Annotated in this window: 48 protein-coding genes and 2 tRNA genes (1 of these 50 cut by a window edge); 16 read left to right on the forward strand and 34 right to left on the reverse strand. The window is 53.7% G+C overall.

Annotated features, from left to right (window positions below; all coding sequences use genetic code 11):
• Positions 1-18: 18 nt before the first annotated feature.
• The 5 genes from AAC086_RS07430 to AAC086_RS07450 form a co-directional block, all read right to left on the reverse strand.
• Entirely contained in the window at positions 19-741 is a 723-nt protein-coding gene (locus AAC086_RS07430) for a LysE family translocator (RefSeq protein WP_339777141.1), read from the reverse strand.
• Complete coding sequence (locus AAC086_RS07435) at positions 741-1,244, reverse strand: DinB family protein (RefSeq protein WP_339777143.1); 504 nt, start codon at positions 1,242-1,244, stop codon at positions 741-743. Before AAC086_RS07435 ends, AAC086_RS07430 begins: the two co-directional genes overlap by 1 nt.
• Before the next feature lie 46 nt (positions 1,245-1,290).
• Positions 1,291-2,289: an EamA family transporter gene (locus AAC086_RS07440; protein ID WP_339777146.1), complete on the reverse strand. Its 999-nt coding sequence runs from the start codon at positions 2,287-2,289 to the stop codon at positions 1,291-1,293.
• A 213-nt stretch (positions 2,290-2,502) separates the two neighbouring features.
• A complete protein-coding gene (locus AAC086_RS07445; protein ID WP_339777149.1) occupies positions 2,503-4,623 on the reverse strand; it encodes a potassium/proton antiporter in 2,121 nt (706 codons plus the stop codon).
• A 195-nt stretch (positions 4,624-4,818) separates the two neighbouring features.
• Positions 4,819-5,283: an Lrp/AsnC family transcriptional regulator gene (locus AAC086_RS07450; protein WP_339777151.1), complete on the reverse strand. Its 465-nt coding sequence runs from the start codon at positions 5,281-5,283 to the stop codon at positions 4,819-4,821.
• Positions 5,284-5,722: 439 nt separating this feature from the next.
• Between AAC086_RS07450 and AAC086_RS07455 the strand changes: the two genes are divergently transcribed.
• The 3 genes from AAC086_RS07455 (at position 5,723) to AAC086_RS07465 (ending at position 8,630) form a co-directional block, all read left to right on the forward strand.
• A complete protein-coding gene (locus AAC086_RS07455) occupies positions 5,723-6,814 on the forward strand; it encodes a DMT family transporter (RefSeq protein WP_339777152.1) in 1,092 nt (363 codons plus the stop codon).
• 5 nt (positions 6,815-6,819) lie between these two features.
• Entirely contained in the window at positions 6,820-7,695 is an 876-nt protein-coding gene (locus tag AAC086_RS07460; protein ID WP_339777155.1) for a DMT family transporter, read from the forward strand.
• Positions 7,696-7,868: 173 nt separating this feature from the next.
• Positions 7,869-8,630 (forward strand): SDR family NAD(P)-dependent oxidoreductase, encoded by a 762-nt coding sequence (locus tag AAC086_RS07465; protein WP_339777158.1) that lies wholly within the window; start codon positions 7,869-7,871, stop codon positions 8,628-8,630.
• 69 nt (positions 8,631-8,699) lie between these two features.
• Here AAC086_RS07465 and AAC086_RS07470 read toward each other — a convergent pair whose 3' ends face one another.
• From AAC086_RS07470 to AAC086_RS07480, 3 genes are all read right to left on the reverse strand, one after another.
• Positions 8,700-8,984: a 4a-hydroxytetrahydrobiopterin dehydratase gene (locus AAC086_RS07470; protein ID WP_339777161.1), complete on the reverse strand. Its 285-nt coding sequence runs from the start codon at positions 8,982-8,984 to the stop codon at positions 8,700-8,702.
• A 94-nt stretch (positions 8,985-9,078) separates the two neighbouring features.
• Positions 9,079-9,717, reverse strand: a complete 639-nt coding sequence (locus tag AAC086_RS07475) for a uracil-DNA glycosylase family protein (protein ID WP_339777165.1) — start codon at positions 9,715-9,717, stop codon at positions 9,079-9,081.
• Positions 9,718-9,759: 42 nt separating this feature from the next.
• Complete coding sequence (locus AAC086_RS07480) at positions 9,760-10,428, reverse strand: glutathione S-transferase family protein (RefSeq protein WP_339777167.1); 669 nt, start codon at positions 10,426-10,428, stop codon at positions 9,760-9,762.
• Positions 10,429-10,710: 282 nt separating this feature from the next.
• On the opposite strand from AAC086_RS07480, the gene AAC086_RS07485 reads away from it, so the two are divergent.
• Positions 10,711-12,108: a leucyl aminopeptidase family protein gene (locus AAC086_RS07485; protein ID WP_339777170.1), complete on the forward strand. Its 1,398-nt coding sequence runs from the start codon at positions 10,711-10,713 to the stop codon at positions 12,106-12,108.
• Positions 12,109-12,194: 86 nt separating this feature from the next.
• The gene (locus AAC086_RS07490; protein WP_085579069.1) at positions 12,195-12,542 is read left to right on the forward strand and encodes a MarR family transcriptional regulator; all 348 of its coding nucleotides are present in this window, start codon (positions 12,195-12,197) and stop codon (positions 12,540-12,542) included.
• Between the two features lie 717 nt (positions 12,543-13,259).
• Here AAC086_RS07490 and AAC086_RS07495 read toward each other — a convergent pair.
• From AAC086_RS07495 to AAC086_RS07525, 7 genes are all read right to left on the reverse strand, one after another.
• On the reverse strand, positions 13,260-13,577 hold the full coding sequence (locus AAC086_RS07495) for a LysE family transporter (protein ID WP_339777176.1): 318 nt from the start codon (positions 13,575-13,577) through the stop codon (positions 13,260-13,262).
• A gap of 269 nt (positions 13,578-13,846) precedes the next feature.
• A complete protein-coding gene (locus AAC086_RS07500; protein ID WP_339777179.1) occupies positions 13,847-14,512 on the reverse strand; it encodes a hypothetical protein in 666 nt (221 codons plus the stop codon).
• A gap of 57 nt (positions 14,513-14,569) precedes the next feature.
• Positions 14,570-16,189 carry an ABC transporter ATP-binding protein gene (locus tag AAC086_RS07505; RefSeq protein WP_339777181.1) on the reverse strand — a complete coding sequence of 540 codons (1,620 nt, stop codon included), beginning with the start codon at positions 16,187-16,189 and terminating at the stop codon, positions 14,570-14,572.
• Positions 16,190-16,198: 9 nt separating this feature from the next.
• On the reverse strand, positions 16,199-17,233 hold the full coding sequence (locus AAC086_RS07510; RefSeq protein WP_339777183.1) for an ABC transporter permease: 1,035 nt from the start codon (positions 17,231-17,233) through the stop codon (positions 16,199-16,201).
• Between the two features lie 4 nt (positions 17,234-17,237).
• Positions 17,238-18,347 (reverse strand): microcin C ABC transporter permease YejB, encoded by a 1,110-nt coding sequence (locus AAC086_RS07515; RefSeq protein ID WP_339777186.1) that lies wholly within the window; start codon positions 18,345-18,347, stop codon positions 17,238-17,240.
• Positions 18,348-18,350: 3 nt separating this feature from the next.
• Positions 18,351-20,288, reverse strand: a complete 1,938-nt coding sequence (locus tag AAC086_RS07520; protein ID WP_339777189.1) for an extracellular solute-binding protein — start codon at positions 20,286-20,288, stop codon at positions 18,351-18,353.
• A 114-nt stretch (positions 20,289-20,402) separates the two neighbouring features.
• Complete coding sequence (locus AAC086_RS07525) at positions 20,403-21,320, reverse strand: LysR substrate-binding domain-containing protein (RefSeq protein WP_339777192.1); 918 nt, start codon at positions 21,318-21,320, stop codon at positions 20,403-20,405.
• Between the two features lie 152 nt (positions 21,321-21,472).
• Between AAC086_RS07525 and AAC086_RS07530 the strand changes: the two genes are divergently transcribed.
• Positions 21,473-21,688, forward strand: a complete 216-nt coding sequence (locus tag AAC086_RS07530; RefSeq protein ID WP_339777195.1) for a hypothetical protein — start codon at positions 21,473-21,475, stop codon at positions 21,686-21,688.
• 316 nt (positions 21,689-22,004) lie between these two features.
• Here the strand turns inward: AAC086_RS07530 and AAC086_RS07535 are convergent, their stop codons facing one another.
• The 3 genes from AAC086_RS07535 to AAC086_RS07545 form a co-directional block, all read right to left on the reverse strand.
• Positions 22,005-23,303, reverse strand: a complete 1,299-nt coding sequence (locus AAC086_RS07535; RefSeq protein WP_339777197.1) for a class I SAM-dependent methyltransferase — start codon at positions 23,301-23,303, stop codon at positions 22,005-22,007.
• Between the two features lie 140 nt (positions 23,304-23,443).
• Positions 23,444-24,439 (reverse strand): NADPH:quinone oxidoreductase family protein, encoded by a 996-nt coding sequence (locus AAC086_RS07540; protein ID WP_339777200.1) that lies wholly within the window; start codon positions 24,437-24,439, stop codon positions 23,444-23,446.
• A gap of 92 nt (positions 24,440-24,531) precedes the next feature.
• Positions 24,532-24,948, reverse strand: coding sequence for a hypothetical protein (locus AAC086_RS07545; RefSeq protein WP_339777202.1), 417 nt, complete (start codon positions 24,946-24,948; stop codon positions 24,532-24,534).
• A 211-nt stretch (positions 24,949-25,159) separates the two neighbouring features.
• Between AAC086_RS07545 and AAC086_RS07550 the strand changes: the two genes are divergently transcribed.
• Positions 25,160-25,249, forward strand: a tRNA-Ser gene (locus AAC086_RS07550).
• Positions 25,250-25,364: 115 nt separating this feature from the next.
• Here AAC086_RS07550 and AAC086_RS07555 read toward each other — a convergent pair.
• The 8 genes from AAC086_RS07555 to AAC086_RS07590 form a co-directional block, all read right to left on the reverse strand.
• Positions 25,365-25,901, reverse strand: coding sequence for a paraquat-inducible protein A (locus AAC086_RS07555; protein ID WP_339777204.1), 537 nt, complete (start codon positions 25,899-25,901; stop codon positions 25,365-25,367).
• Positions 25,902-26,103: 202 nt separating this feature from the next.
• The gene (locus AAC086_RS07560; RefSeq protein WP_339777207.1) at positions 26,104-27,057 is read right to left on the reverse strand and encodes a TQO small subunit DoxD; all 954 of its coding nucleotides are present in this window, start codon (positions 27,055-27,057) and stop codon (positions 26,104-26,106) included.
• Positions 27,058-27,393: 336 nt separating this feature from the next.
• Positions 27,394-28,023: an RNA 2',3'-cyclic phosphodiesterase gene (gene thpR, locus AAC086_RS07565; protein ID WP_339777209.1), complete on the reverse strand. Its 630-nt coding sequence runs from the start codon at positions 28,021-28,023 to the stop codon at positions 27,394-27,396.
• 80 nt (positions 28,024-28,103) lie between these two features.
• On the reverse strand, positions 28,104-28,991 hold the full coding sequence (locus AAC086_RS07570; protein ID WP_339777211.1) for a pirin family protein: 888 nt from the start codon (positions 28,989-28,991) through the stop codon (positions 28,104-28,106).
• A gap of 87 nt (positions 28,992-29,078) precedes the next feature.
• Positions 29,079-30,119 carry an NADP(H)-dependent aldo-keto reductase gene (locus AAC086_RS07575; RefSeq protein WP_339777213.1) on the reverse strand — a complete coding sequence of 347 codons (1,041 nt, stop codon included), beginning with the start codon at positions 30,117-30,119 and terminating at the stop codon, positions 29,079-29,081.
• A gap of 126 nt (positions 30,120-30,245) precedes the next feature.
• Positions 30,246-31,397 carry an FIST C-terminal domain-containing protein gene (locus tag AAC086_RS07580; RefSeq protein WP_339777215.1) on the reverse strand — a complete coding sequence of 384 codons (1,152 nt, stop codon included), beginning with the start codon at positions 31,395-31,397 and terminating at the stop codon, positions 30,246-30,248.
• 174 nt (positions 31,398-31,571) lie between these two features.
• Positions 31,572-32,273, reverse strand: a complete 702-nt coding sequence (locus AAC086_RS07585) for a J domain-containing protein (RefSeq protein ID WP_339777218.1) — start codon at positions 32,271-32,273, stop codon at positions 31,572-31,574.
• 1,115 nt (positions 32,274-33,388) lie between these two features.
• Positions 33,389-34,138: an arylesterase gene (locus tag AAC086_RS07590; RefSeq protein ID WP_339777221.1), complete on the reverse strand. Its 750-nt coding sequence runs from the start codon at positions 34,136-34,138 to the stop codon at positions 33,389-33,391.
• Positions 34,139-34,284: 146 nt separating this feature from the next.
• On the opposite strand from AAC086_RS07590, the gene AAC086_RS07595 reads away from it, so the two are divergent.
• Both AAC086_RS07595 and AAC086_RS07600 read left to right on the forward strand, forming a co-directional pair.
• Positions 34,285-35,040 (forward strand): ABC transporter ATP-binding protein, encoded by a 756-nt coding sequence (locus AAC086_RS07595; RefSeq protein WP_339777224.1) that lies wholly within the window; start codon positions 34,285-34,287, stop codon positions 35,038-35,040.
• Positions 35,040-37,583 carry an FtsX-like permease family protein gene (locus AAC086_RS07600; protein WP_339777225.1) on the forward strand — a complete coding sequence of 848 codons (2,544 nt, stop codon included), beginning with the start codon at positions 35,040-35,042 and terminating at the stop codon, positions 37,581-37,583. The genes AAC086_RS07595 and AAC086_RS07600 overlap by 1 nt, the downstream gene beginning before the upstream one ends.
• Before the next feature lie 133 nt (positions 37,584-37,716).
• Here AAC086_RS07600 and AAC086_RS07605 read toward each other — a convergent pair whose 3' ends face one another.
• Positions 37,717-39,333 (reverse strand): acyl-CoA synthetase, encoded by a 1,617-nt coding sequence (locus AAC086_RS07605; RefSeq protein ID WP_339777228.1) that lies wholly within the window; start codon positions 39,331-39,333, stop codon positions 37,717-37,719.
• Positions 39,334-39,466: 133 nt separating this feature from the next.
• Positions 39,467-41,023, reverse strand: coding sequence for a hypothetical protein (locus AAC086_RS07610; RefSeq protein ID WP_339777231.1), 1,557 nt, complete (start codon positions 41,021-41,023; stop codon positions 39,467-39,469).
• Between the two features lie 331 nt (positions 41,024-41,354).
• Here AAC086_RS07610 and AAC086_RS07615 point away from each other — a divergent pair, with 331 nt between their 5' ends.
• On the forward strand, positions 41,355-42,077 hold the full coding sequence (locus AAC086_RS07615) for a Bax inhibitor-1/YccA family protein (protein WP_339777234.1): 723 nt from the start codon (positions 41,355-41,357) through the stop codon (positions 42,075-42,077).
• 103 nt (positions 42,078-42,180) lie between these two features.
• On the opposite strand, the gene AAC086_RS07620 is transcribed toward AAC086_RS07615, so the two are convergent.
• The 3 genes from AAC086_RS07620 to AAC086_RS07630 all read right to left on the reverse strand — a co-directional run bounded on the left by AAC086_RS07620 (position 42,181) and on the right by AAC086_RS07630 (position 49,752).
• Positions 42,181-43,674 (reverse strand): hypothetical protein, encoded by a 1,494-nt coding sequence (locus tag AAC086_RS07620; RefSeq protein ID WP_339777237.1) that lies wholly within the window; start codon positions 43,672-43,674, stop codon positions 42,181-42,183.
• A gap of 144 nt (positions 43,675-43,818) precedes the next feature.
• Positions 43,819-44,712 carry a zinc metalloprotease HtpX gene (htpX, locus tag AAC086_RS07625; protein ID WP_339777238.1) on the reverse strand — a complete coding sequence of 298 codons (894 nt, stop codon included), beginning with the start codon at positions 44,710-44,712 and terminating at the stop codon, positions 43,819-43,821.
• A gap of 204 nt (positions 44,713-44,916) precedes the next feature.
• Positions 44,917-49,752 carry an NAD-glutamate dehydrogenase gene (locus AAC086_RS07630; RefSeq protein WP_339777241.1) on the reverse strand — a complete coding sequence of 1,612 codons (4,836 nt, stop codon included), beginning with the start codon at positions 49,750-49,752 and terminating at the stop codon, positions 44,917-44,919.
• 374 nt (positions 49,753-50,126) lie between these two features.
• Here AAC086_RS07630 and fabI point away from each other — a divergent pair, with 374 nt between their 5' ends.
• Complete coding sequence (gene fabI, locus AAC086_RS07635) at positions 50,127-50,885, forward strand: enoyl-ACP reductase FabI (protein ID WP_339777244.1); 759 nt, start codon at positions 50,127-50,129, stop codon at positions 50,883-50,885.
• Positions 50,886-51,091: 206 nt separating this feature from the next.
• Here fabI and AAC086_RS07640 read toward each other — a convergent pair whose 3' ends face one another.
• Both AAC086_RS07640 and AAC086_RS07645 read right to left on the reverse strand, forming a co-directional pair.
• On the reverse strand, positions 51,092-53,269 hold the full coding sequence (locus tag AAC086_RS07640) for an EAL domain-containing protein (protein ID WP_339777247.1): 2,178 nt from the start codon (positions 53,267-53,269) through the stop codon (positions 51,092-51,094).
• Positions 53,270-53,649: 380 nt separating this feature from the next.
• Positions 53,650-53,724, reverse strand: a tRNA-Gly gene (locus tag AAC086_RS07645).
• Positions 53,725-53,944: 220 nt separating this feature from the next.
• Between AAC086_RS07645 and AAC086_RS07650 the strand changes: the two genes are divergently transcribed.
• The 5 genes from AAC086_RS07650 to AAC086_RS07670 all read left to right on the forward strand — a co-directional run bounded on the left by AAC086_RS07650 (position 53,945) and on the right by AAC086_RS07670 (position 56,944).
• Positions 53,945-54,463, forward strand: a complete 519-nt coding sequence (locus tag AAC086_RS07650; RefSeq protein WP_339777250.1) for a prolyl-tRNA synthetase associated domain-containing protein — start codon at positions 53,945-53,947, stop codon at positions 54,461-54,463.
• Positions 54,464-54,615: 152 nt separating this feature from the next.
• Positions 54,616-55,542, forward strand: coding sequence for a thioredoxin (gene trxA / locus AAC086_RS07655; RefSeq protein ID WP_339777253.1), 927 nt, complete (start codon positions 54,616-54,618; stop codon positions 55,540-55,542).
• Complete coding sequence (locus AAC086_RS07660; protein WP_339777255.1) at positions 55,539-56,252, forward strand: LON peptidase substrate-binding domain-containing protein; 714 nt, start codon at positions 55,539-55,541, stop codon at positions 56,250-56,252. Before trxA ends, AAC086_RS07660 begins: the two co-directional genes overlap by 4 nt.
• 81 nt (positions 56,253-56,333) lie before the next feature.
• Complete coding sequence (locus tag AAC086_RS07665; RefSeq protein ID WP_085589945.1) at positions 56,334-56,525, forward strand: Trm112 family protein; 192 nt, start codon at positions 56,334-56,336, stop codon at positions 56,523-56,525.
• Positions 56,526-56,542: 17 nt separating this feature from the next.
• Positions 56,543-56,944, forward strand: a complete 402-nt coding sequence (locus AAC086_RS07670; protein ID WP_339777260.1) for a DUF971 domain-containing protein — start codon at positions 56,543-56,545, stop codon at positions 56,942-56,944.
• A 165-nt stretch (positions 56,945-57,109) separates the two neighbouring features.
• On the opposite strand, the gene AAC086_RS07675 is transcribed toward AAC086_RS07670, so the two are convergent.
• Positions 57,110-57,671 carry the 3' portion of an OmpW family outer membrane protein gene (locus AAC086_RS07675; RefSeq protein WP_339777263.1) on the reverse strand. It continues 101 nt past the right edge of the window, so only the last 562 of its 663 coding nucleotides appear in the window; the start codon falls outside the window, past its right edge; its stop codon occupies positions 57,110-57,112.

Consider the following 57,671-nt stretch of genomic DNA (forward strand, 5'->3'; position numbering starts at 1 on the left):
AGTTAGAACAAATTTGGTTCACATTCCCCGGTCGCTCAGCGCAAGGCGAACACCCAGCGCCAAAAACACCGCACCCAAGGCCCGCTGCACCCATTTCCCTAACGCGGCCTTGCCGGAAAAATACCGTCCTATTTGGCCTGCGGCGGCAGCCACAACCAGCACAACAGCCGTTTCAACCATAAAACCAATCATGTTAACGATGGTTCCCAGAATGAAAAACTGTGCCGGTTGATGCCCCAATGCCGGATTTACGAATTGCGGCAAAAACGCCATGAAAAACAGGGCGACCTTGGGGTTAAACACATCAATCAACGCCCCCTGCCGCCAGGCCCGGAAAGCCGTTGGCGCAGGTCGGCGGCGGCGCGACGACGAAGATACAGGCACATTTTGCGCCAAAGCATTATCGTCGCGCACCAAGGCCTGTACTGCCACAGGGTGCTTGAAGGTGGCATAAATGGCACCAATGCCCAGCCACGCCAGATATAAAACCCCGACCCATTTGACCACCGCAAACGCCAGTGAAGATGTCATTAAAATTGCCGACAGGCCGAGGGCGGCAAAAACCACATGGACAAAGGCCCCGGAACACACCCCGAGGCTGGACATAATGCCAATTTTGCGACCATGGGTTGCCGCCTGTGCCGCAACAAAGGTCAGATCCGGCCCCGGCGCAATGTTAAGAACCAGGGCAGCCAGCAAAAACGGCCCATAAGATACCAGGTGCGATACCAGCGTTTCCATCACTGCAAATATCCGTTCAGACGGAAAAAATAGATCATGTCAATTTCCAGCGACGGACACCCGGCTGAAAGCAACTGGCTGTGAAGCTGCCCGCGGTGATGGGTTTGATGGTTAAAAACATGTGCAAGGATAATATGGCGCGGCGTGACATAGGCCTCTCCGGCGACATTTTTGTAAGACAAAGGTTCGACCAGTGCCGCATCATCCAACCCGTCGACATGCGCAATCAGCGATATATCAAGGCTTTTGCGTGCCGCCTTGTAAGCCTCAAATCGGGGCCAAGGCACATCAGCCAACCCCATGTTTAATATCTCGCCGCGCAACCGCGCCAGCCACAACGTGTCCCCTACCAGCAAATGGTTCATGGTTTTCGTGATTGATGGAAAAAAGGCGTCGCGCGGGGCATCAAGATCAACCTGATCAAGGGTGTCACATGCCGCCAAAACATGGTCATTTGCCCATTGGTTATACCGTGCAAACATCTGAAAATATGCCGCGTTCATCTATATTCGCCCTTATAAAACTGTTTCTTCCCGACCAAAATCACACCTAGGACGCATCGCCCTTGCACGGCACGGCCCCAACCATGACCGTCGGCGGATTTACCGCACCCTTGATGGTGCATGGCGCCGTCACGGAGGATGGCCCCGAAACAGGCGTAACCGGCGCTGCCGATACAGGCTTGCGCCGCGATAAAATCACCATATTCCCCACCAGCGTCAGCCCAACCCCCAAAATAATATTGGGATGCCAGACAAAACCTTCGGCAAAGGTCGAAATCGTCAGGGCCACCACCGGAAACATGACCGAACTATAGGCCGCGCGGTCTGGCCCGATCCGGCCAAGCAGGGTTAAATAAAAGCCAAATGCCAGAATCGACCCAAAAACCGACAGATACACCAATGCAATCAGAAAAGACGGGCTGGTATCAAAGATAATTGGCTGCCCCGAAACCAGAATATAAGCCACCAGCATCAGCGATCCATACATCATGCCATAAGCATTGGCCTGCATAACCGGAATGCCGCTGGCCTGATTGCGCGCAGATGCCATATTGCCCAAAGATGCAACATAGCACGACACAAGGGCAACGATCAGGCCGATGCTGCCGCCTGCGGCAAGGTCAAACTGTGCCAGATCAGGGGCGAAAATAACGCAAATGCCGCCAAGCCCAATAACCGCGCCAATCACGGTGCGGGTTTCGGGGCGACGTTTAAAAAAGATCGCGCCATTAATCATATTCATGATGACAATGGCCGAGAACACCACGGCAAGCAAACCCGATGTTAACCAAGCTTCGACATTATAGATCATGACATAGTTTAACGAAAACAGGCACAAGCCCATCAGGGCCATAAAGGCATGATCGCGGCGGGAATAGCGCATGGGCAATTTACGGATTTTGCAATATGCGATCAGGATTACCGCCGATAGAACAAAGCGATAAGCCACAGCCAGCTCCGGCGAAACCGTCAACTGGTATTTGATGGCAATCCAGGTGCTGCCCCAGATCAGAACAACGGCAGCATATAATCCTAACGGCCCCACGAAACATACTCCCCTACTGGCGTGAAGCCGCAAATTTATGATTATTCCAGGGGGATTCTCAAACCATCAAATTTGATCATATCATTAGAAATACTAATGCATGAACCACATAAGGTATTTGCACGACCCGACATTCAGGTTCTGCCCCCAACCAGAATAAACATCTGCACGCCACAAACCCGTGCAAAACAGCCAGAATTGCAGGCAAAGCCATCATTTGGCGGGTTTTTCGGACTTTTCATCGTCGGCGTTTTCTGCTGGCAGATGTATCTTCACAGGGGCAGCCGGGGCGGAGACGGCTGGCACGTCATCCGATAATGTTCCATCGGTTTTATGGTCATGATCTGCTTTCGCTTCCGGGTCGACGTCCGAGGTTTCCGAGGTTAAATCCGCCTCGGTGGTGACCGGTAACGGGTCGGCATCGGCCAGTTCAAAGGCATCCGTTCCCGCCGCAGCATCGGCCGCAGCGGCCATATCCGAGGGTTCCAGCGCCGACATTTTCTTGCGACGATTGGCAAGTCTGGCGCGCAATTTGCGCCGCAGCCTTTTGCGGCGGCTTAACCGCCATAATGCCAGCAATTCGCTGCGGGAATGGAAAAGGGGCAAATGACGGCGGTTTTCAGGGTTAAGTTCAACCGACATCCCGACTTCGCGAATGCCATGCGCATCATCAATGCGCCGCACGATCAATTCAACCGGGCCATAAACAATACGGTCCGCCGGTTCAATATCGCCCGACAATTCACGTTTCAGCAATTCGCCCAGTGTCAGTTCGCCATCCCCTGGCGCAACCGGAAAACCATATAAACGGCCCACATCCACAATTAAGGTATCGGGCGGGAAGCTGAAATCGCCAAACATATCGCGGTCATTGGCCCCTTCGGCAGGACCGGCAAATAACTGATCAAGCAGTTCAACATATTGTGGCGGGGTAAAAATATAGATCTGATCATCACCCAAAAGCCGCCCGGCATTGTGCGGACGCAAGGATTTACCGCCACGCAAAATAAGCGATGGACGTGCCCAGCGCGGAATCCGTTGCCCGGTTGCCACCGCACTGTCAGGATGGACGCGGTAAACCACCACTTCCTGGTTGGCATTGCCCGGCAGTTCCAAATCAATACGATCAACAGGACCAAGCCGTGCGGGCACAATAATGCCCAGCCAACGCGCAATCGGTTTGATCGTCCAGCCTTGCAACAACAATGACGTAATCACGACGATAAAGGCGGTATTAAACAGCAGCTGGCCCTGCGGCACACCTTCGACCATCGGCACAATCGCCAGCAGGATCGATACGGCCCCGCGCAACCCGACCCACGAAATAAAGGCGGTATCATTGCGCGAAAAGTTGAAAAATATCAGACAAAGCCAGATGGCAACGGGCCGGGCAATGAACACCAAAATCAGGGCCAGTAAAAAACCGGGGATCAAAACGCTGCCAAATTCAGACGGGGTTGCCAGCAAGCCAAGGGTGACAAACATGGCAATTTGCGCCAGCCAGGTAGTGACATGCTGAAAGCGGCGCACACTGGCACTCATGCGCATTTTGCTGTTCCCGGCATAAAGCCCGGCAACATAAACCGCCAAAAATCCGCTACCGCCGACGATGCTGGTGGCACCAAACAATGTCAGCGCACAGGCCAGAACCACAATCGGCACCAGCCCCGGCTCCAGTTTGATCCGGTTCATGCCCTGAACGATCAAAACGCCGCCCAGAAACCCCAGAACAGCGCCAAGGCCAATTTGAAAAACGAACCGTTCGGCCAGTTCCAGCGCCAGATTTTCACCTGTGCCCTGCACAATAAGTTCAACCAGCGTAATGGTGAGAAACACCGCCATCGGGTCGTTGCTACCCGACTCGACTTCCAATGTTGACCGTGTTCGGTCGCGCAGGTTAATGCCGCCCACCCGCAACAAAAAGAACACAGCCGCCGCATCGGTTGAGCTGACAATAGCGCCAAACAAAAACCCGACCAGCCACGGAACGCCAAGTAAAAAATGCGCGGCAACGCCGACCACCCCCGTGGTCATCAATACCCCGAAAGTCGCCAATGTCAGGGCGGGGGCCGATGCAATGCGCAAGGCCCGGGTCGGGGTTTCAAACCCGCTGTCAAACAGGATCAGGGCCAGCGCAATACTGCCGATAAAATAAGCCAGCGGCGCGTTGTCAAACTGAATACCGCCAATGCCGTCTTCGCCCGCGGCCAGGCCAACAAACAAAAACACCAGCAGCAACGGGGCACCAACACGAAAACTGATCAGGCTGGTGAAAACGGCAACCACAACCAGAACCGATGCAATCAGGATAACCAGATTCATCGATTCAACCACGGGCAGCCTCCTTTTTTCACAAACCAGATGATGCAAATGCCCCTGGCACCGCGACAAAACGGTCCAGGTGGCAATCGCACAGTTACGTGGCCGCATTTCCACCTGAAAATTGCGGCAAAATTAATGTCGAACCATTCAATTCACATCGGAATGCACAAGATATAGCATTTCAATGATCGTGTTGCGCGATTAAAATTAACCAACGACTGGTTCTTGCGCCGGAATAAACGCTGTTTCCTTCGCCGTGGACAGGGCAATTTCCGGCAATACTTCAACAATACCCGGAAGTTCCTTGATCACGTCGGTGACAAAACTTTCAAGATGTGCGGTATTGCGCAACCGCAGCTTTAACAGAAAATCAAACCGCCCTGTCATGTGATGGCATTCCATCACCTCGTCGGCCTTGATCAAAGATTTGATCATTTTGCGGTTGCCCTTGGCCGGGTCGGTGCGCAACCACACCATTGCCATCAAGGACCGCCCAACAGCATCGGGGTCAATTTCAACCCGGTACGCCCGGATAATGCCCTGATCGCGCAGTTTGCGCACACGGTCATTCACCGCCGAAACCGACAATCCCACCTTGCCGCCCAGCACCGCATAGGATTGCGATGCGTCTTCCTGTAAAATATCAAGTAACTTCGCGTCGATGGCATCCATAACCTTCCCCCCGGTATCACGCCCCTGCCGATAGACAATAATACACAAAAATCAGCTCGTTGCGAAGAAACACCGCATCTGTAAAAAGGAAATACCCCTGGCTGCACCCGCTAACAATGTGGCGCTGGATTTCTTATAAAATCCAGTATACTCATATAGATAACATACGTTTTTCGGGGTTTTCACGGATATATCTGCGTTTTACGACCTGATCTTGCGTCATTACCTTAACGATATGGTCAACAAAATGACCCGGTGCAGCTGGATGCGGTTGGGTTCCGCCTGCCCGTTTTGGCACATTGGCAGCCCTTGATCCGTCAGGACGCCGGTAAATTCAACTCGTGCCGATAATCTCGTGTGTTTACGACCGTGCTCAATCGATTGCACCACCCCGTTCTGACCGGGGAAATTGCACCCACAATAACAGGCTGGTATCAAAATGAAGCAACGGTTTCAACAACTTCCCAACTATATGCAGGCGGCAATTTTTGCCACCATTGCCGCGATTTCTGCCGCCGGGTTTTCTGTAACCGTGCGCCTGGCAACACAGGAAATGCCGCCGCTGGAAGTTGTTTTTTTCCGTAACCTTTTTGGCTTTTTTCTGATTGTGCCGGTATCGCTGCGTGCGGGTATTTCATCGCTGCACACCACACGCTGGCGAATGTTTTTTCTACGCGCCATTTTTTCAATGGGGGCAATGACTTTCTGGTTTTCCGCCCTGGCCTATTTGCCCCTGGCCGAGGCCACCACCCTTAATTTCACCGTGCCGTTATTTGGCACTGTGCTGGCCGCGATTTTCCTTAAAGAACAAATCCGCCATCATCGCATCATTGCCCTGATCGCCGGTTTTGCCGGGGTTGCCATTATCATTCGCCCCGGCAGCGACACCATGCAACTTGCCAGCATTTTACCCGTGGTTGCCGCCCTGTGCATGGCCTGTGCGGGCATGACAATCAAATCATTGGCCCGGACCGATAGCAGCCCCAATGTGGTGCTCTACACCATGCTGCTAATGACACCAATGACCCTGATCCCCGCCCTGTTTGTATGGGAAACCCCCAGTTGGGACGTGATCATGATTTTGCTGGTCGGCACGTTCATGGCCAACATTACCCAGCTTTGCAATACCAGCGCCTTTCGCCTGTTTGATTACAGCTTTGTCATTGGGTTCAATTATTTGCGCCTGCCCTTTGTCGTTGTTGTGGCTTTGGTGATGTTTGGCGAAATCCCCGAAATCTGGCTGCTTCCCGGTGCCGGGCTGATTGTTGGGTCGGCCATTTACATTGCAAGGCGCGAAGCCGTTTTGGCACGCGAGGCCAAACGCTTTGACCGCGAACATTCATCCCCCGCAACCGATCTGGACCCGCCCCCCCGCCAGCGCCCCGCCCCCGATACACGGCCTAGTGCCAGTATGACGCCTGATCCGCACGCACCTGCACATGATAAAGCTGATGATGAAGACAACCGGGAGAACAAGGTGAACGCAGCTAAAAACGAAAAGCGTCAACCTGCCCGCAAAGGAGACACATAAAAGTATTGCAAAACCTGCCTGCATCCATGCGCGCAGCCCTGTTTGCAACGACGGCGGCCGTTTTGGCCGCCTGCTTTAGCATTATTGTCCGCATTGTCACCCGCGATATTCCGGCGTTTGAGGCGGTCTTTTTACGCTTTGCCTTTGGGCTGATCCTGATTTTACCCTTTGCCCTGCGGCGCGGTTTTGCGGGATTAAAAACCGCGAACTCTGCCCTGTTTGGGCTGCGCGGGGCGTTGTCGACGGCGGAAATGTGTTTCTGGTTTTTTGCCGTGCAACTTTTGCCTTTGGCCCGCGCCACCACCCTTAATTTTACCGTGCCGTTATTTGGCACCCTTCTGGCCGCCATTATTTTGCGCGAAACGGTACGGGGCCATCACTGGCTGGCGGTTTTATACGGGTTTATTGGCGTCGGGCTGATCATACAACCCGGGTTAAACGGCATTGCCCTGCCCGACATGCTGCCCATTGCCGCCGCGCTGTGCATGGCAGCGGCCGGGATGACAACCAAATTGCTGGTGCGCCATGAACACCCCAGCACCATCCTGTTTTATTTAATGGCAATCACCACACCGATTTCCTTCCTTCCGGCGATACTGGTGTGGCAAACGCCCGGCTGGCAAAGCATCGCCTTAATGGCGCTGGCAGCCGCGATGATGAACGCGATGCAATATTGCAATGTCAAAGCCCTGCAACTGGCCGATTACAGCTTTTTTGTCGGCTTTTCCTATTTACGCCTGCCGGTGATTGCCCTGTTGGCCGGTCTGCTGTTTGGGGAAGTTCCCGAAATATGGTTGTTACCCGGTGCCGGTTTAATCATTGGCAGTGCCTTATATGTGGTTCTGAGCGAACGCAAATTGTCGGCCCCCGCCGCCAAATAGCACCACGCCGCGCGCCACATACATCCGGCCTTTACCCGCAGTTCCGATCCTCAGCTTTGCGGTTGGCCCTTGCCCAAATCGGGGCCGATATAAATTGTGCGTGTTTCCCTTGCCTCAAAAACAAATAATTTGGTATAGAAATACCAATTAAAATTAAAAAATAGGAGAACCCGATGCAGGTTTCAGGGAAAGTCGCGATTGTGACCGGGGCAGCGTCCGGTCTGGGGGCCGCAACCGCACGGGTTCTGGCGGCTGCCGGGGCGAAGGTTGCCGCGTTTGATTTGAATGGCGATGGTGCGCAGGCCACGGCGGAAAAACTGGGCGGTATTGGCTATGCGGTTGATGTCACCAACGCGCAAAGTGTCGAAGACGCCGTTGCCAAAGTCGCCCGTGATCTGGGTTCACCGCGTATTCTGGTCAGTTGTGCCGGAATTGTGCATGGCGAACGCATTGTGGGCCGCGACGGCCCGGCAAGCCTTGAGGCCTTTAGCCGCGTGATCAATGTTAACCTGATTGGCACATTCAACATGATGCGCGTGGTTGCTGATGCCATGAGCAAGGCCGACCCGGTGGAAAGTGGCGAACGCGGCATCATTATCAACACCGCATCAATTGCCGCCTTTGAAGGGCAAATCGGCCAGGCGGCCTATGCGGCATCCAAGGGGGCTGTGCATTCCTTAACTCTGCCAGCCGCACGTGAACTGGCCCGCCACGGCATTCGCGTAATGGCGATTGCGCCGGGCCTGTTTGGCACCCCGATGCTTTCCGGCCTGCCCGATGACGTGCAAGACAGCCTTGCCGCCAACACGCCCTTTCCCAAACGGCTGGGCCGGCCAGAGGAATATGGCCGCCTGGCCCTGCATATTTGCGAAAACGAAATGATGAACGGCGAAACCATTCGTATTGATGGTGCAGTAAGGCTGGAACCAAAATAATAATCGCGCCAAAATAATCCCAAAGCCGGTGAATCACTTCATCGGCTTTGGGATATTGCGAACCGGTCATTAAACCACGTCATCGGCAAAGGCCGCCAGCTTGATATCTTTTTGCGACACTCCGCCAACATCATGGGTCGTCAGGGTGATGTCGACCTTGTTATAGACATTAAACCATTCGGGATGATGATCCATTTTATCGGCCTTAAGCGCGATCCGGGTCATAAAACCAAAGGCTTGGTTGAAATCCTTGAATTTGAAAGTTTTCTGAATCGACAGGCCATCACCCGCCAAGGTCCAGCCGCGAACTTCGTTCAAGGCCACGTCAATTTCGGCAGGGGAAAGTTTGCTCATTTCAGCCTCCTGTTGCGGGTTCAAGATGTCGTTTTGAAATCGTCGTGCTTATAAAGCCATGAAAACATGTCAGGATTTTGAAAGCACCCTGTTTTCACCCTGACAGCGCATCTTTGACCCTGTTGCGCAAGATCGGCAAAAGCTGGCTTTCAAACCACGGGTTTTTACCAATCCATGCCGTATTGCGCCAACTGGGGTGGGGCATCGGCAGCAAACCATCGGGCAAAAACTGTTCAAACCGGCGCACCGTTTCGGTCATGGTTTTAGCACGACGTGAGCCGAGATAACGCGCCTGCGCATATTGGCCGATCAATAAGGTTAACCGCACATTGGGCAAATGGCGCAACAATTCATCATGCCATGTTGGCGCGCATTCGGGGCGGGGGGGCAAATCCCCCCCGCGTTCAAACCGGCCCGGATAACAAAACCCCATTGGCATAATCGCCAGTTTGGCCGGGTCATAAAATTCCGCATGCGACATTTGCAACCAGTCACGCAGACGGTCGCCCGAGGCATCGTTCCACGGCAGGCCGGTTTGATGCACCTTGGTTCCCGGTGCCTGCCCAATCACCAGAACCGGTGCCGACACCGCCATGCGCACCACCGGGCGCGGCCCCAAAGGTAAATGGTCGGCACAAATCTCGCAGGCCCGCACATCGGCCAAAACACGGTCAAGGTCCGGGTCCTGGCCGGGCGGATCAACTTCTGGCGCATCAAACGGCAAAACAGGCAAGAAAACCTCTAAAGGGTGGTTTTAACAAAATCCAAAGAATGATTATCCGCGTGCGGGCAATTCAGCAGCTTCAATCACCCAGTCTTCTTTTAGCGCATCACCATACCATTCCTGCATGGCAGGCAAGGCGAGCATGGCGTTTTTATAGGCCTCGCCAACAGGATCGAGGGTGACACCATAGGTTTTAAACCGCGTGATCACCGGGGCAAACATGGCATCGGCGATGGTGAAATGACCAAACAGAAAGTCACCCCCCTGGCCATAACGGCTGCGGCACATGTTAAAAATGGCGCTGATCCGGGCAATATCTTTGTCCACGCCGGGTTCGCGGCCGCGACCGGAAAGATCCTTGCGCAAATTCATTGGCATATTGGTGCGCAGGGCCATAAAGCCGCCATGCATTTCCAACGCAACCGACCGCGCAATGGCCCGCACATCCATATCAAGCGGCCATAACAGGGTATCGGGGCGGGTATCGGCGATATATTCCAAAATAGCCAATGCCTCCCAGATGGTTTTTGTGCCATCAAAAAAGGCTGGAACTTTGCCGGAAGGAGAAAGAACCGGAGCCTTGGCGAACCATTCATCGGTGTAAAGCGAAACCAGTTTTTCTTCAAACGCAACCCCGGTTGCCTTTAACCCCAACCACGCCCGCAGCGACCAGGACGAATAATTTTTATTGCCAATATAAAGAACCGGAAGATTTTCCATTTCACCACCGTACAATCAAAAAATGTCGGGTTATGTCTGCACCAGAAAGACAGATTGGCACCGCCCGTGCAAGCCGCCAATAATGGCTGGCAGATGGCACACCAATCCCCCTTGTTGTTTTTGTGTCAATCACCGCATAATGACCACAACAATGCTGATCATGATGACCCATGTCACGCATCATCATGAAAACAATTGCCCAAACCCGCTTTACCCGGCCTGTTACGCCGGGTTGGGCGTTTTGGGCTGCGCGCCCCACCAAAACAAACAAGGACGGATCAATTGTTCGACCACATCATCCCGGCCCCATCTTCTGCCACTGCGTCCCCCATCCCCCTTCACGCGGTAACCCCGGCAGGCTTCACCGCATGGCTAGAAGGCCAATCTGCCATCCACAAGGCATGGATCGCCGCCAACCGGTTTGACGCCAAACGCGGCACCAGCCTTTTATTGCCCGATGCCGACGGTGGTGCGGCAATGGTGGTGCTGGGTTTTGAAGACGATGCCCAATCGATCTGGGATTTTGCTGCCCTTGTCAGCCTGCTGCCCAAAGGCACCTATCAGTTTGAAAAAGCCGTCACCGCCAATGACATTTTGTGCGAACGCGCCATGCTGGGCCTTTATCTTGGCGGGTACCGGTTTGATCGCTATCGCAAAATCGATGCCCCGCAGGCATCGTTTGTCCGCCCCGACAATGCGGCAAGCAACCGGGCCGAAAACACCGCCCGCGGCATGGCCCTGACCCGCGACCTGATCAATGTGCCTGCCAACGACATGGGACCGGCCGAACTGGCCGATGCCGCCCAAACCCTGGCCGGTGAATTTGATGCCACCATCACAACGATTGTTGGCGATGATCTTGAAACACAGAATTATCCGTCGATTTACGCCGTTGGTAAAGGCAGCGCCCGCGCCCCGCGCCTGATCGACCTGCGCTGGGGCGATGAAAATGCGCCGCGTGTCACGCTGGTGGGCAAAGGTGTGTGTTTTGACACCGGCGGCTATGACCTGAAACCGGCCAGCAACATGTTGTTAATGAAAAAGGATATGGGCGGTGCCGCCCAGGTGCTGGGTCTGGCGCGCATGATCATGGCGGCAAAATTGCCGGTGCGCCTGCGTGTTCTTATTCCCGCTGTTGAAAACATGGTGTCGGGCAATGCGTTTCGCCCCTGCGACATTATCAATACCCGCAAGGGCGTAACGGTTGAAGTTGGCAATACCGATGCCGAAGGCCGTCTGGTTTTATCTGACGCGCTAACCGAAGCCGCCAGCGAAGATCCGGAAATGCTGCTCGATTTCGCCACCCTGACCGGGGCGGCCCGCGTGGCCCTTGGCCTTGGCTTGCCAGCCCTGTTTTCCAACAATGATGACCTGGCAAATGCCCTGCAAAATACTGGCATCGACATGGGCGACCCTTTGTGGCGGTTGCCGCTGTGGGAAGATTATCGTCCGATGCTTGATAGCAAGGTGGCTGATACCAATAATATCTCATCGGGGGCATTTGGCGGCGCGATTATTGCGGCCCTGTTCCTGGACCGTTTCGCCAAGGGTGCAAAAGCATGGGCCCATATCGATTTGATGGCATGGAACCCGGCCGGAACACCCGGTCGCCCCGAAGGCGGCGAAGCCCAGGGTATCCGGGCCGCCTTCAAGGTCATTAGTGATCGTTACGGTAAGTAAATTAACTAAAATCAACCTTTGACTTAATGTCAGGGGTCAGGTAAACAGATTACGTATTCGTAACAAACAGGCTGTTGGACATAGATATGCCCATCGAGATCAAACCGTCTCAAGCGCTTGACCTTTGGCGTATCGCGACTGTCGAAAGTGTACGTCGGGATTCACCCGATTTATCCGCCCGGCAGATGGCCCTTGTCCTTACTGTTTATCTGACCCCGGCGCCCCATACTGTTCGGGGCTTGGCCGAAGCCCTGAATATTTCCAAACCGGCGATTACCCGCGCGCTTGACCGGCTGAGTTCACTGGGCATGGTCAAACGCAAAGTCGATGAAGACGATCGCCGCTCGGTGCTTATCCAGCGGACCGTCAAGGGCTCGGTCTTTTTGCGAGAATTTGGTGACATTGTCGGCAGTGCAGGCAAAACCACCCAGTAATTTCCGCCCGACCAAAGCACGCTGGCTGCCATATTTCCTGCCGTGCTGGTGCGGCCTGCAAATATCTGATCTGCACCCCAAAGGCGCTTGATCTGGCGTCGAAGACCCTTTTCAGGCCGCATGTCAGATACAAATCCACCATCACTCCTGCTACCGACCAATCGGTATGCTGTTACATACTGACACGCATTACATACCAAACGGTTGGTATGTAATGCGTGAAACATTCGAAAACAGGCCAGCCCGCGATTGGCTCCTGTTATTTATCGCCCGCCGTTACCCTGCTTCAGATAATTTATCGCCCCACAGCCGCGAGATACATCAGAACGCCACCAGATCAACACGCAGGCACCAGATTTTGCAAAATCACAGATCAAACAGAGACCGGGTTTATAAGCTGTTTTTTGCCGGTCCGGGGCACCCTGGTTTTTCAGGCACCTTTTTGCGGTACTTTCCCCCAGGATGGCCCGGTACAGAATTAACAGGCGGGAACATCGCTTCGCGCCAGCATCGCAAATGCGGCGCAACCAATGGCCCCTGCAACTCTTCTGGCGCGGTTGCCTTTGCGGTCTGCGACGGTGCCACGGCTGAATGGTTCGGCGGCGCAATGGCTCTTCCCTATGCGACAGATCACGCGAAAGGCATGGGCTTGATCAAAGATCGTTCGGCGGCGGCGCGGCCTGTAGATCGGTTTCGATCGTAGCGGCAAGGGGTTTGTTATTTCTCGCTAGCAAAGCTGGTTGGCGCATCGATCAGCGACAGTAACAATGCGGCACTGATCAGAACAGCCCCGCAAAAGCGGTCAATGGCGCGGCTGCCGCCATGGCGGGTGACCCATGGGGCGATGCGTGATGTGGCTGTGGCTGTGGCGTATACCATTACGGCAGTGTAATCAAAAATGACAAAGGTGATCCCCAGAACCAGAATCTGAGGCAACAGGGGCCGGGTTGCGTCGATAAACTGCGGGAACAAGGCCCCGAAAAAGGCAATGGCCTTGGGGTTACCGGCGCCAATCCAAAAACCCTGGCTGAACATTTTAAGCGGTCGTGCCGGTTCTCGACCGGTGATTTTATTCGTTTCGATGCCGGTCTTGATTTAACTTGCTGCAGATTTGCAAAAGAACGCGCCCCCATCACCAGCAAAAACGCCCCCCCCACTCTTAAACAAAAAGACAACCCGCAAAACGGACTGTCCATTGTTCAAGAACCTCAAAACCTGCTGATCTGGCCGATCAGGCAACTTCCTGCTTCATCTTAAATTGCAAGATGCCGTTTCTATAACGACACCACCTTCCCGACAGGCTGTTAGCGTTCGTTCGGCCATTGATCGAGCAGGGCGCGCACTTGCACCGATTTGACAACACCGGGGCCAAGCACCTTGTCACAGGTTAGCTGAAAACGCCGTTGAAGCCCGACAATGATCGGATCCGTGGTTGGCTTGAAGGCGGAAAAAAGCGGTTTTGGAGCGTCGCCTTCGACAGGCTCCTCGTCGATTTCCTCGCCGTCTTCATTCAGTTTCGGCTTGGGCGGAGGCAGCAGCGCCGGGGCCTCGTAACGATAGCCGCGCTCGCCTTTTGCCAGCTTTTCCGCGCGATACTGGCTATCGCGGTAAAAGTAGCGCTGAAGATCATTCATAAAGGCGTTGAGCAGTTTCGGCTGTATCCGCGTCACAAGCGCACGATGCTCCACCGATGACAATTCCAGCCAGATCCCCGCAACAAGCTGACGAATCATGCCCTGACGGGGCAGAACGATCGAGGTTACAAGTTTATCAAGCTCGAATATATTGCCCGGCAAGGCAACACCTTCGGCCCCGCCTTCTGCGGCGGCTTCCTTGCCTTCGCCAGATGACGCCAGCGCATCCGTCAAGGGAAATGCCGTAAAGGCAAAAAAAGCGACGCTTAAAAAAGCCCAAATACGCACGGCCGGTAACACAGAATTACCCTGTGCTGTCTTCCGGGTTTTACCCATTACTTCCAACCTATTATCTCATTTTAGATGCTTCTTTTTATGCTATAGCGCGTCAAATCACCCAATGGGGGCATTCATGTCAAGCGCTGCAGCCAGAAGCTCCTTTGTATATGCATGTTGCGGGTGGTCGAAAATCTCGTCGGCGGTCCCGCTTTCAACAAGTTTTCCGCCCTTCATCACCATCACACGGTGCGACAGGGCGCGCACCACTTTCAGGTCATGACTGATAAACAAATACGCCATATTGTGGCGCGCCTGCAAATCGCGCAGCAATTCCACGATCTGCGCCTGTACTGACATATCGAGTGCCGAGGTCGGTTCGTCAAGGACCATGAAGCGCGGTTTTAACACCAAGGCCCGCGCAATCGAAATCCGCTGGCGTTGCCCGCCGGAAAATTCGTGCGGATAACGATGCAGCGCACTTTCGGGCAAATCCACCTCGATCAGGGCCTGGGCAATACGTTCTTCGCGCGCGGCTTTGTCAAGTTCCGGCTGATGAATTTCCAGGCCCTCACCCACGATCTGGGCCACGGACATACGCGGGCTTAGCGACCCGAACGGGTCTTGAAACACCACCTGCATGTCGCGGCGCAAGGCGCGCATTTGCGCACCATCGCGCGCACGCACATCAACCCCGTCAAAGGTGATGTCGCCTTGCGACTGCAACAACCGCAAAATCGCCAGCGCCAAGGTGGTCTTGCCCGACCCGCTTTCGCCAACAATACCCAATGTCTCGCCCTGTCGCACCGAAACCGATACGCCATCCACCGCTTCAAGATAATATTCCGGGCGCCCCAGAATACCTTTTTTGCCCATCGGAAAACGGACGTGAATTTCGCCGGTTTGCAACAATTGCCGGGCGTCATCGGGCAACGGCCGCGCCTGCCCCGATGGCACCGCATCGAGCAAACGGCGGGTGTAAGGGTGGCGGGGCTGTTCGAACAGGCGGGCATTATCGCCAAATTCAACAATCTCGCCGTCTTTCATCACACAAACCTGATCGGCCATTTTCTTGACGATCTGCAAGTCGTGGGTAATCAACAACAAGGCCATGCCCAGCCGGTTTTGCAGATCGCGCAACAATTGCAGAATTTGCGCCTGAATGGTCACATCAAGTGCGGTTGTCGGTTCATCGGCAATCAGCAATTCGGGGTCGTTGGCAAGGGCCATGGCGATCATGACGCGCTGGCGCTGCCCGCCCGAAAGTTCGTGCGGCAAAGATCGCAACCGTGATTTCGGATCGGGAATGCCAACCAGATCCAAAAGCTCGATAATGCGGTCGCGGGCCTTGGCCCCGCGCAACCCCTTATGAAGCAACAAAACCTCGCCAACCTGCTTTTCCACATTATGCAGCGGATTAAGCGAGGTCATGGGTTCCTGAAAAATCATCGCAATGCGATTGCCCCGGATCTGGCGCAAGGTCCGCTCGGGGGCACCGATCATTTCCTGCCCGTCAAACAGGATCGAACCTGCCGGGTGGGTAGCGCGAGGATAAGGCAGCAATTGCAAAATCGACATTGCCGTTACCGATTTACCCGACCCGCTTTCGCCGACAAGTGCCAGCGTTTCGCCGCGTTGCATGCGAAAAGAAACACCGCGCACGGCATCAACACTGCCAAAGCGCACAGCAAGATTGCTGACATCGAGAAGATATTCGGCTTTGCCCTGTTGTGACATCAAATTCCCCTAGAATGTCTTGCGCGGATCAAAGGCATCGCGCACGGCTTCGCCAATAAAGATCAGCAAACTCAGCATGATGGCGATGGCGAAAAAAGCGGTAATGCCCAGCCACGGTGCCTGCAGATTGTTTTTGCCCTGCGAGAGCAATTCGCCCAGCGATGGCGACCCCGGCGGCATGCCCAGGCCAAGAAAATCCAGCGAGGTCAGGGCAACGATGGAACCGTTGAGCACAAAGGGCAAAAACGTCATTGTCGCGACCATCGCATTGGGCAACACGTGCCGTGTCATAATGCGAAAATCGCCAACCCCCAACGCCTTGGCAGCACGGACATATTCAAAATTACGGGCGCGTAAAAATTCGGCACGGACAAGGCCGGTCAGGCTCATCCAGCTAAACAGGACCATAATGAACAACAGCGTCCAGAAACCCGGCGCAAACAGGCTGGCCAGAATGATCAGGATAAAAAGTTGCGGCAGCCCGCTCCAAATTTCAATCACCCGCTGGAATGTCAGATCAATCCAACCACCGAAATACCCCTGAACCGCCCCCGCAGCGATACCAATCACGGAACTGATCAGGGTCAGGGCCAAACCAAACAGCACCGAAATACGAAACCCGTAAATCAGCCGCGCCAGCACATCGCGGCCCAAATCATCGGTGCCCAGCCAATGCCGCGTCGACGGCGCTGCAGGCAACGGTTCGCGCATGTTAAAATCGATGGTGTCGTAAGAAAACGGAATGATCGGCCAGACGGCAAAGCCGTTATTCTGGATTTTTCCCTGTAAATAGGGATCATAAAAATCGGTCGCGACATCAAAATCACCGCCAAATGTGGTTTCGGGGTAATCCTTGACGATGGGAAAATACCAGTTGCCATCATATTTAACGATCATGGGCCGGTCATTGGCAATGCCTTCGGCCAAAAGGCAAATCACAAACAGAACGGCAAAAATCATCAGCGACCAATAACCACGCCGGTTGGCACGGAAATTTTCGATACGACGCAGATTAAGGGGCGAAAAGCGCAGTATTGTTGCCATGGGGTCAATCCTTCCGCGCGTCAAAGTCGATGCGCGGATCGACGAAATGATAGGCCAGATCGCTAACCAGGTTTAAAACCAGCCCCGCCAGCGTAAACATATAAAGAGTGGCAAACATCACCGGGTAATCGCGTTTCATAACCGATTCAAACCCTAAAAGTCCCACCCCGTCGAGCGAGAAGATCACCTCGATCAGGACAGATCCGGTAAACAACAACCCGATAAGCGCACTGGGGAACCCGGCAATCACCAGCAACATGGCATTGCGAAACACATGCCCGTATAAAACCCGCTTTTCGCTAAGCCCCTTGGCCTTTGCCGTCACCACATATTGTTTGTTGATTTCATCCAGAAACGAATTTTTGGTCAGCATGGTCAGCGTGGTAAAACCACCAATGGTCAGCGCAGTAATCGGCAGGGTCAAATGCCAGAAATAATCGCCGATTTTCCCCAAAAGCGACATGTCGCTCCACCCTGGCGATGTCAGGCCGCGTAACGGGAAAATATCAAAATATGTACCCCCCGCAAACAACACAATCAGCAGCACGGCAAACAGAAAACCCGGTATCGCATAGCCCGTGATAATGGCAACCGATGTCCAGATATCAAAGTTGCTGCCATCGCGTACCGCCTTGGCAACGCCTAGCGGCACCGAAATCAGATAAATAATCAGCGTGGACCATAAACCCAGCGAGATTGACACCGGTAATTTGTCGATCACGATGTCAACGACATCGCGGTCCTGAAAATAGCTTTGGCCAAAATCGAAGGTCAGATAATTTTTCATCATCATCCAGAACCGTTCATAGGCCGGTTTATCAAACCCGAACTGTTTTTCAAGCTGGGCGATCACTTCGGGGTCTAACCCCTGTGCGCCCCGGTATTTGGAATCACTTGAAAAATTGTTACCGGCCTTGGCGCTGCCACCACCGCCGCTATCCGCGCCATTGTTGGAAATGCGGGCCGTGGTTGAAACATCGGCCCCTTGAAGCTGGGCGACCATCTGTTCCACCGGGCCGCCCGGCGCAAACTGCACAATGGCAAAGTTTAAAACCATGATGCCAAACAGGGTGACCGGGATCAGCAAAATGCGCCGCAGAATATAATTCAGCATGGCTTAATACCCCCCCTTACCCAGTTTTTTCGATTTTTCCGGGTCAATCCACCAGGTCATCATTGAATTGCCTTTGGTTGGCACCACCGATGGCCTGCCAAAAATGTTCCAATATGCCAAGCGATCAGCGGGTTGATACCATTGCGGAATGGTATAATCGCCCCACAGCAGCACACGGTCCAATGCGCGGGTGCGCTGCACCAGGCTGTCGCGGCTTTCGGCAGAAATCACGAGATCAATGATCTGATCGATCACCGGGTCCTTGATACCCGCATAATTTTGACTACCCGGTTGCTCCGCCGCTGCCGAAGACCAATAATCGCGCTGTTCATTGCCCGGCGACAGGGTTTGCTGCCACCATATCGTGGTCATGTCAAAATCGTGCGACTGTATCCGGTTAATCCATTGACCGGTATCGATCAGGCGAAAATCCATTTCAATGCCAAGCTGACGCAGGCGGGTTTGCATCATCAGGGCAATCTTTTCAAATCCCGGCTGGCGCAACATCAGGCTAAAGCGAAACGGTTCACCGGTTTTTTTGTTGACCAGTTTCTGGTCGCGCAATTCCCATCCGGCATCGTTTAACAATGTCATGGCTTCGCGCAGGGCCTTGCGGCGGCCATTCTCCTGATCGTAGTCAGGCAGGCTATAGGGTTTGCTAAACAGATCTGGTGGCAATTGATCCCGAAACCTGTTGAGAACTTCCAGTTCCTCGCCCTGGGGCAGGCCAGAGGATGCCAGTTCGGAATTGACAAAGTAACTGTCGGTCCGCTGATAGGCGCCATAAAACATTGCCCGGTTCAGCCACTGAAAATCCATCGCATATTGCAAGGCACGGCGCACCCGATGATCGGCAAAAAGCGGACGCCGGGTATTCATAATAAAGCCCTGCATCCCGCGCGGTTGATGGTTGGGGATCAGTTCCTTTTTGATATTGCCATTACGCACTGCGGGTTTGTCATATCCGGTGGCCCATTCACGTGATGCATGTTCCGTGCGGTAATAATATTCACCGGCAAAAAACGCCTGACGTTCCACATCGAGGTCGCGGTAATAATCGTAGCGAATGGTATCAAAATTATACATGCCCTTGACCGAGGGCAGGTCCTTTGCCCAATAATTTTTAACCCGTTCATAGGTAATATATCGGCCGGGTTCAAAATCCTTGATCTTATAAGGCCCGCTGCCCACCGGGATTTCAAAGGTGGTTTTGGTAAAATCCCGGTCTTTCCAGTAATGCTTTGGCAAAACCGGAATCTGCCCCAAAATCAGCGGCAATTCCAGATTATCGCCCGGCTTGAGGACAAATTTGACCGTCAAATCATCGAGTTTTTCCAGATGATCGACCGAGGCATAATATTGCCGATAAAGCGGACTTCCCTTCTCAATCAACGTATTGAACGAGAAAATCACATCGTCGGCGGTGATCGGGGTATCGTCCTGAAACCGGGCGGCAGGGTTGATAAAAAACGTCGCATAGGACCGGTCTTGCGGCACTTCGATCTTTTGCGCCACCATCCCGTATTCGGAAAACGGCTCGTCCTGACTGCTGACCAGCAAGGTATCATACATCAGGCCAAGCCCGATCGCCGGATCGCCCTTCAGAATATAGGGGTTCAGGGAATCAAACGAACCATGCCAGCTATCTCGCAAAATGCCGCCTTTGGGCGCATCGGGATTGACATAATCAAAATGGGTAAAACCCGGCCCGTATTTTAAATCGCCATACAGCGATATCGCATATTCAGGCCGCGCCAGACTGGCAAGGGGTTCCTCGCTAACCGCGATGGTCGGGGCGGGGGTGATATTGGGTTTGGCTTCTTTCGCCTGGCTGGCAGCCGACCATGCCAGCGCCATACAGCCTGCGATCAATGCCCCGATCATATGCTTTTTACGCCACATATGCCTCAACCGGACCACCCCACCTGTACTGATATCCATCAAAATGACCGTCTTTTCCACTGATCGCGGTTGGTGATGCAAGGCAGATATACCTTTTGTCTGCGTTTTCATAATGAAGAACAAAGGGGTTCAATTTCAAGGCATCATACCCGACTACACCTGTTTTTGAACGGATTTGCGCTTTGTGGTTTCAAGGGTGATTTCACTCATCAACCAATCGCGAAAGGCACGCACCTTGCGCCGTTCCAAACGCCCGTCCGGGTAACACAGCGAATAGGCATAGGGACTGTCAACCGGCAAATCAAACGGCACGGTCAACCGGTTGGTCACCACATATTCGCCAATCATCGCCGGGTCGGAGATAACCACGCCAAAACCACTCGCAGCGGCTTCCATTGCCATATCCAGGGTGGCAAAAACCGGCCCCCGGTCGGCATCGACCCCTTTAATCCCCGTACCATTCAGCCAGATGCGCCAGTCTTCACGCTGGGCAGAGCAATGCAGCAACGGCACCTTGGCCAGGTCTTCCGGGCACGCCAATTGCGCCACCAGGCTGGGATGACACACCGGCAACAACCGTTCACCGGTTAAAAATTCATGCACCAACTGATCGCCCGGCGTATCGGCAAAACGAATGGCGATATCGGTTTCCGAAAAATCAACCGGCAGGCTATCGTCGTTAAAGGTGCCCAATTGCACCTGCAAATCGGGGTATTCCGCCTGAAACCGCCCCAGACGCGGCACGATCCAGCGCATGGCAAAGGTTAGCGGCGCGACCACCCGCAACTGGACATCATCGGCCCGATCCTCGATTCGCCCGACCGCCGATTCAATCGCGTCAAACGCATCGGTCAGCGACATCAACAAAATACGCCCCGGTCGCGTGAGTTTTAGTCGCCTATGATGGCGATCAAACAACCGCCGCCCCAACACATCTTCCAGGTGTTGAACCTGACGGCTGACAGCGCCCTGGGTAACGTTAAGTTCTTGTGACGCTTTGGTAAAACTTTCAAGACGTCCCGCGACTTCAAAGGCCCGCAAAGCATTCAACGGCAAGGGTCGACGTTTCATAGCTGGCCTTCTTGCATGAGTTTATCTCATAGTATGATGCTAAAATATGGTTTGAGAACACGTAAAAAACAGTATAACCCTGAGTTTAACAAACCGAAATTCATGGCCGCATCCCTTGAGAGAGCCGCCAACAGATTGAAAGATATACAATTATGGTAGCGATCACCAAGAATACCGCCCTGCTTAACGCCCCGCGCACCCGCAACACCGATACACTGGATCGTCTGTTTGCGCTGCCGCGCCAGTGGGCCGCACGCTTTACACTGCGCAACCGCCTTGCCGACATGGACGCGCATTTGCTGCGCGACATTGGCTGGGACGTTTACGATGCCCGCATCGAAGCCAAAAAACCTTTCTGGCAGGCCTGATCGGCCCGCCATCGCGGCAAAACATTTTGCTGCCGACCGGGCCGGGTCGCATTCCGGTCAGTTGAACGACCAAACACGGAAACTCATTATGTCTCCCCGATTTTTCAGCTTGCAAGGGCGCCTTTCATTCCCCTTGCAGGTTCTTGATGCCCTGATTCGTGCCTTCACACAAACGCAATCGCCGCTATCCCAACCGCAGCCGCGCATTCGTTACTGACGTGCACGATACGATCCAGGCCGGACATCCCGTGATGTCCGGCTTTTCTTTTGTCTTGCCCAAACCACCCTCCCTGCACACAGCAAAGCCACCGGCCAATCAAACGGGATGTCGCAAAAACAGCAGGTTGGCCGCCGATAATACGGAAAACAGGGCCGTTACTTGCACATAAAAAGACTGTTTTTCCGGCACCGGGTCAAACGACTGACGAATGTCTTCCAGGCTGCGCGTCGCGTTTACCCGCGACAAAATCGCGGCACTGGCCGGGGGCAGCTTGCAGGTCAGTGAAAATCCGTTGAAATTGATTTTAATCTGCGCATTTTTGGCCACCGATGCGGCCAGTTTGGCCCTGTCAATCCGCCCCAGATAAGGCACCATCACCGCCACATCCTGCCCGCCAACCGACAGTCCGCCCGCCTTGCCCGTTTGCGAAATTTCCATCGGGCGCGTTTCATTCTCTGCCTTTACGACATAAAAAATATGCTTGGTAATGTTGCCTGCCAGCAATTCAGCCATGGCGTGACGCGCACGTGCCGACAAACCCGCCAGTTTTTCCAGGATATGCAGGTTTGATGTGTAAATCGCCGGGTCATAGCGCAACGGTTCAACAAAATTTTGCAATCGCAGCCCTGCCTGCGCGACAAAATCATACACTTCATCCACGCGGTAAGCCCGGTCTTGCTGATGCAACAGCAAATCATAAAACCCGGCATCGCCGCCCTCGATATGATCATTCACAAACGGATTGCGTTTAAGCCAGTTGGTCGGCGGCAGACCCGCAAACAATGCCTGGCCGGTTTCAAGCCGGGCGCGCCCTGCGGCCTCGGCCGACAGGCGCTGCATCATTTCCTGCACATGATAAACACCGGTACGGCCGATGGTGGCGTAAACCATCAAGCCCATGCCACCACCGGACTTAAGGCAATTGGCAAGGGTGCGCAACCCGGCATCAGGGTCGGGCAAGTGATGCAGCACACCGCAGCAATCAATATAATCATAAGGGCCATATTGCGCCGCCAGATCAACAAACGATCCGGTGACAAAGGTAACATTTTTAAGCCCGCGCCGTTTGATCCGACCCTCGGCAATGTCGCGCGATGCCGCCGAGAGATCGATATACACAATTTCGGCATTGGCCCCGCGATCATGGGCCTGCTGGGCCAGCATCACCACCGCATCGCCTGTCCCGCCGCCCGCAACCAAAATACGCAACGGTGCGCCTTTTACGCCGGGGTCACGTCCGCCAAAAACATAATGAACCACTTCGCCCCAGTCACCGGGCGATCCCGTGATCAGGCGTTGGTCCTCATCCTCGGCCCGACGTGCGGGATAGGGGAATGTTTCGTACTGGTCACGGGTACGGCTGGCATTGTGTTTGGGGGATTTAGACCGGCTCATACAGATGCTTTCTTAGGGATTTGCCATCAGTTGACAGGCCACATATGCAGCCCCAGAGTAAAATCCACAGTTTTCGGAATTCTGGCAAGCCCTTGTGGCCTATATTACGCGCCAACCACCAGACAACAGCCCAAAACCCGTTAATCTGTGTCTTTGCGGCACAGAACGACCATTTTGTGTGTCGCACTGCGATCCCGCAGGGCCGCAAAGGCCAGCGGTGCATCGGCCAGATCAAACTTGCGCGATACCGACGGGGTAATATAGCCCGCCGCCAGGTTCTGCACCAAATCAGCCATGCCCGCGCGGGCTGCTTCCGGGTTTTGCTCCAGATAAGCGCCAAAATAAAACCCCAGCACCGCAATGTTTTTAACCAGCAAAATATTGGCCGGTATCCGGGGAATATCGCCACTGGCAAAGCCGATCACCAGCAACCGCGCGCCAGGGGCGACACAGCGCAAGGACTGATCAAACACATCACCGCCCACCGGGTCGTAAACCACGTCCACCCCGGCAGGCCAGCCATGGCGCTGGCATATATCCTTGACCGCCTCGGCAATGTTTTCGGATTTATAATCAATCACAAAATCCGCCCCGTGCTGGCGGGCAATGTCGCATTTTTTTGCACCACCGGCCGTGGCAATCACCTTGGCCCCCAGAACCTTGGCGCATTCGACCGCCGTCACACCAACGCCGCCCGCGGCCCCATGCACCAGCACAACCTCGCCCGCCCGCACAGCGGCCCGGTATTTCAGGGCAAACCACGATGTTCCATAGGTAATCTGAAAAGCAGCGGCATCGGCAAAGGCCACACCATCGGGTATGGGAATGATACGATCCGCCGGGTGGGCCATTTTTTCGGCAAACCCGCCATGGGCGGCCATTGCCATCACCCGTTGTCCGATCAGGGTGGCGTCAACGCCGGCGCCCACCTCGGCAACGATCCCGGCAATTTCAAAACCGGGAATAAAGGGAAGATCGGGACGATGTTGATATTTGCCCGCAATGATCAAGGTATCGGCGAAATTGACGCCACAGGCATAGATGTCAATCACCACCTCGCCGGGACCGGCGACGGGATCTTCCACTGTCCGCAGAACGGGATCGACGCCGGTTTTTTCGCACATCATCGCCCGCATCGCCGCTCTCCGCCGGTTATTGGTTAAAGCTGCCCGGATACGATTGGCCCCAAAGACACATCACACCGGGCCTTCGCTGAAACCCGCAAAAGTTAAAAATATCTGGGCCGACGCCGCCGTCGTGCCAAATAGCTCAGCAAAACACCCGGCACAAGCAACAGCAAAAATGCCGGCAATAACAGACCGGGCACAAAAACCTTGTCCCAAAGCCAGGTCGAGACATATTGCTCGATCAGGGCTTGTAGTAAATTCAGGCTTCCTGCATCCAGACGATACCATAGCTCACCGGCTGCAACGAACCGAAAGGTCCCTGTTTGCAGCGCGCTAACCCCATCGCCAACCAGTACAGCCAGACAGGCAAATAAAAACAGCCAGCCCAGCACCCTGAAAAACCACATACTCTTCTCCGCCTTTTCGGCTTCAAACTTTTCGATTTCGATATAACTATCGACACCGTAACGGCTTTTACCACCCGCAGTAAAGAGCCACCACGGAACCAAACGTCTCATAATGCATAAAATTACGGCAAACATTTGATTTGCCGCAGCATCATAGATCAAAGCTATGAAGAAATCGCTCTTTCGGTCGTCATGACGCGGCAAAATCGACAGACCAACACGCCTGAATAAAAATAGTCACACAGCGCTGAATTTGACCTTGTCATCGCCGATCCTGTCGGCTAATGTCCGCCCGCTTTCGCGATATAGACAGATCGCATGTGGAGAGATGGCCGAGTGGTTTAAGGCGCACGCCTGGAAAGCGTGTTGGGGTGTAAGCCCCTCAGGGGTTCGAATCCCCTTCTCTCTGCCACTGACCCAAAGCCCCCCCCCAAACCGTTAAAGATGATAGCGACACGCAAACACAGTTATATTGCGCGTATACCCGTCAGGTGTACCCTAAAGCACGTTTCCTTTAATAACCGTGATCAGGAAGAAGGGTGTAAAGGCACGTCAGGACTGGAATGACGTTTCAGCGTTCTTCTGATCAACGTTACCCCCGTCGCACTGCAAAGCACGGATGCAGAGAAGAAATAGATACCAGGTTCTGTTTTCGCATCACCCAACATAGATGCCTTTAAAGAGACAACAATTAAGGCAATTACCAGAACATCCAACATGCTCCATCGTCCCACCCATTCCAGCATCCCGATTGAGCGGCCTTTCTGCGCTTGCACAAGTGAGCAACCTCTCCACACGTAATCAGATACCGCGATCTTTGCGACAGGCAGGGCAATTGAAAACGCCACAATAATCACAGCGACAAAATATTCATCGCTTCGCCAAAGCAAATAGATGCTGCTGACAATCGAGATGCTGTTCGTGAATATCAGAAGACTTGAAACCTTGACGATTGGCAGCGACACACCAATAAAAAGCATCAAGCACGATGCCCCGAAGAAAAGTGGCGCGAGCTTCTCGATACCTTTTGCGTAATTTGCCAATGCATCTTCAGCTTTACGCATGGTAAAGGCCAATTCCCACCACTTTAACCGCATCACATTCCCTACAATCCCATCGTGCTGATTATTAAGAACAGCTAGAATCAAACATCATTGAACGCAATGAATTATATCTCTTTTATTCAAAATCTGCCAACGCACCAGTCACCTTCGAGGGCGCACGACCATCGCCCCCAAAACGGCTTTGCGAAAACCGGCCGTTAAATCAGTTTCCGGTTTGGGTAAAATGAACAACCGGGTCCTTGTTATCGATCAGATCAATGACCGCCGATTGTGCGCCTGCGGGGATTTGAATATCGGTTAGCGAGCCAAGGCGCAGTTTCAAAACACCATCCACGACTTTACCAGAATGGGACCATGGGGCAAAATGGTTGTGAATAACGCTGATTTCTTCGGCATTCTGGATAATTTGTGCGCCATCCTGAAGCGTAAAGGTGATGGACTTTACATACGCTGCCGTTGAAGAACCACCGGCATTAACATAAAGCGTGGCCTGATCCGGGTGACCGGGGACTTCGTTGGCGACAATATTATAGGCGCCGGTACTGGTCAGCTTGTGAAAATCGAAAATCCCGAAATAGTACGAATAAAAACCGCCCGTCATCAGGATCGATAACGCCGTAAGGCTGATCGCGACGGGCCGGGTAATGTATTTTGCCAAAACATCCAGACCAAAACGCTGATCAAGCGAAAAGCTGCCGGGGCCAAACATCACAACGCTGACCGAAATCGCAAACCCAAGTGCGGCCATCGTCCATTCATCAAGGCATTCAAACCCCATCCAGCCAAAAATCAGCATCAGCGCGATATTGATCAACGCAGACCCTGTTGCCGCCAGGCGGGTTAAAAGGCCGAAAATCAGGGCCAGGCCGACCAGCACTTCGGCTGTCGACATCACATAAACAGACCATTCGGTAATAAGCGGATTGTACAGAACCCAGTGAATGGCCGCTTCCACCGGAGAGCCCGGGGCTGCTTCAACCAGCTTGTTGGCCAAATGACCGGGACTGGTAATGTCATGCTTGGCCGGAACATTATAAAAGCGTCGCCATCCGCCCATCAGGAAAACAAAGCCCATGGAAATCGCCGAGGCGCGCAGGGCAATATCCCTGGCAAAGTCCAGGGTCGCTGGCTTTTTCGAATCAGAATCGTAGAGCATTTGGAAGTTCCTTATGAACGCAAGCCGGGCGGAGACGTTTTAATAATATCCCGGGAAGCCGACAGGAGATGGAGGGGAAAACACAGGGAAAACCGGAAGTGTCGACGAAATTAGAAATAGTAATGTCAGCGCCGCTAAACGTTGATACGCATCAAATACAAGAAAAAAATGTGAAACAAGGCAGGCACATGTGCGGCCAGATAACATGCCCGTCGCGCAGCCTGAATGTTCAGTTCGTCGATCTAAGGGAAAGTGCTTTAACGAGATATGGCTGGATATTGGCACAAGCATCAAGGCCCCGGCCCGGTGCATTTACGCACGGTCGGGGCTTATGTGTTATCTTTCCGGCCCGACAGAAAAATCAATATCGGCAAAGACATCGTGATCCCCGGTCCGGGATTTTTCCGGTGCAGGCACGTCAATACCCTCGCCATATTCAGCCATAACCTGATAAACCGGGCCATCCCGCGTTGAAATTGACTGATACAAACAAAAACGCGTCACCCGAAAAGCACGACTGGCGAGATCGGCATGGTCCGCCACCGCCTGCCCGACCACGGCCCTGCTGGCCGAACGATTGCGCCCCAGCGTGATATGCGGGGCAAATTTACGTCGATCAAGCTGGCCTGAAATAGCATCGCAGCGAAACAGCGCAGATTCTACCCGGTGCGCCAGTTGGGTTAACACGGGTTGGGGCAGCACCGCAGCCCACAAAATGCGGGCTTTGCGGTCTGTGCCAAACATGCCCAACCCGGCAACTTGCAGATCAAACGGGCTAAAGCGGGTATGGAGCAACGCATCATCAATTTGCGCCGCGACGATGCGATCCTGCACATTGCCAATGAATTTCAGGGTTAAGTGCATGTTTTCGGGGGTTTGCGCCTCCAGCCCGCGAATGGCGCGGGCAATGGGATACAGGTCTTGGGCGATATCGGCCGGGATGGGAATACCGACAAACAAGCGCATTTTCAGTCTCGCATACAAATTGGGGAATTTGGGCCTGCCCGGCCAGGCAAAATGGTCGCCGGGCACGGCCTTTCGGACGGTCAGGAAGCTGGTGGCGGGGTGACTTTTTGCGATGTACCTGGCAGCGGCACCAGGTCATCTTCCCCTGGCACCGGATCAAACCGGCCATCGCGCCAGTCCGCTTTGGCCTGTTCAATTTTATCCTTGCTGGTGGCGACAAAGTTCCACCAGATATGACGATGCCCCAGCGGCAGACCGCCCAGCAACATCACCCGGCAATGATTTTCGGCAACAATATCGGGGATTTCTTCGGGTGCGACGTAAATGAAGCTAAAGGCTTCATACCGCACACCATTCACCCGCAAAGCCCCGCCGATCACATATAAAGCTGCCTGCTGGTTTTCGCCAGGCAGCAACAACTGCGCCCCGCCATCCATATGAACATCGAGGTAAAACAGCTTTGATTTCACCGGCACCGGTGCGGTGTGACCAAAGGCTTCGCCCGCGATCAGGCGCATATGCAGGCCGGATTCATGGATCACCGGCAAATCATCCTTGCGGACATGGGTAAATTCGGGCGCGCAATCTTCGTCAGCCTCGGGCAGGGCAACCCATAACTGCAAGCCATGCAAATTATGGTCGGAATGGCGCAAATCAGATGTTTCACGTTCCGAATGCACAATGCCGCGCCCGGCGGTCATCCAGTTTAAATCGCCCGGCGTAATTTCAAGATGATTGCCCAGACTGTCATGGTGCAAAATGGCACCGTCAAACAGATAGGTCACCGTTGCCAGACCGATATGGGGGTGAGGTGGCACATCAATCCCCGAACCGGCCTCGAAACTGACCGGTCCCATATGGTCAAAAAACACAAACGGACCAACGGAACGGACATCACGATGGGGCAAAAGGCGCCGCACGGACATTCCCTCCAGGTCGGTTTCCTTGCCTGAAACGATCACGACCATACGACGCCTCCTTATTTATCCGGTTTATCCGGCGTTACCGGGCAGCAAGATCAATGTCACCCGGTGTAAAGACACAGCCTATCCTGCTTAGGGGCAAGGATTGGGCCACTGGGTTTGGATATTTTCGATTTCAGCCAGAATATCATCCGACAGGGTGATATCGGCGGACCCGATATTTGATTTCAGCTGTTCCATCGAGGTGGCCCCGATGATATTCGCCGTCAGGAAAGGCCGCGAATTCACATAGGCCAGGGCCATCTGTGCCGGGTCCAGCCCGTTATCTTTGGCAAGTTTGACATAGGCTTCGGTTGCCTTGATGCCATTTTCCTTAAGATAACGGCCAAAATATTGCGGCCACAAGGTGGTGCGGGCACCTTTGGGACGGGCACCGTTCAGATATTTCCCCGAAAGGGCTCCGCCGCCCAGCGGCGAATAGGCCAAAAGGCCGGCATCTTCGCGGATCGAGCATTCGGCCAGACCCACTTCATAGGACCGGTTCAACAAACCATAGGGGTTCTGAACCGACACAACCCGGGGCCAGCCTTTTTTCTCGGCCCATTCAAGAAACTTCATCAGGCCCCACGGGGTTTCGTTCGACAGGCCGATATGGCGCACCTTGCCCGCCTTGACCGCATCGTCAAGAGCAGAAAGAGTTTCCTCGATCGGGGTGAAGGCCTCGTCGGTATCATGCTCGTAGCCCAGTTTGCCAAAGAAATTGGCATTCCGGTCCGGCCAATGAAGCTGATAAAGGTCAACATAATCGGTTTTCAGGCGCGAAAGAGAGGCATCAATGGCCGTGAAAATCTGATCACGGGTCAGGCGCGGGCCACCGCGGACATAGGGAAAACGTTCTGCCGGGCCGACAATTTTGGTGGCAATCACCAGATCATCGCGCTTGCCGCGTTTTTCCAGCCAGTTGCCGATGATGGTTTCGGTGCGGGCAAAGGTCTCTTCCATCACCGGAACCGGATACATTTCGGCGGTATCGATGAAATTGACGTCATGGCTGGTGGCGTAATCAAGCTGTTCGAAAGCTTCTTCCTGGGTGTTTTGTTGGCCCCAGGTCATGGTTCCAAGGCAGATAACACTGACATTAATGTCAGTACGCCCCAAACGGCGATATTCCATACTAAAAGTCCCCTTTTGTGCGGCCTTGTTTGCGGGCCGCTTCATTTTGGAAATAGGATGAATATATCCTGCCGCGACGACAATGAAACCGCTACCATGTTTTTTTCATGAGATTTCATCACGATATTACATGAACAGGGTCAAAACGCCCGTATAGGCGTAAAAACGGTCGTTACAAATTTCACCATTCCCGTAAAAACCGGTCAGGGGCAAATCGCCCAGTTCTTCCTGAATGATCATCATTTCGCGGTTTTCAGTGCCAAACAAATGCGGCCCGCGCGCCACACAACTGCAATAAAGCGCCCCGCGCGGCCTTGCGGGCAGTCGGCGCTGCAAATCGGCCAGCATCCGGCGCAAATCCTGCTCGGCGGTCGCACTGTCACGGCGGACAAAGCGCACGGCATCGCCGGGCTGGGCATCATCATTCACCGCCAATAAATTATTTTGCGGATCAATCCCCATCAGGTTGCGCACAACAAAATCGCCGGTGTCGGTTCCTGGCACCATAAAGGCAAGATGATACCGCCCGGTGCCCGCCTGCGCCCCCGCCCCGCCGCCAGATGCCAGCGACAGGCCGTTTTCATCGGCTGCCATTTCATCACAAAACACCTGATAGGCCGGTTTATCATCCAACAGGGAAATAATGCCCCCGCGCCCCTCGGTCACCCGATGGACAGGCCCGATGGGCGAACAGGCCTGACTAAGCCCGACCTGCACAACCGTATTGCCCGCAAACAAAACCCCCGACAGACCACCACCTGTAACCTTGTTGGCAATTTGTGCAGACCCCTTGTCACTGCCAGACGCGACACCCCCCACCAGATAGGTCGAACCGGTGCGCGCCAGTTCGGGCAGAAGTTTAAGGGTATCGGGCACGGCAGGATCGGCATGAACCAGGCCAAAAAGCGGTTCTAAGCGGGCAATCGCCTCCTGAAGAACGGCGTCATCAATATCGGCATCAGTACGCAGGGGATCAAAAACATGGAAACTGTCTTCGCCAAGCGGCGCGATCATGACCGATGCTGCGGGCACCCCGAAATAAGCCCGCCCCGGCCCGCAAACGCCAACCCCGGACGCACCAACCCAAAATTCAACACCAAGGCGAGAGCGCAGAAATGTCAACATGCTGCCCATGTCGCCTGCAATCACTTCGGACACATATAAAAAGGCCAGGCCGCCGCTGATTGGTCCCTGACGTTCCAGTTTTTCGGCCAATTCCGACGAAATGGACGCCCAATGTTCGCCGCTGGCATGGGCCGCCATAAATTCTGCTGTCATGATGTTCCCCCGCTTGTGGGTGCGACCACCGCGTGCAAAGCCAAACAGTGGCGTTACATCACGTTCCGATGATCATGACACCCTGTTTGTTATCCTGCCAGACGGCGTTATCTCTTCGCACGCAGGATCAATCTAACCCTTCCGTGGATCGGATCACAAGGCCCCAAAAGCAGATCAGCCAACGTGGCGACGCAACAGCTCCATCGCGGCATTTAACTGTGTCATGCGCTGATGGGACCCATAATTGCTGTCAGGGTGATGGATGGCGGCCAAAACCCGGTATTTTGTCCGAATGGCTTTTAAATCTGGCCGGGCACCGGGGGCAAACCCCATCACATGCAAGGCATCATTATAGGTGCTTACCCCGCGATCAAGCGGATCAAAGGCCAGATTATGAACGATCTGGCGCAGCCTTTCGACCTCTTCGCGCGATTGCACCAGTTCGGCGGGCGGCTGCATCACGCGTTTTTTAAGGTCGGCAACTTCCTGCAAGGCCCGGCGTTCAGCAGCCAGAACATCGGGGCGGTCCACCCGGATGCGCACATCACCGCCTTCAAAATCCAGCGCCATTTTCAAGGCCTTACGCACGGTAACAACCGAGTATCCCGACGGCAAACGCAATTGCAGGCGCGGTTTACGGCGCCATGGCCGACCTTCGGCGGGGCCGGATTTCAAAACAATGGTTTCGCGGTCCCCCGCAGGCGGATCGCCCGGGTCAGCATAGTCATCAATAACGTTGCGGGGCACAATCAACATCACAGAACGCGCCAGATCGGCAGCATTGACCTCGCGGCGGGCGGCCAAATCCAGCACGGCATCCCGAAAAACACTGGCACAGGGAATGGTATAGGACTGTTTTACAGTTTGCGTCGCCATGAAGCCCCTTGTCACAAAAATGGCTTTGATCCTGTGCGACAGAAACAGAAAAACGGCCTGCCGTCTGCTTTAACAATCGCGCGGCAAAGTGTATGCGATGGAATTTTGCCATACAACTACAAAAGTAGACACTACGTGTCACTTGCCGATCACACGGTCGCTTTTATCGAAAACGAACCGCTCCTTCTGCCCGACCGAAGCGCCAGATACGACCATAACTATCTGATATTAATATGTATTATCTAGAAAATACCGGAAATTCTGAACATTCTGAAAATGCATAACAAAGTATTAACAAACCCGGCAAGAGCCATGCAACGAAACTGGCACCAGACCGAAAAAACGTAATATTCTAAAAATAAATCAATTAATTCATACACTTAGTTAATATTTATACAATTACAGCACCCGACACTATCCGCAGCCTCCAAAACAGAAATTTGTTTCGGTTCAGGGCCTAATTTAAGAGGTTTGGAACACACAATGGCCCCTTGAATTGGATGAAATCAGAAAAATCCACGAATGCAGTTATGAATTTTGCGATCAGAACACTGTCGTAAGTAAACAAGGTATTAACAAGCACGCCCAACGGCAAGAATCAGCACTTTTAGGGGGAACTTTGTCATAATCACCATAAAACATATACCAACAGAAAACTCACAACATATTGATAATAATATATAAAATTAAAAATATGCACTCAACTTACTATACATAAGGATCAAAAGGCGCCATCATTGCCAATTCGTTACGAATTCTATCTACATTTGCAGTTTTACACGGCGAATTTTTGCCCCTGCGTGGAATTCAGCCCCCAATTGATGTCATTTCAGGTCCAAATACCGCGCCAAGTCTTTAATGATACGATATTTTCTGCGCGATGTGCCTGCGCAGCCATGCGAATTTGACGCACTGTGTATTTGCCCCCGTGGCATCGGCACCCCCGGATGCCTCGCCTTTCAAAGTGCAATGAATAACGGCAAACCCGCAACAGCTTGGCTGGCACCAGGCCCAAAGCATTTTTCAACGGCCATGAAGCGCACAATCACCCACGCGGCCCTGCTGTGACGGGCAACGTCACCCGTGCGAAGAAATGCATCAGGCCGAAAAAAGGATCAATAATTTAAGGCACTTAACACTACGGGGGTTATTTTTTGCACAATGATCTCGACACCTTTGGCATTGGGATGCATACCGTCGCCCTGGTTAAGGCCGGGGTCGGCGGCAACACCCTCAAGGAAAAAGGGATAAAGCGGCAATTGGTATTTTTGCGCCAGATCGGCATAAATCGAATTAAACTCCGCCCCGTATTCCTTCCCCATATTGGGCGGCGCAATCATACCCACCAGCAAAATGCGGGTTTGGGTTGTTTGTAATTTTTCAATGATTTTTTCAAGGTTACTGCGGGTCTGGGCCGGATCAACACCGCGCAAAGCATCATTTGCGCCCAGTTCAAGCACCACCAGATCGGGTTTATCAACCATTGCCCAATCAAGCCGGGCCAGCCCCGCCGCCGTCGTATCACCCGATACGCCACTATTGATCACGTTGGCATCCATCCCGGCATTTTTCAGGGATTCTGCCAGATTAGGGGCAAATCCATCCTGTTCGGGCAAGCCATAACCGGCAATCAGGCTATCGCCAAACAACACAATGGTTGGCTTTTGCGGTGTGGCATTGACGTCGTTTGACGTTTGGGCATGGGCGGCCGATAAAAATATACAAATCGAAACGAAAACCAGCGCCGTATAAAAAAGGATCGTCCGCTGCCAACGGGCACCGTTATCAGTATTGGCAAAAGTGAAACGGTTAACACCCGGGCCTTGCTCCGATGTGGATATTGACACATTTCTGAAGGTAATCATTGGCTTCCTCTTGTAATGCTGGCGCAATATTCGGGTGTTTGACATATTTGAACGCCAAATTGCATGAAAGTTAATCATCGCAATGGCTGTTTGCCCCTGTCAAATGCCTACCAAATCGCAATGGCGCAACCCTGACTGGAATTTTCATGCGTGATTCTGCTTCTGCACCGTCCCCGTCATCGACCACCGCCCCCCCCGAAACAGCTGCGGTTTCCCCGGCAAACCTGCCCATAAACGTAAAGGGCCTGAAACTCAGCCTGAAAGGCCCTGCCGGGACTGTTGATATTTTGAAAAACATCGATTTGTCGATCAAGGCAGGCGAACGCGTCAGCCTGATCGGCCCGTCGGGATCGGGGAAAACATCGCTTTTGATGGTCATTGCCGGGCTGGAACAAGCACAAGATGGCACCCTTGAAATTTGCGGCCATAATTTGCGCCAGCTTGGCGAAGACGGATTGGCCCTGTTTCGCCGCCATCATGTCGGCATCGTGTTTCAGGATTTTCATCTGGTGCCATCAATGAGTGCGCTTGAAAACGTGGCCTTGCCTTTGGAATTTTCCGGGCGAGCCGATGCGTTTGAGCGCGCGCGTGAAGAACTGACCGCGGTTGGCCTTGGCCACCGCCTGGACCATTATCCCGGCCAACTCAGCGGCGGCGAACAACAGCGTGTTGCCCTGGCCCGCGCACTGGCAACCGATCCGGAATTGCTGCTGGCCGACGAACCCACCGGCAATCTTGACGGGCACACAGGCGAAACGATTATTGAATTGCTGTTTGATCTGGCTCGCAAAAAAGGATCGACCCTGCTTTTGATTACCCATGACGAAGGCCTGGCCGCCCGGTGCGACCGATCCATCACCATGCGCGATGGCGTTATTGTATCGGGTGGGGATGGTGCGTAATGCGGGGTAAAACAACGCAACCAAACCAGTGGAGGCTGGCAGGGCGGGTGGCACGTCGCGAATTGCGCGGCGGTTTGCGCGGCTTCTGGATATTTCTGGCCTGCCTTGCCCTGGGTGTAGGCACCATTGCCGCCGTGGGAAATGTTTCGCAATCGGTTTTAGGCGCGCTGGAACGCGATGGCCGTGCCCTTTTGGGCGGCGACATTGAAATTCAACAGGTCAACCTGCCCGCCAGCCCCGCTCAGCAAAGCTGGTTTGCCGACAATGCCGCGCGTGTTGAACAGATTACCACCTTGCGCGCCACCGCCTATGGCAATAACCAGCGCCGACTGGTCGAATTAAAGGCGGTTGACGACCAATACCCGCTTTTTGGACAGATTCAGTTGCAAAACGATGTCCCGTTTGCGGGCATTTTAACCAAAAAGAACGGTCTTTGGGGCGGCGTTGCCGAAGCAGGATTGTTAGAGCGCTTAAACATCAAAGTCGGCGATACGGTAAAACTGGGCGATACAGATGTGCAAATTCGCGGCATCATCGCCAAGGAGCCCGACAAGGCCATTGGCTTTTTAAACTTTGGTCCCCGTTTGATGGTCGCCTTGCCCGCCATGGCCGATACCGGCCTGATTGTGCCGGGCAGCCTTGTCCATTATCATTATCTGATCGATCTGAAAAATAACGACACCATCAAAGCCTTTCGCACCCGTTTGGATGATGCCTATCCCGACGAAGGCTGGCGTGTACGCGATACCCAAAATGCCAGCCCCGGCCTGAAAAACTTTATCGAACGGCTGACATTGTTTTTAACCCTGGTCGGGTTATCGGCCTTGCTGGTGGGGGGCATTGGTGTTGCCAATGCCGTGCGCAGCCATGTCGAAAGCAAAACGTCCGTGATTGCGACGTTAAAATCAATCGGCGCGACCCATAATCTGGTTTTGCGGATCTATTTTTTACAAATCCTGACGATTGCGGTTTTAGGGATTATCATTGGCCTGATGATGGGTGCCTTGGCCCCCATGCTGGTTGCCCCCATTCTGGCCGACAAATTGCCAATCGCGGTAACGGCGGCACCTGCCCTGCCCTCGCTTTTGATTGCCACGGCCTTTGGCATTTTAACCACGCTGGTTTTTGCCCTGCCATCCCTGTTGCGGGCGCGTGAAATTCCTGCCGCCCGGCTGTTTCGCTCTGGTGCGGCATTAAGCGGCACTGTCATTCGCCGCCGCGACCTGCCGGTTCTGGCCGTCCCGCTGGTGTTATTGCTGATCCTGACGGTCGCCAGTTCCACCGATACCGCCATTGCGCTGGGTTTTATCGGCGCATCCATTGCCGCCATTGTCATTTTCACCTTGGCCGGGCGCGCCGTTATATCGGTATCAAAACGGTTCACAAAGGGGCGCAGCGCCTTTACCCGCCTGGCATTGGCCAATCTGCACCGGCCCGGCACATCGACGGTGGCGGTGACGTTATCACTGGGGCTGGGCCTGACATTGCTGGTCACCATTGCCAGCATCGAAGGCAACTTGAACCACGAAATACAGGACCGTTTGCCCGAATCCGCCCCGGCGTTTTTCTTTCTTGATATCCGCCCTGATCAGATCGATGCGTTCCGCCGCGAACTTGGTAGCCAGAAAGGTGTTGATAACATTGAACAAACCCCAATGTTGCGCGGCCGGGTTACCGCGTTAAACGGGGTAAGTGCCAACGATGTACCACCAGGCGATGATCGCTGGTTTTTGCGGGGCGACCGGGGGTTAACCTTTGCCAAAACCGCCCCGGCGGGCACCAAAATCACCCAGGGTAAATGGTGGCCGGCAACCTATAACGATGCCAGCAAACCGCTGGTGTCACTAACTGCCGATATCGGGGCCAGCTTTAACCTGAAACCGGGCGATACCCTGAGCGTGAATGTGCTGGGCCGCGATATTACCGCCGAAATCGCCAATCTGCGCGACGTGGACTGGCAAAGCCTGCGCATGAATTTTGCCATGGTATTTTCCCCCGGCCTGATCGACAAGGCCCCCTACAGCCTGATCGCCACCGCCCACATGCCGCCAGCCATGGAAGAACCGGTTGACCTTATGATTGGCAAGGATTTCCCCAATGTTTCCGCCATTCGCGTCCGCGAAGCCCTGGAAGCGGCCAATACGATTTTGGCCGGAATTGGCCTTGCGCTAAGTGCGACCAGTTCCATCGCCATTATTGCCGGGGTGCTGGTGCTGGCCGGTGCGGTTGCCGCCGGGCGGCGCAAACGCATTTATGATGCCGTTGTTCTTAAAACGCTGGGCGCAACACGGGCCAACATCTTATACGCCTATGCGCTGGAATACGGCATTCTGGGCCTGTCAACCGGGCTGATTGCCGCCCTGTTTGGCAGTGCGGCGGCGTGGGCGGTTCTGGTGCTGGTGATGGGGGCAAGCTGGACGCTGTTACCCATGACTATTTTTGGCCCGATCCTGATCGGATTGATCGCCACGTTAACAGCCGGGTTCATCGGCACATGGCAGGCCCTGCGCAGCCCGGCAGCGCCGATTTTACGCAACGAATAAACCCTGATCACAAAAAGCGGGCAGAACCGGCAACAGGTTCTGCCCGCTTTGCTGTTTTAAGGCCAACACAAGCCGGAAAATGGCGATCAAATCGCATACGATTTGATTTTTAGTGCCGTTGACACCGTCAGCCCTAAGCCATATCACGCAAAGCCCGACGCACCACCTTGCCCGTCGCCGTCATCGGCAGGGCATCGATAAAGGCAATTTCACGCGGATATTCATGCGCGCCGAGCCGGGTGCGAACAAAATCCGAAAGATCGCCCGCCAAAGCATCGCTTTGCTGCCCCTGATCACCCAACACCACAAACGCCTTGATAATCTGCCCGCGCACCGGGTCTGCCTTGCCAACCACCCCGGCCATCCGCACCGCCGGATGCGCGATCAGGCAATCTTCAATCTCGCCAGGGCCAATGCGGTATCCCGCCGAACTGATCACGTCGTCTTCACGGCCAACAAAGCGAATAAAGCCGTCCTCGCCCATGGCCCCCAAATCACCGGTCAGCATCCAGTCGCCCATGAATTTGGCCTGTGTGGCCGCGTCATTCCGCCAGTATTGCAAAAACATCACCGGGTCCGGGCGATGCACGGCAATCATGCCAACCTCACCCGGGGCCATTTCGGTTCCGGTTTCATCAATAATCCGCACATCATGGCCCGGCACGGCACGCCCCATATGGCCCGCCGATGTCGCCTTAAGGCGCGATGATGAACTGACAATCATGTTGCATTCGGTCTGACCGTAAAATTCGTTAATCGTTAGGCCAAATGTATCGCGCCCCCATTGCAGCATCTCGGCCCCCAGGGTTTCACCGCCACTGGCAATGGTGCGTAAATGGCAATTATGCTGTGCCACAACACTTTGCGGGGCGGACCGCATCATTTTAAGGGCTGTGGGCGGCAAGAACGCATTGCGCACGCCATATTGGGCCATCAGGGCAAAGGCGCGCTCGGGGTTGAATTTTTCAAACCTGTGGGCCACCACCGCCACCCCGTGATGCCAGGCGGGCATTAACACATCTAACAGCCCGCCAATCCAGGCCCAGTCTGCTGGCGTCCAGATCAAATCACCGGGCTGGGGAAACATATCGTGCGACATTTCAACACCGGGCAAATGGCCCAGCAACACCCGGTGCGCATGAAGCGCGCCTTTGGGTTGGCCGGTGGTGCCCGATGTATAAATGATCAGGGCCGGGTCATCGGCACGGGTTTTAACCGGGGTAAAATCATCGCTGGCCTCGTAACTTAACGCCTTGAAATCCAGGCAATCATCGGGTTTGCCGTCAATGACATAAACATGTTCAAGGGCGGGCAAAAGATCGCGGATTTCGGCAATTTTGCGTGCCCCGGCCATATCGGTGACCAAGGCACGGGCAGCACAATTGCCCAGCCGGTATTCAAGAGCATCGACCCCGAACAGGGTAAATAACGGCACCGCAATTGCACCGAGCTTATAAGTCGCAATATGGGAAATTGCCGTTTCCGGGCATTGCGGCAGCAATATCGCCACCCGGTCGCCCCGCCCCACCCCATGGCGCGATAATACGTTTGCGAAACGATTTGACAAACGGCGCATCTGGGCAAAACTGTAATCGCGGCGGGTGCCATCGGCCCGGCGATGGATCAGGGCAATGCGCGCGGTGTCTTTCGCCCATTTGTCACAAACATCAACGCCGATATTGTAAAATTCCGGCACGTCCCAGGTGAAATCCCGGTCCAGTGCCGCACAGTCATCTCCTGTTGGCAGCATATTTCCTCCCTGCCTGATCCGCCTTGCCCGTTTTCGGGTCTGTCAGAGCGAATATTTGTTATGGCACGCATCCTATGACGGAATGCGGGGAAATAGAACTGTTCCGTTGTTTTTTCTAATGTAAAAATGGCACTCAGTTTACCGGCGCCAATACAAAGGTAAAATTCGAGGCCTGCCCGGCATCGCTGCGCGCGGTGTTATGGCATCCCAAACACGTTCCGGTTTCCTGATGCTGGATAAAACTTTCCAGCGCCACATTGCTTAAAAACCGGGGCACTTCCCCCACGCCAAAGGGCACACCACCGCCATTGCCGATCCATTGTGTGCCCACCAGAAAATAATTGGCCCACACACTGCCTGCCAGGGCCTGATGCCAGTGGTCATTGGTTTTTTGTGTGCCTTCAAAAACACGCCAGCAACGCACAATTTGCGGCCGTGCAATTGCCTGCCCGGCCCGGTCCACCGCATAGGGTGGCTGTTGCGCCCACATTGCCCGCCCGGCAAATTCCTTATTTGTGACATCGTCCCCAGGCATGGCCGGGATGGGCAACAGGCTTTCGCCCCCTCCGGCCATCTCTGAAATCCCTGCCATCATCCCTGCCGGATCAAAAAGATTAAATCGTTGCGATTTAGCAACGTCATCATCCGTCATCATTGCCAGCGGGGCGGCGTCCTGCCCGCCTGGTGCGGCACAGCCATCCGCGAACAGTTTTTTAGCAATAAAGCTGTTGGGTCGCCGTGCATTTCCAGCCAACGGAGCATTGGCAACATGTTCAAATGTTGACCAGATCCAACGATCCCCATTGCCACTGGCAACCCGTTGCACCAGATGCATCCCGATCAAGCCAACCACCGCATCCCGGCAAAAAGGCTTGCCTGACAGGCTATCGCGGGCGGGCACAAACAAATGGGCGCGGCGGGTCAGAAACCGGGCAGGGTCATCCTTTGGGGTCAGCACCCGCCAGGCAAATTTCAACAATGTCGCACCGGGGCCAATCATATGTGCCCCTTTGGTATTCGTGGCAGAAACGCCGCCACTACCCCCTTTTGTGCCAGTTACATACCCGTGCAGAGGAAACGAAATTTCCGGCCCCAGATTGGCCCGGTTGGCACGACCTGCAAATGTTGCCAGATGGTTATCGCGAATATAATCGGCGGCAACATCGTTCAGCCGGGTTTCGTACAAAACATAATTCCCCGCCTGATCAACCAGCACATCACCGGTCGCCTGGCGAAAGGCATATAATAATAATGAATCACGGGTTTGTTGAGATGCCGCCTGCATGTCGCCGCCGCAAATTGATTCCGCTTGGGCAAAGGCCCCCGTGCTGCCATCCCTGTCATCGCCGCTAATCAGTTGATCGCGGATCACAAGTTGCTGCCATCGGGGCACCGTCGCTGTGTTGTCGGGATCAAAGGTCTGCGCATAGGGCACAGGGTGCCCGTTTTCTGCCATCGGCCAGGTCATGGCGATAAAGGCTTGCCACGAAAACCGGTCAAACGGTCGTTGAGATTCGGGACCCACGAAACGATAAATGAAATTGGCATCAAATTCGGTAACATCGATGGGGAGAATCGGGCAAGGCTGCGCGCCCAAAGCCGGATCGGCGCAAAAATCGCCCAAGGATTGATCACTTTGTTTTGATAGAGAAACGTTCACCTGGGCACGCGCAACAGGCGACAAGATCATAAAATTGCCAAATATGATTCCTGCGGCAATAACCGCCATGCCATGAGATCGCCCTTTAGTTTGAAAAATTCTTTTTATTTTCAATCCCATAAAGAAAATCTCCTGATCCGCGAAAATCATCGAATTCCACCGCGACGCCAACCAAAAAGAGAATTTCGACGCCAGATTTATAGTGCCACATTTTTATTTGTGAACAAAATCACAACCCATTGCTGCCCGATGCGCGTGAAAAGCCTGCAATCGTTGCTTTTCGGTCAAATCCTGCCATATTTTGAACAGTGTAAGATTGTATGAACAATCCTGCTCAAACTGGATCATATGAGGGAATTCAATGGCTTTCGAAACGCAACGACGCGGCTATTCTGTCTCGGCTGGCCAGTCGGCGGCCGATATTGATGCCGGTCTTCGGACCTATATGCTGCGCGTCTATAACTACATGGCGTCTGCGCTGGCTTTGACTGGTATCGTCGCATTGGCAGCATCAAGCAGCCCTGCTTTCATGCAGGCTGTGTTCGGTTCAGGCTTGTCCTGGATCGTTATGCTGGCACCGTTTGCGCTGGTCTTGGTTCTTAGCTTTGGCATTCACAAAATGAGCATGCCTGCCGCACAGGCCGTGTTCTGGGCCTATGCCGCATTGATGGGGCTGTCGCTGTCATCAATTTTCCTGGTTTATACCGGTGAAAGCATTGCCCGTACCTTCTTCATTACAGCCGGGACTTTTGGTGCCATGAGCCTTTATGGCTACACCACCAAAAAAGATCTGGCTGGTTGGGGCAGTTTCCTGTTCATGGGGCTGATCGGCCTGATCATTGCCAGCGTGGTAAATATCTTCCTTGGCAGCACCATGTTGCAGTTTGTTATTTCGGCGGCTGGTGTGCTGATCTTTACCGGTTTGACCGCGTATGACACCCAGCGCATCAAGGAAAGCTACTGGGAACACGATGATGCCACGACCGCAGGAAAAAAGGCCATCTTTGGTGCCCTGCAGCTGTATCTTGACTTCATCAACCTGTTCATCATGTTGCTGCGCTTTTTCGGTAGTTCGCGCAACTAACAGGGCTGGCATTCTGTGCGGTCTGGCCCAATATTGTTTCAGGCCGCATCATTGCCATAAAAACCAGCACCCCCGTAGCAACCGCTGCGGGGGTGTTTTGTGATCAGGCCTTTACCGGTTGTTGCAAAGATTTAACCGGGGCCGCGTCACCGTCGCTGCCAAGTAACTCGGCGATCTGGGCATCAATTCGCATTTGTCCGCCCATTGCCGTGCGCGCGGCCGAACGGGCACCAGCTTGTTCCAGATTTTGCTGGGCCTGTATAAAATTCATTTTGGCCGTACGTAAAATGCCAACATCGCCATCGTCCCGCCCCTGCATTGCCTGCACCGTTGCCAGCGCGAACATGGCCCGCCCCCACAAATACAAATTTTCCGTGCGCGAACACACCTTTAACGTTGCCTGAAAAAACGGAAGGATGCTGTCATATAACAGCCCGGTTCCCGCCAGTTCGCCGTGCGCGATCAAGGCATCGCCAAGGTGATAGGCCGTCAGGGCATATAGCACGGGATATGCTTTGCGATCATTATCACTCAACGCGTGCCGCAAATGATGCAAGGCCTCGGCGGCAAGATCGGGGTTTTGTGCTTCCCGTGCGCAGACACAGCAGGCCTCGCCCAAACGAAGCTGACAAATGATCTTGGCAACACGGGCACCGGCAACATATTCAAACCGGTGATACAACAAGCGCCATATTTCTACCGCCAACATCGACACCCGACTGGCGGCACTGCCCAGCGCCGCCCAGTTCAGCAAATGACCATAAAGGGCCAGCAGGGCAATCTGATCAGGCAATAGCGGCTCACGGCTATTGGCACCAGCGACCGGAATCATCCGTGCCAGACCGTCGCGGTCCACATTTTTATCAATTCCAAAACAGCTGGCAACCATGGGTTCCAGGGCATCCGAAGCAAGCTGGCACCAACCACGATGACCATTTTCAGCCAACGCCAAAGCAGCCGTCGCAAAGCAGAAGACAATCCCGTCCCCGCATTCGCCAATCACATCGCGATTAAGGATGCGGTCTTGCTGATTTTCCAGTGATTTGGCCAGTTCGCTAAGCCGTTCGATACGCTGAACCGGGTCATCGGCGCGATACAGGTTTTCAGTTTGTAACAACAACCCGATCGACTGGGTGAAATCTTCGGCCAGAGGCAAGGTAAAACGATATTGTTGCGCCAGAAACAGCGCGTGTGGGGCAAAGGCAACCTGTTTGCTGACAAACCGCATATCCAATCGCGATTTGTCGGACGCAACGGCCCCCCACAAAAGAACCGTGCAATTTTGCCGTAACGCGGCATTCCACGCGAGATTCTGCGCATCATGTACAGCAAGAAACGGATCAACAGCATCCGCACTGATGATGATATTTTGCGAAATGCTGGAAAATTCATACCGGCTAAAATCAGCCAGGCGGTCTTTTATCGTCGTGGCAATGTCCTGCCCGTCGCTGCCAAAACCGGCAATACCGCAAATGCAACTCTGCCCGCCAGCAGAGCCTGTTAAATATTCTGCCGGCGCATTAGAGGCAGTCCTGCCCCCGGCAACGCCCAAAATCGACTTGAATACCAGTCCGAGTATGGACCATAAACCGCCCATCCCCTGTCCCTTTCCGGCCAAAGAATTTGCACATAACAAAAGCCGCCCTTTATTGCGGTATCATCAAATGCAAATGCGCGACCGTCAATTATTGGTGACATATTCATCACCCATACTGAAGAATAGATAATGGCCGTATAAGCGTTACCCCCAGGGCCGTTTACGGGGTCGGTTTGGCGAAACGGTTACCCCGGCCATTGCGCGCAACTTGGCAATACGATTTTCCATCGCCGGATGCGTGGCAAACAACCTGTCCATCCCCTTGCCCGACAACGGATTCGCAATATACATATGCGCGGTTGCCGGGTTGCGTTCGGCATCGAGATTGGGCACCGCATGCACACCGCGGTCTAACCGCCCCAAGGCATCGGCCAACCACAAAGGCTGGCCGCAAATTTCTGCCCCGATCCGGTCGGCTTCATATTCGCGGGTTCGTGAAATCGCCATTTGCACCAGCGCTGCCCCCATCGGGGCCAGAATAGCAACCAATATCATGCCAAAACCACCCAACGGATTGTTGTTGTTTTGGCGGTGGCCGCCAAAAATTCCGGCAAACATGGCAAAGTTTGCCAATGCCGAAATCGCCCCGGCCAGGGTCGCCGTAATGGTCATTGTCAGGGTATCGCGGTTTTTAATGTGGGCCAGTTCGTGGGCCATCACCCCGGCGATTTCATTGGCACTTAAAAATTGCAACAACCCGGTGGTCGCCGCAACCGCCGCATGTTCGGGGTTGCGCCCGGTGGCAAAGGCATTGGGTTGCGGATTTTCGACGATATAAACCTTGGGCATCGGCAAATCGGCCCGCCGGGCCAGTTGGCGCACAATGCCGACCAGTTCGGGGGCCGTATTTTCATCCACCTGCCGGGCATGGCGCATCCGCAGCACCATGCTGTCAGAATTCCAATAGGCAAAAACATTCATGCCTCCGGCGAATAACAGGGCAATGATCATGCCTTGTTGCCCGCCAATCATCATGCCGACCACACCAAAAAGGGCTGTGATCCCTGCGAGCAGCAATCCGGTCCGAACATAATTCATCCTGGTCTTCCTCTTTGGGGTCTTCTCGGCCAAAAGATAGGGTATTTTACGCACCGCACAAGCCAGTACCGCATCGATTGTGACGAAGGTCGCAGGCCGCCCCAAAACGCCGCCAAAAGTCTGCTTTGAGACAACCATAAAAAAACGGGGGCGACCCTTGCCGCCCCCGCATTGTGCTTTCGCAACGTTTCTAAAATCGCTGGCTTATCCGCCGATCAGGGCTCGGACCTGGCGGTTGGCAACCGTAATCATGGCAAGATCGATCTGGCCGGCCGCATGCAATTCTTCGATCAACTGATCGCAACGTTGCGTGCCGCGCTGATGGGCCGCAACCCATTGTTCGACCGCATCCGCACCGATCATACCGTTCTTGTCTTCGGCCAGCACCACACGGGTCAATTCGCGCTGATGACCAAACAGATCATCAATCGCAGCATTCCGTGCCAGTTTTTGCCAATGGGTTTCGGCCTCCACTGTTTCAGCCGCAGCCCGCAAAACACCCAGTTGGAAACGAGATCCGACGGCAAAATACGTCGCCCCGACATCCAACACATCCCGGTCCGAACCTTCGGCAATCCGCACGATGTCACATACGGCCACCATTTGCGGCATTGCCGCCACCCGCTTGGCCAGATCTTCGGGCACACCCTGTTTTTTAAGGTGATCGACCCGTTGTTTCAAACCGGTACGAATGGCGGCATCGCCCGGAATAATCTGGTCAAACGCCTCAATCACGCGCATGACCTGCGGGCGGAACCGTTCGATCTTGGACCCGACATTCAATTCCTCGCAATTGCGCAGGAACCACAATGTCACGTCTTCCACCATCTTGCCGACATCCTTGAACATTTCGGTCTGCACATGGGCCGCAACGACATTGTCCAGGGTTTCGATCCCCGCCCAGATATCGCGCAGGCCAAATACCGCCCGCGAAATCAGATATCCGCGTGAAACATCCACGGCTGAAAAACCGGTGGCTTCCATCATATCGTGAACAAACGTTCCACCAAGACGGTTAACCAGGCTGTTAATACCGACAGTCGCAATAATTTCACGCCGCAAACGATGATGCGAAACCGCATCCGTATATTTCTTGCGCAAAGGTGTGGGGAAATAACGAACGAGTTCTTCGACCAGAATCGGGTCATCTGGCAGGTCGGAATGCAGCACTTCGTCATACAGCCACAATTTGGCATACGGCATCAGCACCGAAATTTCAGGCCGGGTCAGACCTTCGCGGGCATTGAACCGCCGGGTGATTTCTTCTTCATCGGGCAAAAATTCAATTTCACGATTAAGGCGGCCTTCCCGTTCCAGCATGCGGATCAGGCGGACATGGGCATCCAGGGCCTCGCCGCCCCCCGCAAAGATGTTGGAAATGGCCTGGCTTTGCACATAATTGTCGCGCTGAACCAGTTCACCAACTTCCTCGGTCATGTCTTCAAGCAGCTTGTTGCGCTGCTTTTCCGTCATGTCACCATTGGCAACGACTTCGCCCAGCAAGATCTTGATATTGACCTCGTGGTCCGAGCAATTCACCCCGCCGGCATTGTCGATGGCGTCCGTATTGATCCGGCCACCGGCCTTGGCATATTCAATGCGCCCGCGCTGGGTGCAGCCAAGATTGGCCCCTTCGCCAACAACTTTGGCCCGAATATCGCCGCCATTGATGCGAATGGCATCATTGGCGCGGTCACCGGCATCGGCGTTGCTTTCGCTGCCCGCCTTGATATAGGTGCCAATACCGCCAAACCACAGCAATTCAACATCGATTTTCAGGATGGCTTTCATCATGTCGGCCGGTGTGACCTTGCCATTGCCCAAATGCAACAATTTGCGCACTTCGGCTGACGGGTCCAGGGTTTTGGCCCGACGATCAAAAATGCCCCCGCCATTCGAAAGCAGCTTTTTGTCGTAATCGGCCCAGTTGGACCGCGGCAAATCAAACAGGCGTTTGCGTTCAGCAAAGCCGGTAGCCGGGTTCGGATCGGGATCGACAAAAATATGCAGGTGATTAAAGGCGGCAACCAGCTTGATTTGTTCCGAGAGCAACATGCCATTGCCAAACACATCACCCGACATATCGCCAACACCGGCAACGGTGAAGGGTTCCTTCTGAATGTCCTTGCCGATTTCGCGGAAATGCCGTTTGACCGATTCCCACGCCCCACGGGCGGTAATGCCCATTTTTTTATGATCGTAGCCCTGCGATCCGCCCGAGGCAAAGGCATCATCAAGCCAGAAGCCGTAATCACGGGCGACACCATTGGCGATATCGGAAAATGTCGCCGTGCCCTTGTCGGCTGCGACCACCAGATAGGGATCGTCTTCATCAAGACGACGGACCCGTTCCGGGGCGACAACCGTACCGGTGACAATATTGTCGGTAATATCAAGCAGGCCGCGCATCAGGGTTTTGTAACAGGCGATCCCTTCTTCCAAAAAAGCCTCGCGCGAGGCATCAACCGGCGGACGTTTGACCACAAAGCCGCCCTTTGACCCCACCGGCACGATCACCGCGTTTTTCACCATCTGCGCCTTGACCAGACCCAGAATTTCAGTGCGGAAGTCTTCCTGGCGGTCCGACCAGCGAATGCCGCCACGCGCCACCGGGCCACCGCGCAAATGCACCGCTTCGACGCGGGGCGAATAGACAAACACTTCGCGCCACGGACGCGGCAGTGGCAAATCCTCGACCTCGGCCGAATTAAACTTGATCGACAGGTAAGGTTTGGGGTTGCCGTCTGCACCAACCTGGAAATAGTTGGTCCGCAGGCTTGATTGCACCAGATTAAGGAAGGCCCGCAAGATGCGGTCTTCATCGGGGTTCATCACATCATCAAGGCGCGACATGATGTCGCCTTCGATGGCTTCTATTTCGGCTTCCAGCCCCGGATCGCGATCCGGATCAAAGTAGGCTTTGAACAGTTCAACCAAAGCCGTGGCCAGGGAAGAATTATTCGCCAGCGTTTTTGCCAGATAATCCTGCGAGAAGGCCGATCCGGTCTGGCGCATATAACGGGCGTAGCTGCGCAAAACGACAACTTCACGCCAATCTAGCCCACCCAGCAAGACCAGCCGGTTAAAGGCATCGTTTTCCACTTCGCCGTGCCACATGCGCACGAACAGTTCCTGGAACTTGTTGCGGACTTCATGCAGGGTGAACTGGCCATCGACAATCACGCCGAAATCATGAATACGCACACCGACAGAACCGTCACGCGGGGTCACCGCAAACGGATTTTCGGTAATCACCTTCAACCCCATATTTTCAAGCATCGGCAACACATCAGACAAAGGCACCGGTGCCGCAGGGTTATAGATTTTAAAGCGCAGTTCGTTTTCAGCCGCTTCGATCGGCCGATACAGATTGACGCGCAAATCGTTCGAATTCAGCACATCTTCGAAACGCTCAATATCAAGAACTGCCGTTTCCACTGAAAAACGGTCCTGATAGTCGGTGGCAAAGGAATCACCATAACGCCGATACAGCGTCAGCCCTTTTTCTTCGCCCATTTCACGCACCAGAACCTGACGCATGGTATCGTTCCAGTCGCGCGCCGCTTCGACCAGGCGTTTTTCAATGTCCTGGACGTCATATTCCGGCAATTCGCCCGGTGTCGTGCGGACCAACACATGCAAGCGTGCCAGTGGCGAATCGCCGATCTGGGTGTAATGGGCCGATACCGTGCCATTAAAGGCTTCTTCTACCACCCGCTGGAAATTCATGCGCAACTTGGTGGTGAAACGGTCGCGCGGGCAGAAAATCTGGCAGGAAACGAACCGTTCAAAGGCATCACGGCGCACAAACAGGGCAATGCGCTGGCGTTCCTGCAAATGCAGAATACCCATGCAGATGTGATAAAGATCATCAAGTTCGATCTGGAAAAGTTCATCACGCGGGAAAGTTTCCAGAATATTGGCCAGCGCCTTGCCATCATGGCTATTGGGAGGGAAACCGGCACGTTTGATGGTTTCAGCCAGTTTCATCCGCAATAGCGGGATCAGTTTCGGGTTGAGGTTATAAGCACCCGATGTAAACAGGCCAACAAACAGATGCTGGCCAATGACCTTGCCCGTCGCATCAAACTGTTTGACGACAACCGTATCAAAATGCACGGCGCGGTGAACCGTCGATTGCTTGTTGGCCTTGGTCACCATCAAAAGGTTTGGTTTGGTAACAAAATCCTGCACTTCAGGCGATAATTTGCCCAATTGGCGCAATTCATCAAAGATATGCGTTCCTTCACGGCGAAGGACACCAAGCTGGCTGTCAGTATTGACATCAACCTTGGCTTTTTTACCTTCGCCGCTAAACCTGTATTCCCGATAGCCCAAGATGGTGAAATGGTCGTTATAAAGCCAGTCCAGAAAATCGCGGGTTTCCTGAACCGCGTCTTCTGAAATGCCCTCTGGCGCCTGTTCAATCTGGGAAAGAACTTCCTTTACCCGTGACATCATGGGCTGCCAGTCCTGCACCGCAAGGGCAACGTCGGTCAGAACATCTTCAAGGCGGCTATGGATCGCCTGAAGGGTTTTTTCGTCTGTCTGCTCGTCGATTTCGACATGCATGACAGACTCACGCGGCGCATCAGACTCGTCAACACCGCTAACAGACTGCAAAACATTGTTTTCGTCGCGCGCCACGCGAATAATCGGATGGATCACCAGATGAACGGTGGCATCAAAAGCGTTCAGCGCGGAGGTTACCGAGTCTACCAGAAACGGCATATCCACATTGATCATCTCGATCACGGTATGATCGGACTTCCAGCCATGTTCTTCCAGATCAGGATTATAAACCCGAATTTTGGCGGCATTATCGACCGGACGCTTCCGGGCGAATTTATAAAGCGTTAATGCCGCACCATAGAGGGCATCCACAGACCGCCCTGCCATATCATCGGGCGGAACGTTCTTATAAAAAAGGCGAACGAATGCTTCTGCATCCTTCGCCCCATCTCCTGCAAGCCGCAGGTGGATTTGCTCGACAACTTTATCAATGACTTCCCGTTTCGGGTCGTCGGTTCGGGCTTTCATGTCGTATTTCCCTTTTTGTCGGTTTTGTTTGCCAAAACCGCCTGTACCAGCCTTTGCGACGGGTACCATACACCTCGGATTATCACTTTAATTTGGGACGCTGGCAGCGCCGCTATGGGAAAGAAAAACACATAAAACGCTGCCTTTATCCACTCTTACACATAGCTTATCACCTGCCCAAAAACTACGTCTGGAATGTAAAAAATTTGATTTCTCAATCGGTTCGGATATGGCCCCTTGTATAGGTCATACAGTCGATGTCACTTAACTTTACTGTTTGCTGCATCGCAAAACGGGTTAGACTTTCTTTTGAAACGATCTTTTTAAACACTCTCGCAATTGCAACGTAATTTTAAACCCAAAGGGATATCGGAATGCTGGCAGGGAAAAAAGGATTGGTGATTGGCATCGCCAACGACAAATCCATCGCCTATGGCTGCGCACAGGCTTTTCGGCGCGACGGTGCCGAGCTTGCGGTAACCTATTTAAATACCAAAGCGGAAAAATATGTTCGTCCACTGGCGGAAAATGTCGATGCGTCAATCATTGCACCGTTTGATGTTTGCGACGAGGCACAGGCCGATGCCCTGTTTGACGAGATCACAAGGAAATGGGGCAAGCTGGATTTCGTCCTGCATTGCATTGCCTTTGCCCCTGCCGATGATTTGCATGGCCGGGTGGTTGATTGCTCGCGCGAAGGCTTTCTCACCGCAATGGACATTTCCTGCCATTCGTTTCAGCGCATTGCCAAACGGGCTGAACCCCTGATGGCCGATGGCGGCGCTCTTTTGACCGTCAGCTATATGGGGTCGGAACGGGTGATTGATCATTATGGCATCATGGGGCCGGTAAAAGCCGCCCTTGAAGCCGCAACACGCTACATGGCGGCCGAACTGGGCCCGCAAAATATTCGCGTGCATGCCATTTCACCCGGTCCGCTGTTAACCCGTGCATCATCGGGCATTGCCGAATTTGATAACCTGATGACCCAGGCCCGCGATCGCGCGCCTGAACATCGCCTGGTCACGATTGATGAAATTGGCGATCTGGCCTCGTTTTTGGCCAGTGACCGATCCCGCGCCATTACCGGGGATGTCATCCATATTGATGGCGGCTATCACATCATGGGATAACACTGGCAATGGTCGCCTTGCTACTCGCCGCAAACGGCATCATGGCAGCCCCTGTTCATCTGATGCATTGATCGCGATAACGCTGACCGGCAGGACAACAGGGTCCCGCCGGTCAGCGTTACGGCTTTATGGCTGAAAAGGTCAATGATCAGGCAAGATTCAAGGTTGCGACCTGGGACTATCGCCGCATCCCGGGCATGGGCCTGTTAATCAGCAATTTGCCGGTGGTTTTGATTGCGCAATGCCTGATGGTGATTTTCTGTCGCAATCAGGTCGTCAACCTGTTCAACAGGCAGAGCTTCGGAGAAATAGAACCCCTGAAGCGCATCACAGCCAATATCGCGCAGGAATTCAACCTGCCGGGCATTTTCGACCCCTTCGGCCGTTGTCAAAAGCGAAGTCGCCTGGGCCAGTTCCACAATGGCGCGCACCATTGCTTTATCGCTGTCTGACTGATCAAAGCCATGTATAAAGATTTTATCGATCTTGATCCGGTCAACGTCAATCTGGGTTAAGCGGGCCAACGATGAAAAACCGGTACCAAAGTCATCCAGGGCAACCCGAACCCCCATCTTGCGGATGGCTTTGAGGTTTTCTTCGCACGCGCCGGTGGTCAACACTGCCGTTTCAGTAACTTCAAGCTCCAGCCTTTCGGGTGCCAACCCGGTTGATGCCAGCAATGCAGCCAGTTTTCCGGCATAGTCGACATCTTGCAGCTCGAGGATTGACACATTGACCGCAACGGTATGTGCAGGCCATTGCGCCGCAGCCTGGCAGGACTTTTGCAAAACATGCTGCCCCAGATCACGCATGAGCCCGGCCTCTTCGGCCACCGGAATAAAAAACTCCGGCGAGATCCAGCCGCGTGCCGGGTGTTGCCAGCGCAGCAGTGCCTCAAACCCGATTAACGTTCCTTGCTTAAGGTTATAAACCGGCTGGTAATGCACCTTGATCTGATCAAACGAGACCATTGCCTCGCGCAGTTCGGTTTCAACCCGGTGGCGATTGCGCAACAACGCATCCATCTCGAGTGCAAAACCGGCAAAGTCGTTACGACCATTCATTTTCGCATGATACAGCGCCACATCCGCCTTGCGCATCAGGTCGTCGCGATCATGCCCGTGGTCAGGGGCAAAGGCGTAACCAACGCTCAGCCCGACAAAAAGCTGGTGCCCTTCGATGTTAAATGGCATCCGGGCCAGTTCAATCAAACGACGACAAAAACGTTCAACATCGTCGCACTGGCGAATGCCGGTCAGCATCAGGGTAAATTCATCACCGCCCAACCGGGCGACGGCATCACGCGCGCGCGACAGCGAAACAAGGCGCTGGCCGAACTCATAAATCAGTTTGTCGCCCAACGGATGCCCAAACGACTCATTAATCTGTTTGAACCCGTTCAGGTCCAGAAACAGTAATGCAATACCCAGCCCTGAAGACGGGTCCAGCCGGGCCAGTTCTACATCTACACGCTGGTTAAAGTTCGCCCGGTTCGGCAGGCCGGTAAGGGCATCATGCATCACCATATGACGCATTTTCGCCTCGGTGGCCGCCTGGCTGGTCATACGACGGTGCATCAGCGACATAAAGACAAAAACGGCGACAACCAAACCGCAAAAGACGAACACCAGCATCGGCGAAATATAGGCCATGACCGTCGACCCGGGACGGTATGGCTGCCAGATGAAATATCCAATCGTGCGTTTGTCGTGGGTGACCATCGGATAAACGCGTTCATTCCCAACCGCATCCCTGACGGTCGAAAACCGCAAATGATCAAACAGGTATTTATGATCCAGTTCGGCCAGATATCCCGGTCCATCAAGATATTGAACGGCAACGTGTAAAAATTCTTTGCCGGGCACCTGCGAAATATCACCTGTGTCACTGACAATCGCCTTAACACTGACAACCGCGGGATGCCCGCCCACCATATCAAGGGCTGTTTCACCCGGCGTTCGCATTTTAACCACTTTAGGGCCGTCACCGGCCCGTAAACGGGCCCGCAATTTATGAACCAGCGGATATAAAACGTCGCCAAAAGCAGGGGCGATATGCGCCTGCAATCCGGTTCGCGCGTGAAAGGCCAGCATCGGCACGTCCCGGGGATCAAGAACATAAAGTTCATCAAACCCGTAATATTCGTGCATCCACGATCCCAGATTGTCATTCAACCAGTTGGTATTCCACGACAACGCCGCCCGAACCGATTCGTCACGCACGGTCATGCTTTCCTGCTCGTAAGGAACATCACGCAAGGTTTCCGCCTGCGTCTGATCAAGCAGATAAAACTGGCGCGCCGTTGCCACCCGGTTGGTTTCCATGGTGGCCCAATACACCAGAAAAAACGCAGAAACCCCGACAAGCAGCACCAGCAGCGTCACTGGCAACGTCCGCGTGAATAAAAAATTACGGCTCGAAATGGCGCATATCCTTGGCTCGTAACTCATAATGCAACACCGCCCCGGACCGGCTTGGGGCAAAAACAGGAATTACCATAAAACCGACAAGCCAAATATACAACCGGATAGGAAAAAATCATCCTTCAGTATTAAGGACATGACAGAATCCACAACCGGAGGATGGTTCCCAGTCGATACGAGCCAGTCAAACGGATATGTCAAACGGTAAAAAAAGCCCCTCATTCGCCGTTATCATAATCATCGCTGAAAAGGCAATGGAACTTATATGACAGCCTTATCCGGCCCCCCGACCGACAAAAACAAAAGGCCGCCCCGAAGGACGGCCTTTAGAACTTTCATTATGGAGCGGGCGAAGAGATTCGAACTCTCGACCCTAACCTTGGCAAGGTTATGCTCTACCCCTGAGCTACGCCCGCATTCATCAGTCTGTTTGTGTTCCCCTTGGGGAGCGGCGCGGATAATAGCCCAAGAATGAGTGATTGCAACACCTTTTTTGATAAAATTGTCACATCGTAAAAAATGGCGGTTTTCCAACAGTTTTTATTGGTTTTCTGCGCCCGGCTATCTGCCAGGGGTAATTTCATGCTATTGTCTCTCGATAATATTTTTTACCAACCCAACCATAGCGGAAATAACATGGACGATCCATCCACCGGGTTATTTGACTGTCTTGAAAAACTGGGAATCGAATTTAGCACGCAGGCTCATGCGCCACTTTTTACCGTCGAAGAATCCCGGGCTTTGCGGGGCGACTTGCCCGGAATGCACAGCAAAAACCTGTTCCTGAAAGACAAAAAAGGGGCGCTATGGCTGGTTGTTGCCGAAGAGAACCGCCCTATCGCGTTAAACCATCTGCATAAAAAGCTGGGATGTCACCGGCTTTCTTTTGGTAATGCCGATCTGCTGTTCGCAACACTGGGGGTGGTTCCCGGCTCGGTAACCCCTTTTGCCCTGATCAATGACAGCAACAAAATCGTTAATGTTGCGTTCGATCAGGCATTTTTTGAAGCCGAAGACACACGCCTGAATTTTCACCCCCTTAGAAATGATCGCACAACAGCCATTTCCCCGGCGGATCTGCTGAAATTTGTAACGGCACTGGGGTATCAGCCAAAAATACTGGATTTTGACGACGATTTTGTGAAAAGCGACTGAAAAACAGTTGCATTCATGGTCTAAACTCCCAGATTGCAGGGGTTGCGCGCACCGCTGCGAAATATTGCAAAGATGTAATCTAAATCATCCCCTCTTGTCCTAAGGGATAAGGGACCTCATTTAAAATACAACGAACAGCGAGTAACCTTATCATGGCTATTATTCTTGATCCCAATGCACCTGCGCCGTCGGCACAATCGGGTGCCAACTCTGACCTGATCAAGGATTCCGGCATCGAAACATTCGTGCAGGATGTGATCGAACCGTCAATGGAAGGCCCCGTTGTTGTCGATTTCTGGGCGCCATGGTGTGGTCCGTGCAAAACACTGACCCCGATTATAGAAAAGGTCACACGTGAAGCCGGCGGCCGCGTAAAGCTGGTCAAGATTGATATCGACAAAAACCAGGACCTGGCAATACAGTTGCGCATCCAGTCGGTGCCCACAGTATATGCCTTCAAGGAGGGGCGCCCGGTTGACGGTTTTCAGGGCGCACAGCCCGAAAGCGAAGTCCGTGCGTTTTTTGAACGCATTGCCGGTGGACCGCTTGAAAGCCCGATTGAAATGCTGCTTGAAAAAGCACATGCCGCCCTGGCCGAAGATGACGCCATAACCGCTCACGGCCTGTATGGCAATGTGCTGGAACGCGAACCTGACAATGACACGGCATTAGGCGGCGTTTTGCGCTGCATGGTGGCGATGGGCGAAATTGAAAATGCGCGCGGCTTTGTCGACGACATGGGGGATCGGACCCGTTTGAAAACGCCGATTGCCGCCGCCATCAGCGCCCTTGAACTGGCCGAGGCCGTCACACACAATGCCGATCTGGATGTTGCACGCGCCCATGCCGAGGCCAACCCGACCGATACCCAGGCAAAATTTGACCTGGGAATGGCTTTGTTTGCGGCCAATAAACGTGAAGAAGCGGTACAGACCATGATCGAGATTATTCGCAAGGACCGCGAATGGAACGAAGATGGTGCCCGTACCCAGTTAATCAAATTTTTCGAGGCATGGGGCCCGATGGATCCGGCAAGTGTTGCTGGCCGACGCGCCCTTTCAACGGTATTGTTTGCATGAATATTTGCGGCCCATTCGATCCTGATTTTTCGGAACTTCCGGAGACTATTCCGGTATTTCCGCTTAGTGGCGCCTTGTTACTGCCCCGCGGTCATTTACCGCTGAATATCTTCGAACTGCGTTACCTGAACATGATCATGGATGCCCTGGGCCGCGACCGCATGATCGGAATGGTGCAACCGCGCCATTCCGACACCGAAGCAAACAGCAACGACAACAGCAACATCAAAACCGCAGATGCGGTATCAAACCAACTGTTTGGCACCGGGTGCATTGGCCGGATTTCGGCTTTTAGCGAAACCGACGATGGCCGTTTTCTGGTTACCCTTACCGGGGTATGCCGTTTTGACATTGCTGGTGAATTACCACTTGGTAAAAGTGGATACAGATCCGTCAAATGTGATTATTCACGTTGGCGCGGGGATCTGGATTATACCATCCAGTCATTGGACCAGCCCATCAACCGGTCCCGCCTGCAACGGGCCCTTGATGCCTATTTTTCCTACCATTCCTTGCGCTCCTGCTGGGATACCATCAGCGATACCGATGATGAAATGCTGGTGACGGCCATTGCCATGGGCTGCCAATTGGGCCCGACTGAAAAACAGGCTTTGCTGGAATGCCCAAGCCTGTATGATCGGGGCGATATGCTAACGACATTGCTGGAAATGGCGTGCTATCCCCAAACCAGCAAGGCCGCTGGCAACTAGTCCATAACATTCAAACGTCGGCGCGCATCGCGCCCTTTGCGTGTTTTGGCCAATCTTATGTAAAGACAAGGCAGAATTGACATGACGACCGCAAATCACAGCCCGGTTGATCCCAAACTTCTTGAAATTCTTGTGTGCCCGGTAACCAAGGATACCCTGGAATATGACCGCGAAAACCGCGAACTGATCAGCCGTAAAGCGGGCCTTGCCTATCCGATCCGCGACGGCATTCCGATCATGCTGCCCGATGAAGCCCGCGTTATCGAAGACTGAAAAAGGTCGCCCTTACCATGTCTGGCAACGCCTTCACCCCCAACCATATTCCGGTTGAAATAAACTATCTGAAACAGGATCGCGTTCTGGAAGTTATCTGGGGTGACGGTGTTGAAACACGGCTGAGCGCGGAATTATTACGGGTAGAAAGCCCTTCTGCCGAAGTTCAGGGGCACCATCCTTCCGAAAAACGGATAATTTCCGGTCGCAAACATGTTGGCATTATAAATATAGAGCCTGTAGGCCATTATGCCGTAAAAATCACGTTTGATGATTTACATGATAGCGGCATTTATAGCTGGCATTACTTGCGCGAGCTGCATGACAACCAGACCCAACTTTGGCAGCAATACGAACAGGCATTAAAAGACCGTGGCCTGTCGCGCGATCCCGCCAAACCAGGCATTGCGCAAAAATAAGCCACCGGCTTTCACGCGTGACCATCGCCACAACGCACCACGAAACAACACGCATTTCGGCTGCGTGCAAAGCGATAAAGCCAACCGCTTATGTGAGCCATAGAATACAAAAACGCCGCCGCAGTGATCTGCGACGGCTTTTTGCTCTGTCCCCGAAAGAACGAATTAGAAGCGGTAACCGATACCGACACCGAACAGCCACGGATCAAGGTCGGCGTCAGCCTTCACGGCACCACCATTGACCGAAACGTCGGTGTTGAGGAAGATCTTCTTGACGTCAACGTTCAAAGACCACGGACCAGAGATTGCATAGTCGAAACCAGCCTGGAACGCATAGCCAAAGCCATTGTCATACTTCACCGAATTGAACTGACCCGGCTTTGAATCATAGAAAATGGTGTAGTTGACACCAGCGCCAATATAGGGGCTGAAGCGCTGCTTGGACAAAAAGTGATATTGCACGGTCAGGGTCGGCGGCAGCAGACGGACACTACCCAGATCAAGCTCGGTACTACCAGACTTCCACTTAACGTCATGCTTGGACGTACCAGCGATCAGTTCGAGTGCAATGTTGTCGGTAACAAAATAAGAAAAATCGACTTCCGGGATAACGTCGTTGTCAACTTCGCCTTCACCGGCAAAACCATTTTTTCCCTTAATATCTTCATCAGGAACAACACCGACAACACGGCCACGGATCAGGATATCACCTGCCGATTTACCTTTG

It is taken from the genome of uncultured Thalassospira sp., from assembly GCF_963976115.1.
GTDB lineage: Bacteria > Pseudomonadota > Alphaproteobacteria > Rhodospirillales > Thalassospiraceae > Thalassospira.

Bases quoted from the DNA above. Each gene is read 5' to 3' on its own strand.
- AAC086_RS07620 (WP_339777237.1), bottom strand. From the start codon at position 43,674: ATGGGCGGTTTATGGTCCATACTCGGACTGGTATTCAAGTCGATTTTG.
- trxA (WP_339777253.1), top strand. From the start codon at position 54,616: ATGGCTATTATTCTTGATCCCAATGCACCTGCGCCGTCGGCACAATCG.
- AAC086_RS07615 (WP_339777234.1), top strand. From the start codon at position 41,355: ATGGCTTTCGAAACGCAACGACGCGGCTATTCTGTCTCGGCTGGCCAG.
- AAC086_RS07495 (WP_339777176.1), bottom strand. From the start codon at position 13,577: ATGTTCAGCCAGGGTTTTTGGATTGGCGCCGGTAACCCCAAGGCCATT.
- AAC086_RS07670 (WP_339777260.1), top strand. From the start codon at position 56,543: ATGTCTGGCAACGCCTTCACCCCCAACCATATTCCGGTTGAAATAAAC.
- AAC086_RS07450 (WP_339777151.1), bottom strand. From the start codon at position 5,283: ATGGATGCCATCGACGCGAAGTTACTTGATATTTTACAGGAAGACGCA.
- AAC086_RS07505 (WP_339777181.1), bottom strand. From the start codon at position 16,189: ATGTCACAACAGGGCAAAGCCGAATATCTTCTCGATGTCAGCAATCTT.
- AAC086_RS07665 (WP_085589945.1), top strand. From the start codon at position 56,334: ATGACGACCGCAAATCACAGCCCGGTTGATCCCAAACTTCTTGAAATT.
- AAC086_RS07520 (WP_339777189.1), bottom strand. From the start codon at position 20,288: ATGGATATCAGTACAGGTGGGGTGGTCCGGTTGAGGCATATGTGGCGT.
- AAC086_RS07530 (WP_339777195.1), top strand. From the start codon at position 21,473: ATGGTAGCGATCACCAAGAATACCGCCCTGCTTAACGCCCCGCGCACC.
- AAC086_RS07585 (WP_339777218.1), bottom strand. From the start codon at position 32,273: ATGGCGACGCAAACTGTAAAACAGTCCTATACCATTCCCTGTGCCAGT.
- AAC086_RS07465 (WP_339777158.1), top strand. From the start codon at position 7,869: ATGCAGGTTTCAGGGAAAGTCGCGATTGTGACCGGGGCAGCGTCCGGT.
- AAC086_RS07610 (WP_339777231.1), bottom strand. From the start codon at position 41,023: ATGATCTTGTCGCCTGTTGCGCGTGCCCAGGTGAACGTTTCTCTATCA.
- AAC086_RS07500 (WP_339777179.1), bottom strand. From the start codon at position 14,512: ATGGGTAAAACCCGGAAGACAGCACAGGGTAATTCTGTGTTACCGGCC.
- thpR (WP_339777209.1), bottom strand. From the start codon at position 28,023: ATGCGCTTGTTTGTCGGTATTCCCATCCCGGCCGATATCGCCCAAGAC.
- AAC086_RS07545 (WP_339777202.1), bottom strand. From the start codon at position 24,948: ATGAGACGTTTGGTTCCGTGGTGGCTCTTTACTGCGGGTGGTAAAAGC.
- AAC086_RS07660 (WP_339777255.1), top strand. From the start codon at position 55,539: ATGAATATTTGCGGCCCATTCGATCCTGATTTTTCGGAACTTCCGGAG.
- AAC086_RS07455 (WP_339777152.1), top strand. From the start codon at position 5,723: ATGAAGCAACGGTTTCAACAACTTCCCAACTATATGCAGGCGGCAATT.
- AAC086_RS07560 (WP_339777207.1), bottom strand. From the start codon at position 27,057: ATGCTCTACGATTCTGATTCGAAAAAGCCAGCGACCCTGGACTTTGCC.
- AAC086_RS07650 (WP_339777250.1), top strand. From the start codon at position 53,945: ATGGACGATCCATCCACCGGGTTATTTGACTGTCTTGAAAAACTGGGA.
- AAC086_RS07510 (WP_339777183.1), bottom strand. From the start codon at position 17,233: ATGGCAACAATACTGCGCTTTTCGCCCCTTAATCTGCGTCGTATCGAA.
- AAC086_RS07590 (WP_339777221.1), bottom strand. From the start codon at position 34,138: ATGATTACCTTCAGAAATGTGTCAATATCCACATCGGAGCAAGGCCCG.
- htpX (WP_339777238.1), bottom strand. From the start codon at position 44,712: ATGAATTATGTTCGGACCGGATTGCTGCTCGCAGGGATCACAGCCCTT.
- fabI (WP_339777244.1), top strand. From the start codon at position 50,127: ATGCTGGCAGGGAAAAAAGGATTGGTGATTGGCATCGCCAACGACAAA.
- AAC086_RS07515 (WP_339777186.1), bottom strand. From the start codon at position 18,347: ATGCTGAATTATATTCTGCGGCGCATTTTGCTGATCCCGGTCACCCTG.
- AAC086_RS07580 (WP_339777215.1), bottom strand. From the start codon at position 31,397: ATGACAGCAGAATTTATGGCGGCCCATGCCAGCGGCGAACATTGGGCG.
- AAC086_RS07605 (WP_339777228.1), bottom strand. From the start codon at position 39,333: ATGCTGCCAACAGGAGATGACTGTGCGGCACTGGACCGGGATTTCACC.
- AAC086_RS07480 (WP_339777167.1), bottom strand. From the start codon at position 10,428: ATGGAAAATCTTCCGGTTCTTTATATTGGCAATAAAAATTATTCGTCC.
- AAC086_RS07525 (WP_339777192.1), bottom strand. From the start codon at position 21,320: ATGAAACGTCGACCCTTGCCGTTGAATGCTTTGCGGGCCTTTGAAGTC.
- AAC086_RS07430 (WP_339777141.1), bottom strand. From the start codon at position 741: ATGGAAACGCTGGTATCGCACCTGGTATCTTATGGGCCGTTTTTGCTG.
- AAC086_RS07490 (WP_085579069.1), top strand. From the start codon at position 12,195: ATGCCCATCGAGATCAAACCGTCTCAAGCGCTTGACCTTTGGCGTATC.
- AAC086_RS07540 (WP_339777200.1), bottom strand. From the start codon at position 24,439: ATGCGGGCGATGATGTGCGAAAAAACCGGCGTCGATCCCGTTCTGCGG.
- AAC086_RS07570 (WP_339777211.1), bottom strand. From the start codon at position 28,991: ATGGTCGTGATCGTTTCAGGCAAGGAAACCGACCTGGAGGGAATGTCC.
- AAC086_RS07435 (WP_339777143.1), bottom strand. From the start codon at position 1,244: ATGAACGCGGCATATTTTCAGATGTTTGCACGGTATAACCAATGGGCA.
- AAC086_RS07630 (WP_339777241.1), bottom strand. From the start codon at position 49,752: ATGAAAGCCCGAACCGACGACCCGAAACGGGAAGTCATTGATAAAGTT.
- AAC086_RS07535 (WP_339777197.1), bottom strand. From the start codon at position 23,303: ATGAGCCGGTCTAAATCCCCCAAACACAATGCCAGCCGTACCCGTGAC.
- AAC086_RS07470 (WP_339777161.1), bottom strand. From the start codon at position 8,984: ATGAGCAAACTTTCCCCTGCCGAAATTGACGTGGCCTTGAACGAAGTT.
- AAC086_RS07555 (WP_339777204.1), bottom strand. From the start codon at position 25,901: ATGCGTAAAGCTGAAGATGCATTGGCAAATTACGCAAAAGGTATCGAG.
- AAC086_RS07595 (WP_339777224.1), top strand. From the start codon at position 34,285: ATGCGTGATTCTGCTTCTGCACCGTCCCCGTCATCGACCACCGCCCCC.
- AAC086_RS07575 (WP_339777213.1), bottom strand. From the start codon at position 30,119: ATGGAATATCGCCGTTTGGGGCGTACTGACATTAATGTCAGTGTTATC.
- AAC086_RS07600 (WP_339777225.1), top strand. From the start codon at position 35,040: ATGCGGGGTAAAACAACGCAACCAAACCAGTGGAGGCTGGCAGGGCGG.